Origin of the sequence: Trinickia sp. LjRoot230, from assembly GCF_964253315.1 — a bacterium.
GTDB lineage: Bacteria > Pseudomonadota > Gammaproteobacteria > Burkholderiales > Burkholderiaceae > Trinickia.
This window is the reverse complement of sequence record NZ_CAXUQX020000002.1, coordinates 919015-975440: the sequence shown is the minus strand read 5'-3', so window position 1 is coordinate 975440 and position 56426 is coordinate 919015. Positions and strand designations below refer to the sequence as shown.

55 protein-coding genes and 1 pseudogene (1 of these 56 running past the window's edge) are annotated in these 56426 nt (G+C 59.8%); 23 read left to right on the top strand and 33 right to left on the bottom strand.

Going from position 1 to position 56426, the window contains the following annotated elements:
- Positions 1–616, bottom strand: the start of a protein-coding gene (locus ACSQ20_RS23410) for a T6SS effector BTH_I2691 family protein (RefSeq protein WP_436024691.1). 1964 nt of this gene lie to the left of the window's left edge; 616 of the gene's 2580 nt are visible here — the first part of the coding sequence; the start codon lies at positions 614–616; its stop codon lies off the left edge, out of view.
- A gap of 18 nt (positions 617–634) precedes the next feature.
- The gene (locus ACSQ20_RS23405; RefSeq protein ID WP_436024689.1) at positions 635–868 is read right to left on the bottom strand and encodes a hypothetical protein; all 234 of its coding nucleotides are present in this window, start codon (positions 866–868) and stop codon (positions 635–637) included.
- 460 nt (positions 869–1328) lie between these two features.
- Here ACSQ20_RS23405 and ltrA point away from each other — a divergent pair, with 460 nt between their 5' ends.
- Entirely contained in the window at positions 1329–2861 is a 1533-nt protein-coding gene (gene ltrA, locus ACSQ20_RS23400) for a group II intron reverse transcriptase/maturase (RefSeq protein ID WP_436018321.1), read from the top strand.
- A gap of 9 nt (positions 2862–2870) precedes the next feature.
- Here ltrA and ACSQ20_RS23395 read toward each other — a convergent pair whose 3' ends face one another.
- The 3 genes from ACSQ20_RS23395 to ACSQ20_RS23385 form a co-directional block, all read right to left on the bottom strand.
- On the bottom strand, positions 2871–3353 hold the full coding sequence (locus tag ACSQ20_RS23395; RefSeq protein WP_436024687.1) for a DUF4123 domain-containing protein: 483 nt from the start codon (positions 3351–3353) through the stop codon (positions 2871–2873).
- A gap of 375 nt (positions 3354–3728) precedes the next feature.
- Positions 3729–5057 (bottom strand): NAD(P)/FAD-dependent oxidoreductase, encoded by a 1329-nt coding sequence (locus ACSQ20_RS23390; protein ID WP_436024686.1) that lies wholly within the window; start codon positions 5055–5057, stop codon positions 3729–3731.
- 225 nt (positions 5058–5282) lie between these two features.
- The gene (locus ACSQ20_RS23385; RefSeq protein WP_436024685.1) at positions 5283–5867 is read right to left on the bottom strand and encodes a cupin domain-containing protein; all 585 of its coding nucleotides are present in this window, start codon (positions 5865–5867) and stop codon (positions 5283–5285) included.
- A gap of 187 nt (positions 5868–6054) precedes the next feature.
- On the opposite strand from ACSQ20_RS23385, the pseudogene ACSQ20_RS23380 reads away from it, so the two are divergent.
- Positions 6055–7005: pseudogene (locus tag ACSQ20_RS23380) on the top strand (M14 family metallopeptidase); the annotation flags it as partial.
- A gap of 228 nt (positions 7006–7233) precedes the next feature.
- The gene (locus tag ACSQ20_RS23375; RefSeq protein ID WP_436025843.1) at positions 7234–7803 is read left to right on the top strand and encodes a cupin domain-containing protein; all 570 of its coding nucleotides are present in this window, start codon (positions 7234–7236) and stop codon (positions 7801–7803) included.
- A gap of 6 nt (positions 7804–7809) precedes the next feature.
- Here the strand turns inward: ACSQ20_RS23375 and ACSQ20_RS23370 are convergent, their stop codons facing one another.
- Together ACSQ20_RS23370 and ACSQ20_RS23365 are read right to left on the bottom strand one after the other, a co-directional pair.
- Complete coding sequence (locus tag ACSQ20_RS23370; RefSeq protein WP_436024684.1) at positions 7810–9777, bottom strand: hypothetical protein; 1968 nt, start codon at positions 9775–9777, stop codon at positions 7810–7812.
- A gap of 349 nt (positions 9778–10126) precedes the next feature.
- Positions 10127–11371 (bottom strand): MFS transporter, encoded by a 1245-nt coding sequence (locus ACSQ20_RS23365; protein ID WP_436024683.1) that lies wholly within the window; start codon positions 11369–11371, stop codon positions 10127–10129.
- 146 nt (positions 11372–11517) lie between these two features.
- Here ACSQ20_RS23365 and ACSQ20_RS23360 point away from each other — a divergent pair, with 146 nt between their 5' ends.
- The gene (locus tag ACSQ20_RS23360; RefSeq protein WP_436024681.1) at positions 11518–11985 is read left to right on the top strand and encodes a winged helix-turn-helix transcriptional regulator; all 468 of its coding nucleotides are present in this window, start codon (positions 11518–11520) and stop codon (positions 11983–11985) included.
- 217 nt (positions 11986–12202) lie between these two features.
- On the opposite strand, the gene ACSQ20_RS23355 is transcribed toward ACSQ20_RS23360, so the two are convergent.
- Positions 12203–13486 (bottom strand): adenylosuccinate synthase, encoded by a 1284-nt coding sequence (locus tag ACSQ20_RS23355; protein ID WP_436024679.1) that lies wholly within the window; start codon positions 13484–13486, stop codon positions 12203–12205.
- A 138-nt stretch (positions 13487–13624) separates the two neighbouring features.
- Between ACSQ20_RS23355 and gcvA the strand changes: the two genes are divergently transcribed.
- Positions 13625–14509, top strand: coding sequence for a transcriptional regulator GcvA (gcvA, locus tag ACSQ20_RS23350; protein ID WP_436024677.1), 885 nt, complete (start codon positions 13625–13627; stop codon positions 14507–14509).
- A 22-nt stretch (positions 14510–14531) separates the two neighbouring features.
- Here gcvA and ACSQ20_RS23345 read toward each other — a convergent pair whose 3' ends face one another.
- Positions 14532–15473, bottom strand: coding sequence for an SDR family oxidoreductase (locus tag ACSQ20_RS23345; RefSeq protein WP_436024675.1), 942 nt, complete (start codon positions 15471–15473; stop codon positions 14532–14534).
- On the opposite strand from ACSQ20_RS23345, the gene ACSQ20_RS23340 reads away from it, so the two are divergent.
- Complete coding sequence (locus ACSQ20_RS23340; protein ID WP_436024673.1) at positions 15370–16284, top strand: LysR family transcriptional regulator; 915 nt, start codon at positions 15370–15372, stop codon at positions 16282–16284. The two genes, ACSQ20_RS23345 and ACSQ20_RS23340, sit on opposite strands and share 104 nt — an antisense overlap.
- Positions 16285–16305: 21 nt before the next feature.
- On the opposite strand, the gene ACSQ20_RS23335 is transcribed toward ACSQ20_RS23340, so the two are convergent.
- Entirely contained in the window at positions 16306–17103 is a 798-nt protein-coding gene (locus tag ACSQ20_RS23335) for a phosphate/phosphite/phosphonate ABC transporter substrate-binding protein (RefSeq protein WP_436024671.1), read from the bottom strand.
- Positions 17043–18092: a fatty acid desaturase gene (locus ACSQ20_RS23330; RefSeq protein ID WP_436024669.1), complete on the bottom strand. Its 1050-nt coding sequence runs from the start codon at positions 18090–18092 to the stop codon at positions 17043–17045. The genes ACSQ20_RS23335 and ACSQ20_RS23330 overlap by 61 nt, the downstream gene beginning before the upstream one ends.
- A 157-nt stretch (positions 18093–18249) precedes the next feature.
- Here ACSQ20_RS23330 and ACSQ20_RS23325 point away from each other — a divergent pair, with 157 nt between their 5' ends.
- Entirely contained in the window at positions 18250–19125 is an 876-nt protein-coding gene (locus ACSQ20_RS23325) for an aldo/keto reductase family oxidoreductase (protein ID WP_436024667.1), read from the top strand.
- A gap of 35 nt (positions 19126–19160) precedes the next feature.
- Here ACSQ20_RS23325 and ACSQ20_RS23320 read toward each other — a convergent pair whose 3' ends face one another.
- The 3 genes from ACSQ20_RS23320 to ACSQ20_RS23310 form a co-directional block, all read right to left on the bottom strand.
- Positions 19161–20306: a diguanylate cyclase domain-containing protein gene (locus ACSQ20_RS23320; RefSeq protein ID WP_436024665.1), complete on the bottom strand. Its 1146-nt coding sequence runs from the start codon at positions 20304–20306 to the stop codon at positions 19161–19163.
- The gene (locus ACSQ20_RS23315; protein ID WP_436024663.1) at positions 20278–20724 is read right to left on the bottom strand and encodes a hypothetical protein; all 447 of its coding nucleotides are present in this window, start codon (positions 20722–20724) and stop codon (positions 20278–20280) included. The genes ACSQ20_RS23320 and ACSQ20_RS23315 overlap by 29 nt, the downstream gene beginning before the upstream one ends.
- Positions 20725–20949: 225 nt before the next feature.
- The gene (locus ACSQ20_RS23310; RefSeq protein WP_436024661.1) at positions 20950–22560 is read right to left on the bottom strand and encodes a hypothetical protein; all 1611 of its coding nucleotides are present in this window, start codon (positions 22558–22560) and stop codon (positions 20950–20952) included.
- Between ACSQ20_RS23310 and ACSQ20_RS23305 the strand changes: the two genes are divergently transcribed.
- Positions 22550–22864: a hypothetical protein gene (locus ACSQ20_RS23305; protein ID WP_436024659.1), complete on the top strand. Its 315-nt coding sequence runs from the start codon at positions 22550–22552 to the stop codon at positions 22862–22864. The genes ACSQ20_RS23310 and ACSQ20_RS23305 overlap by 11 nt on opposite strands.
- 1080 nt (positions 22865–23944) lie before the next feature.
- On the top strand, positions 23945–25531 hold the full coding sequence (locus ACSQ20_RS23300) for an alkaline phosphatase family protein (RefSeq protein WP_436025841.1): 1587 nt from the start codon (positions 23945–23947) through the stop codon (positions 25529–25531).
- Between the two features lie 89 nt (positions 25532–25620).
- Here the strand turns inward: ACSQ20_RS23300 and ACSQ20_RS23295 are convergent, their stop codons facing one another.
- Positions 25621–26007 carry a hypothetical protein gene (locus ACSQ20_RS23295; RefSeq protein WP_436024657.1) on the bottom strand — a complete coding sequence of 129 codons (387 nt, stop codon included), beginning with the start codon at positions 26005–26007 and terminating at the stop codon, positions 25621–25623.
- A 471-nt stretch (positions 26008–26478) separates the two neighbouring features.
- Between ACSQ20_RS23295 and trhA the strand changes: the two genes are divergently transcribed.
- The 3 genes from trhA to ACSQ20_RS23280 all read left to right on the top strand — a co-directional run bounded on the left by trhA (position 26479) and on the right by ACSQ20_RS23280 (position 28468).
- A complete protein-coding gene (trhA, locus tag ACSQ20_RS23290) occupies positions 26479–27099 on the top strand; it encodes a PAQR family membrane homeostasis protein TrhA (RefSeq protein WP_436024655.1) in 621 nt (206 codons plus the stop codon).
- Between the two features lie 117 nt (positions 27100–27216).
- On the top strand, positions 27217–27942 hold the full coding sequence (locus ACSQ20_RS23285; protein WP_436024653.1) for a hypothetical protein: 726 nt from the start codon (positions 27217–27219) through the stop codon (positions 27940–27942).
- Between the two features lie 16 nt (positions 27943–27958).
- Positions 27959–28468, top strand: coding sequence for a tetratricopeptide repeat protein (locus ACSQ20_RS23280; RefSeq protein WP_436024651.1), 510 nt, complete (start codon positions 27959–27961; stop codon positions 28466–28468).
- Between the two features lie 98 nt (positions 28469–28566).
- Here ACSQ20_RS23280 and ACSQ20_RS23275 read toward each other — a convergent pair whose 3' ends face one another.
- The 15 genes from ACSQ20_RS23275 to ACSQ20_RS23205 form a co-directional block, all read right to left on the bottom strand.
- Positions 28567–29301: a linear amide C-N hydrolase gene (locus tag ACSQ20_RS23275; protein ID WP_436025839.1), complete on the bottom strand. Its 735-nt coding sequence runs from the start codon at positions 29299–29301 to the stop codon at positions 28567–28569.
- Positions 29302–29576: 275 nt separating this feature from the next.
- Positions 29577–30089: a hypothetical protein gene (locus tag ACSQ20_RS23270; RefSeq protein ID WP_436024649.1), complete on the bottom strand. Its 513-nt coding sequence runs from the start codon at positions 30087–30089 to the stop codon at positions 29577–29579.
- 582 nt (positions 30090–30671) lie between these two features.
- Positions 30672–31409 carry a methyltransferase family protein gene (locus ACSQ20_RS23265; RefSeq protein ID WP_436024647.1) on the bottom strand — a complete coding sequence of 246 codons (738 nt, stop codon included), beginning with the start codon at positions 31407–31409 and terminating at the stop codon, positions 30672–30674.
- A 20-nt stretch (positions 31410–31429) separates the two neighbouring features.
- Complete coding sequence (locus tag ACSQ20_RS23260; RefSeq protein ID WP_436024645.1) at positions 31430–32509, bottom strand: TadG family pilus assembly protein; 1080 nt, start codon at positions 32507–32509, stop codon at positions 31430–31432.
- 3 nt (positions 32510–32512) lie between these two features.
- On the bottom strand, positions 32513–32968 hold the full coding sequence (locus ACSQ20_RS23255) for a TadE/TadG family type IV pilus assembly protein (protein WP_436024643.1): 456 nt from the start codon (positions 32966–32968) through the stop codon (positions 32513–32515).
- Positions 32965–33855: a tetratricopeptide repeat protein gene (locus ACSQ20_RS23250; RefSeq protein WP_436024641.1), complete on the bottom strand. Its 891-nt coding sequence runs from the start codon at positions 33853–33855 to the stop codon at positions 32965–32967. Before ACSQ20_RS23250 ends, ACSQ20_RS23255 begins: the two co-directional genes overlap by 4 nt.
- Positions 33852–34814, bottom strand: a complete 963-nt coding sequence (locus tag ACSQ20_RS23245; protein ID WP_436024639.1) for a type II secretion system F family protein — start codon at positions 34812–34814, stop codon at positions 33852–33854. The genes ACSQ20_RS23250 and ACSQ20_RS23245 overlap by 4 nt, the downstream gene beginning before the upstream one ends.
- On the bottom strand, positions 34811–35788 hold the full coding sequence (locus ACSQ20_RS23240; protein WP_436024637.1) for a type II secretion system F family protein: 978 nt from the start codon (positions 35786–35788) through the stop codon (positions 34811–34813). The genes ACSQ20_RS23245 and ACSQ20_RS23240 overlap by 4 nt, the downstream gene beginning before the upstream one ends.
- Positions 35785–37194: a CpaF family protein gene (locus ACSQ20_RS23235; RefSeq protein WP_436024635.1), complete on the bottom strand. Its 1410-nt coding sequence runs from the start codon at positions 37192–37194 to the stop codon at positions 35785–35787. The genes ACSQ20_RS23240 and ACSQ20_RS23235 overlap by 4 nt, the downstream gene beginning before the upstream one ends.
- Positions 37194–38411 carry an AAA family ATPase gene (locus ACSQ20_RS23230; protein WP_436024633.1) on the bottom strand — a complete coding sequence of 406 codons (1218 nt, stop codon included), beginning with the start codon at positions 38409–38411 and terminating at the stop codon, positions 37194–37196. The genes ACSQ20_RS23235 and ACSQ20_RS23230 overlap by 1 nt, the downstream gene beginning before the upstream one ends.
- A gap of 26 nt (positions 38412–38437) precedes the next feature.
- On the bottom strand, positions 38438–38812 hold the full coding sequence (locus ACSQ20_RS23225) for a CpaD family pilus assembly lipoprotein (protein WP_436024631.1): 375 nt from the start codon (positions 38810–38812) through the stop codon (positions 38438–38440).
- 11 nt (positions 38813–38823) lie between these two features.
- Positions 38824–40212, bottom strand: coding sequence for a type II and III secretion system protein family protein (locus ACSQ20_RS23220; RefSeq protein ID WP_436024629.1), 1389 nt, complete (start codon positions 40210–40212; stop codon positions 38824–38826).
- 43 nt (positions 40213–40255) lie between these two features.
- Positions 40256–41206 carry a Flp pilus assembly protein CpaB gene (gene cpaB / locus ACSQ20_RS23215; protein ID WP_436024627.1) on the bottom strand — a complete coding sequence of 317 codons (951 nt, stop codon included), beginning with the start codon at positions 41204–41206 and terminating at the stop codon, positions 40256–40258.
- A gap of 12 nt (positions 41207–41218) precedes the next feature.
- Positions 41219–41731, bottom strand: a complete 513-nt coding sequence (locus ACSQ20_RS23210; RefSeq protein ID WP_436024625.1) for a prepilin peptidase — start codon at positions 41729–41731, stop codon at positions 41219–41221.
- Between the two features lie 74 nt (positions 41732–41805).
- Positions 41806–41937, bottom strand: coding sequence for a Flp family type IVb pilin (locus tag ACSQ20_RS23205; protein WP_436025837.1), 132 nt, complete (start codon positions 41935–41937; stop codon positions 41806–41808).
- 737 nt (positions 41938–42674) lie between these two features.
- On the opposite strand from ACSQ20_RS23205, the gene ACSQ20_RS23200 reads away from it, so the two are divergent.
- The 9 genes from ACSQ20_RS23200 (at position 42675) to ACSQ20_RS23160 (ending at position 52333) form a co-directional block, all read left to right on the top strand.
- Positions 42675–43571: a nitrilase family protein gene (locus ACSQ20_RS23200; RefSeq protein ID WP_436024623.1), complete on the top strand. Its 897-nt coding sequence runs from the start codon at positions 42675–42677 to the stop codon at positions 43569–43571.
- A gap of 39 nt (positions 43572–43610) precedes the next feature.
- Complete coding sequence (locus ACSQ20_RS23195) at positions 43611–44780, top strand: substrate-binding protein (protein WP_436024621.1); 1170 nt, start codon at positions 43611–43613, stop codon at positions 44778–44780.
- A gap of 34 nt (positions 44781–44814) precedes the next feature.
- On the top strand, positions 44815–45648 hold the full coding sequence (locus ACSQ20_RS23190) for a branched-chain amino acid ABC transporter permease (RefSeq protein ID WP_436024619.1): 834 nt from the start codon (positions 44815–44817) through the stop codon (positions 45646–45648).
- Positions 45641–47449: an ABC transporter permease subunit gene (locus tag ACSQ20_RS23185; protein WP_436024617.1), complete on the top strand. Its 1809-nt coding sequence runs from the start codon at positions 45641–45643 to the stop codon at positions 47447–47449. The genes ACSQ20_RS23190 and ACSQ20_RS23185 overlap by 8 nt, the downstream gene beginning before the upstream one ends.
- Positions 47446–48153: a branched-chain amino acid ABC transporter ATP-binding protein gene (locus tag ACSQ20_RS23180; RefSeq protein ID WP_436024615.1), complete on the top strand. Its 708-nt coding sequence runs from the start codon at positions 47446–47448 to the stop codon at positions 48151–48153. Before ACSQ20_RS23185 ends, ACSQ20_RS23180 begins: the two co-directional genes overlap by 4 nt.
- A gap of 16 nt (positions 48154–48169) precedes the next feature.
- Entirely contained in the window at positions 48170–49477 is a 1308-nt protein-coding gene (locus ACSQ20_RS23175) for an amidase (protein WP_436024613.1), read from the top strand.
- Between the two features lie 22 nt (positions 49478–49499).
- Positions 49500–50675: a transporter substrate-binding domain-containing protein gene (locus ACSQ20_RS23170; protein WP_436024611.1), complete on the top strand. Its 1176-nt coding sequence runs from the start codon at positions 49500–49502 to the stop codon at positions 50673–50675.
- Complete coding sequence (locus ACSQ20_RS23165; protein ID WP_436024609.1) at positions 50672–51295, top strand: ANTAR domain-containing response regulator; 624 nt, start codon at positions 50672–50674, stop codon at positions 51293–51295. The genes ACSQ20_RS23170 and ACSQ20_RS23165 overlap by 4 nt, the downstream gene beginning before the upstream one ends.
- Before the next feature lie 174 nt (positions 51296–51469).
- A complete protein-coding gene (locus ACSQ20_RS23160) occupies positions 51470–52333 on the top strand; it encodes a glycosyltransferase family 2 protein (RefSeq protein WP_436024607.1) in 864 nt (287 codons plus the stop codon).
- Between the two features lie 17 nt (positions 52334–52350).
- Here the strand turns inward: ACSQ20_RS23160 and ACSQ20_RS23155 are convergent, their stop codons facing one another.
- Together ACSQ20_RS23155 and ACSQ20_RS23150 are read right to left on the bottom strand one after the other, a co-directional pair.
- The gene (locus ACSQ20_RS23155) at positions 52351–52536 is read right to left on the bottom strand and encodes a hypothetical protein (RefSeq protein ID WP_436024605.1); all 186 of its coding nucleotides are present in this window, start codon (positions 52534–52536) and stop codon (positions 52351–52353) included.
- Positions 52537–52645: 109 nt separating this feature from the next.
- Positions 52646–53272, bottom strand: coding sequence for a LysE/ArgO family amino acid transporter (locus ACSQ20_RS23150; protein ID WP_436024603.1), 627 nt, complete (start codon positions 53270–53272; stop codon positions 52646–52648).
- A gap of 110 nt (positions 53273–53382) precedes the next feature.
- Between ACSQ20_RS23150 and ACSQ20_RS23145 the strand changes: the two genes are divergently transcribed.
- Entirely contained in the window at positions 53383–54282 is a 900-nt protein-coding gene (locus ACSQ20_RS23145) for a LysR family transcriptional regulator ArgP (protein ID WP_436024601.1), read from the top strand.
- A 53-nt stretch (positions 54283–54335) separates the two neighbouring features.
- Here the strand turns inward: ACSQ20_RS23145 and ACSQ20_RS23140 are convergent, their stop codons facing one another.
- Positions 54336–55202 carry a DUF72 domain-containing protein gene (locus ACSQ20_RS23140; protein ID WP_436024599.1) on the bottom strand — a complete coding sequence of 289 codons (867 nt, stop codon included), beginning with the start codon at positions 55200–55202 and terminating at the stop codon, positions 54336–54338.
- 210 nt (positions 55203–55412) lie between these two features.
- Between ACSQ20_RS23140 and ACSQ20_RS23135 the strand changes: the two genes are divergently transcribed.
- Positions 55413–56407 (top strand): IS630 family transposase gene (locus tag ACSQ20_RS23135; protein WP_436023739.1). Its coding sequence is split into 2 segments (ribosomal slippage): positions 55413–55878 and positions 55878–56407, totalling 996 coding nucleotides; the frame shifts between segments, so codons are not numbered across the junction.
- Positions 56408–56426 lie beyond the last annotated feature (19 nt).

The window sequence follows — 56426 nt, the reverse complement described above, 5'->3', positions numbered from 1 at the left end:
CGACGTGTGTCGCGGTCTCCGTATGGGGCTGCTGCGTGCTGCCGTTAAACCACCCGGCCGCGTCGAATGGCTGCATTCGCTTATCGCGACAGCCCATGAAATTGGTCGCGTATAGGTCGCGCACCTTTTTGGTCCAGCGTTCCTCGCTGAAAGCCAAGTAGACTACGCCCGCCCTTTGCGCATCCTCGATGGTGATGCACTGCGCCAACTGCGCGTGTTCGGGCTGATGACAACTAAACGGCCGCTCGAAGCCACGGTCAATGTTCAGGTCAACCGGAAACTCGTACAGGTATCCCTCGGCGGTCACGGCATAGGCCTGCCATCGTCCGGTCTTCGGATAGAACACATACACGTAACCGTAGCGCAGCGTACGCAACGTGTACTTGGCCTTCTTGAGCGCAATACTCGTTACGCCTTCGCCGAACGTACTGCCCATCAGCCTCATCGCACCGGATGAACCGTGCGCCTTCGTATCGGCGAAGGCTGAGTACCGGACAGGAAGAATCGGCAGCCCTTTTTTCTGGCACATGGAGCAACTGCCTGACTCGCGCGTCGACGCCTGCATTGCCGCTATCGTCAGTTGCCTGATATTCGAGAAGTCGAAGTCGTATGCCATATTCTTGTCTCGTTCAAATCATTGGTATTGGATGCTCTCGCGCGCAATGGCTTCCCAATCGCCCTGCGTCCAACGCGCGGCCGTCTCGGCATAAGGGTGCGTCTCGGAAGCCTGCAACACGGCCCGCACGCGCGGGTGACGGTCAAAATAGGGAGAGACAACGGTGCCGTGAAGCGCAAAAGCGAGCAGGTCCGAACCTGAAAGGCCGCATGCCTCGCCCTTCGCCAGTTGCGCGTCAATCAGAGGCGGCATGTCGGGCTTGATTGCAGATCCATTGCTGCGTAAAGCATTGAGCACGCGCTCGATGACCTCAATGCGGGTGAGTTGCTTGTACTGTTTGTTCGTCAGTGTGCGCCGGGAGACCGGTAGAGATCAAGGGGTGAAAGTCCCCGACATTGCAAGAACTAGCGATTCACGATGTCCCCGAGTCATGCGTGGTCAGCCGCGAGGCGGGCTGCGAAGCGTTGACAGGGGTGCTGATAGGCCAGCCATCGAGCCACGAAATGGATACATTCCCGAGTGCTGACGTACTACTGTATGCGGAAGGCAATACCGCGGGGCGCGCCATCGCAAGCGCCATGCGGACTCGGCGCGGTCTTAGACCCTGGCATGTCAGTACGATCTCTATGCGGGAACCGGGAGATCTCCTATTTGGCCGCGGACGGAGGTGTCGTCGAGCGGTCCGCATCGGGAAGGTGAGGAGCCAAAGCCGATGACGAACGAATGGGAGAAGTCGGACTCGCCCATAGTAGCGAAGAAGCTGGCGAACAAATCCGGGCAACCAGACGCGGAGCCGGCGGAGCGAAGGGGCGGGGCCAAGGGGAACACGGGCTGGTCGCGCATGCGCCGGACGCAGAGCCGGATAAGCGTGTCCCAGAGGCTGGACCGTGTGCGACAAGCCGCAAGGCAAAGGAAGAAGGAGAGGTTCACGGCGTTGTTCCACCTGATCGACTTCGACCTACTGGCGACGGCGTTCTTCTGGCTGAAACGGAAGGCGGCAGCCGGGGTTGATGGCGTGACGTGGCACGACTATGAGCTAGATCTGGATCGAAATCTCGAAGACCTGCATGGCCGACTCCACCGGCAGGCTTATCGGGCGCTGCCCAGTCGCAGGCGGTACATACCGAAAGCGGATGGAAAACAGCGACCGCTGGGCATTGCCGCACTGGAAGACAAAATCGTCCAGCGCGCGCTGGTGGCGGTCCTCAATGCGATCTACGAGACGGACTTCCTGGGCTTCTCATACGGTTTTCGTCCGCGACGCAGCCAGCACGATGCGTTGGATGCACTCGCAACGGGAATCGCTCGCACGAGCGTGAGCTGGATACTGGACGCCGACATCAGCAGGTTCTTCGATACGGTCAACCACGACTGGCTGACCCGATTCGTTGAGCACCGCATAGGCGACCAGCGCGTGATTCGACTGATCCGCAAATGGCTGAAGGCGGGAGCGATGGAAGACGGGGTGATCGAGCCCACCGACGAGGGGACACCGCAAGGGTCTGTCATCTCGCCGCTGCTGGCGAATATCTACCTGCACTACGTCTTCGACCTCTGGGCAAATCAATGGCGTAAGCGCCATGCCGAGGGTAACGTCGTGATCGTCCGATACGCCGACGACGTCGTGATTGGTTTCGATAAACCACATGATGCGAAGCGGTTCAGGCGGGCCATGCAACAGCGACTGGAGCAGTTTGGGCTGTCGGTGCACCCGGAGAAAACCCGGCTGATCGAGTTCGGGCGCTTTGCGGCCCGCAACCGAGCCGGCCGAGGGCTGGGCAAACCCGAGACGTTCAACTTCCTCGGATTCACCCACATCAGCGGCCGTGCTAGAGACGGCAGGTTCATGCTCATGCGCAAAACGCGGAGCGACCGACTCCGCACGGCGCTGAAGGGGATCAAGGATGAGTTGCGGCACAGATGGCACCAGTCGATTCCCGAGCAAGGGGACTGGTTACGCCGCGTGGTCCAAGGGTACTTCAACTACCACGCGGTGCCGACCAACTTCGCTGCGCTGCGGGCCTTGCGCGCACGCGTGATTGACCTCTGGAGGTTGGCGCTACGGCGCCGCAGTCAGAAGGACGACACCACGTGGGCGAAGATGCAACGGCTTGCGAAGCAGTGGATACCCAAGGCTCGCATCCTTCACCCCTGGCCGGTCGTGCGGTTTGACGCCAACTACCCGAGGCAGGAGCCCGGTGCGCGAATCGCGCACGCCGGGATCTGTGCGGGGGGTGTCCAGTAATGGACATTCCTACCGCGACAAGAATTCGTCGTTCGGGCTTTTGGCGCCTTGCACGGTCACCCAGCCCGCGTTCCGGTCCAGATAAGTCCACCGAGCCGCAGGCCCCATCAGCGCGCCCAATTGTTCGGGTTTGAGTATCCATTGCAGATGCGCAAACACACGTGGGTCGTAGAAACGGAAGATTGCAGTCCCTTCGGTTGGCTTCGGTAACACCAAGCGCTCAGCAAGATGCTGCTGCAGCCGATGGCTGGCTTTGTCACATTCGAGGATCGCGCATAGAACAGGCGGGGCGCCGGACATTCGGTCTTGCTCGGCGCGTTCGCGCAACGCCGGCAATTGCTCGCTGGGATGCTCGGCGCAATACAGCATCGGCGCCGCGCCCGCCAATTCGGACTGTGCTTCGGGAACCAGTTCGCCCACCGTGTAGACCGACGGCTCACTTGGCAACTCGAGCTTGCCATTGAGGGGCTCGACGATAACGTAGTGAATCATGTGCGACCGATACGAGACTCGCCGACAACTCGCTGCGGTAAGCGCACCTGCGCTCCCAAAGGAGACTCCAGTATTAGCGCTGTGTTTACCTGCTCGATGCCCGAAGCGATTGCGAGCGTATCAGCGAGCCTACCCATATCGATTACCCCTCTTTCAATCGCATCGGCGAATTAAAAGAGCGGCATCATAAGTTAAAAGATGGAGCAATTACAACGATGCGCTAATTTTAGGACTATCTCGAAATTCATTATGAATAAGCCGGGAATTTGTGCCGGAGAAAACGTTTCTTTTTTTGAGATAATGTCGATTGTAAGTAGTTTTTACGCGAATGGAAAATCAGAAAGAATGACAAAACCCTGACCACAAATCCGTCTATCACATCATTTCCGGAACCTTGACGAAACTGCCGTCTGTAAAACGGCCTAAACGATAAGGCGAAATATCCATCATCGGTTTGACTCCAGTCACCATATCGGCAACAAGTTCTCCTGCCGCCGGGCCCAATGCAAAGCCATGGCCACTGAACCCCGTCGCGACGTAGAAGCCAGGAAGTTCGGCAACATCGGAGATAACCGGAATGAGGTCGGGCGTCGTGTCAATTGCTCCGGCCCAAGCATGCACAACCTGCAAGTCGGACAACTCCGGGATAGCGCGCTTCACATTATCCAAGGCAATTTTCACAAATTCGAGATCGGGTCTCGGGTCCAACACGCGGCAGCGTTCAAACGGCGAAGTCTGGTCGAATTTCCAGTTCGCCGATGCCTCGGGACCTTCGAACCACGGCTTTGAAAGGCGGTACTTAAGCTTCTTGCCGATGTCGTTTCGGTAATTGCGGTAGTACCTTAACGCGTTCTTAACGCCAAGCGGCGCTAAGTCGATGCGGCCAAAACCTGGGACCGCCAACGTGTATGCGCCATCAAGGCGACGACGCAGCGCAAAACCGGGCCCGCTGAAGCAACCGTTGATCACGTTCGGTGCAACAGACGTACGCATAGCGGTGCCAACTACATTGACAGCGGGGATGTCGACGCCGTGACGCCTGCAAAAACGCGAACTCCAGGCGCCACCAGCACATACCACGATGCTTCCCTTGATCAAGCCGCGTTCGGTCCACACTCCGCTGACACGTCCTGCGCTCAGCTCCAAGCCGCGCGCCGAGCAGTTTTGGTAGAGCAGCGCACCGCGGCGCTTTGCGCCCTCAGCAAGGGCGGGCGCCGCGCGCGAAGGCTCAGCGCGCCCGTCGTCGGGCGACCAGACGCCACCCACGTACCGCGGGCCCCCATGAGGAGCGCGGTTACCGATCTCGGTCGAGCTGAGCATATGGCTGACAAACCCGATCTCGCGGGCCCGCTTGCACCAATCGTCCCATTGGGCGATGCTCTTTGCGTCGTTGCTGGCATAAAGAATACCTTCGCGGCGAAAGCCCATGTCAATCTGCATTTCGTCCCGCAATTCGCCCCAGCGACGAAGGCTGCGCATCGCAAGCGGCAGTTCGAACATGTCGCGGTTCTGCTGGCGTACCCAGCCCCAGTTGCGCCCCGATTGCTCTCCACCGACGATGCCCTTGTCGATCAGCGCTACCGAAACACCGCGTCGCGCCAATTCATAGGCGGTAGACGTCCCGACGATACCGGCGCCGATCACAATCACATCGGCCGCGCCCGAAAATCCCGGCGTGTCGTACACCTCTTCAACTCTAAGCATGTCGGACTTCCATCGTTTGCTTAGCCCCGCAACTGGCCAAGACATAGCGCGCCGACATCAAGTCTTCATTCCATATGTCGCCGCAAGAATATCGTTCATTGTAGTGAAAGAAGGGGCGAGCCGGTGATGATCGGTGGCAAAACTTGAAAGTTTCCGTTGTGCGCCGCGGAAAGGGCCGATCAACGGACGGATTCCGAGCGCGGCGCAACGCGTGAACGGGAGGGTTCAAAAATGAACGACGGGCGGCTGTGTGTTCATGATCCACAGCAGGCGTGCCATCTTGCGGCTCTCGTTGCGCACGCTGTGAGGCACCGTGCTCTTGAACTGGAAGCTGTCGCCCGCCCGCAGTTCGGCACGGCGGTCGCCGACATTCAGCACCACCGTGCCTTCGAGCACCAGCCCCGCCTTTTCGCCGACGCCGATGAGCACTTCATCCGAGCCTGCACCCGGTGGCAGCACGATGACCATCATCCGTAGATCGTGATCGCCGTGCGGCGACAGCAGCTCTTTTTGCATGCCGTGCGTGCCGACGTCGAACAGCGGCCGCTCGGCTGCCCGACGCACGAATTCGCCGGCAAGCGGGTCCGAGATCGCGTCGTCCGACTCGAGCAGTGCAGTAAGCGGCACTGACAATGCCTGCCTCAGGCGCTCGAGGATACGCATGGACGGGTTCGCCTTGTTGCGTTCAACCTGGCTCACGGTGCCGACCGACACACCGGCACGTATCGCGAGTTCATTGACGGACAACCCTTGCTCGATGCGCAGAGCCCGTAGGCGAGCGCCGACATCGGCACGACTTGGCTCGGCCACGTTCTTTTTCCTTGGCTGTATTGGCTTCATGCAAACCTCTATAGAAATGGTTCGATCCGCAACGAAGAGTCAAACCTCTTGATCATTATATTGAACACTGTCATAGTGCGCTGAATGTTGAACGCTCAACGGTTGGACGATGCGCAATGCGCTAGCTGAGCAGGATAGCGGCGAACCAGGAATAAAGATGGATGCATACCCGATCGAGGTCGATTTCCCCGATATTGCCGCATACGCGTCCGGCAATGCCGGCATCCCCTACGTCTACACGTTCGACTCAGGCACGGCCGGCCCGCACGTGATGATCAACGCGCTGACGCATGGCAATGAGGTGTGCGGAGCGATCATCGTCGACGAACTGCTGCGCGCGCAGCTGCGCCCCCGTCGCGGCAGGCTCACGCTATCGTTCGCGAACGTGGACGCCTATGCGCGCTTCGATCCAGCCACACCGGACAAGGCGCGCTTTGTCGATCAGGACTTCAACCGCGTGTGGACGGCCGCGAAGCTCGACGATCTCGCAGTGCGTTCGTCGGAGCTCGATCGAGCACGCGTCATGCGGCCAGCAATCGATACGATCGATTTGCTGCTCGACTTGCACTCGATGCACGAGAAAAGCGCGCCGCTTATCGTGGCTGGACCGCTGAAAAAGGGTATCGAGCTTGCGGTGCGCCTCGGCACACCGGGCACGGTGATTTGCGACGAAGGCCATCCCGAGGGACGCCGGATGCGCGATTACGAAGGCTTCGGCGATGAGGTCAGCCCTAAGAACGCGCTGCTCATCGAATGCGGTCAACATTGGGAGAGAAGTGCTGTTACCGTGGCTCGCGACTGCACCGCGCGCTTTCTGCTGCTGGCGGGCATCGTCGACGAAAGCGATCTGCCCGCCGGATGGCTCGCGACGCTGCCCGATGAGATGCGTGTCGTACGCGTGACGGAACCGGTCGTCGCGCGAAGCAACGATTTCCGCTTCGCTGCGCCGTACACCGGCCTCGAAGTGTTCGAGAACGCCGGTACGGTGATCGGTTGGTCCGACGGGCGGGCCATCGTCACACCCTATAACGACTGTGTGCTAGTCATGCCGTCGCTGCGCCAGTTGCGGCCGGGCGTGACCGTGGCGCGGTTTGGCCGAATCGAACAGGAGAAACGCCAAGTGAAAGTCGAGCAAGGCACGCCGAGAGACGAAAACGCCGAAGCGCAACGCATTGCGGCGGTACATAGTCGCCCTCGATCCTTCGTCGACCTCAAAGCGTTCGCGTCGGACGCGAGCCAGGGCGTCGCATCGACTGCTTCGCCGAACGATGACCGCTTCCTGTCCAGCCGCCGCTTTGTGGATCTGGTGCCGGGCCCTGTGACTGCCGGCGTGATTATGCTTGCCGCCGACACAGGTGCCGTATCCGTTCAACCGGCAGACGAAATCCTCGTCGTCTCCGAAGGATCAATAACGTTGAAGCAGGCACAGCGCACGTTCACGCTGAAGGCTGGCAGCAGCGCTGTGATCCCGCAGGGCGCGACCTTTTCGTGGTCGACGCAGGGGCCCGCATCGATCATCTTCATGCGTTATCGCGGCGGCCAGGGTGCCAATAGCAACATCGTGCCGATCGACGATGCTCCGCAGTTGGAGCCGTCGGGCACGCCGCCTGCGGAACTGCTGCTCACGCCCGCACCGCAATGCCGCAATCAGACCGACTATCGTTCGTCCGATGGACAACTGATCTGTGGCACGTGGGATTCGACGCCCTATCAGCGCACTGCGATGTCGTACCCTCACTACGAACTGATGCACCTGCTTGACGGCCGCGTCACATTGATGGACGAAACCGGTCGCGCCGGGACATTTTCGCGTGGCGACGTTTTTCTCGTTGAACAACACGCCCGGTGCAGTTGGGACAGCCGCGAGAACGTCGCGAAGGTGTACGCGATTTATCGCCCGACATAATGGGCTCTATGAAGCCGTACCCACCCGATAGCACGTCGGAATCGCATGCTTTTTAGGGCGCTGATAGATCAACTTATAGCCGCCCGACGACGAACGCGAGTGCGCCGAACTGTAGCTCACAACCTTGCCGTAATCGCCATCGCTGGTGCTGACCTGACTGATGACGAGCGGTGCAAGGACCGGGTCCGTGCGTGCGGAATCGGCATCGATCACACGGCGCACGTGCGAGAGATTCAGCACATACCAATCCGCTTTCATGGCCGCGGTGGGAATCACGAATGGACGATACGCCGGGCCTGCGAAGTGGCTGTCGATAATCATCCACGGGTCCTTGTCGGGGCTACCCAACTCCGACGCCGGAATCGTCTGATTCGGGTTGACGCTCCTCAGGTACGAGGCGATATCCGCGCCGAGACGTGAACCGCGTTGTCCGGCGGTTGTCGGGTCGTAGAGGCTGCCGTCCGGTCCGTTTCTCAGATCGCTGAAGCGCTTGCCCGTCCATGTAATCACGTGCGAGACAACGTACCCGTTCGCGACGTTCGATGGCGCAGAGCCGGCCGCGACCGGAGCGACTTGCGTGATGTACAGCAGATCGCCCGGCCGCAAATGATCAACGAGACTCGCGATGTTGCCTTGATTGATATCGAGCAGCACGCCCGCTTGTTGTTTGTCCACCAATGGGTCGTCGCCCGTCGAGCAGGCCTGCGTGCCGATGCCTGTCTCGAGGTTGCCATCGTCGTGGGTGACGCCCGCGAAGTCATACGCCCATGAGGTGAAGTCGGAGCAGTCCGCGCCTTGCCAGTTGATCTGATCGTGCGGGAGCGCGGTGAGGCTTTGTGCCCCATCGTTCTTGCGATTCGCGGTGCAGGTCATGCCCGAGCTGTCGCCGCCCGACGTGCTGCCCGTCGACGAATTGCGGAATTTCGCGGGGCTGACAGGAGGCAGCCAGCCAGGAATGTGATGGTGGCAATAATTGATGCCTTGATCGACCCAATAATTTTCGACGGCCATCACGAGCTCGCGCTGGAATGCGGCAACGTCGTCGTTGCATGATGCCGTGGTGATCGCGCCGTATACGGCGGCATGTGGCCCCCATGTGCCGCCGCCCGCATAGTTGCTCCAGTTGGCTGCAGTGACACCGTTGCCAAGCAACGCTTGAACGTCGTTCTTGCGGCTCGCGAACAGGGCGAACTGCTCGCCGAGAAGCGCGATGCGATCGTGGCACGCCGCGCTGCTGACGGTGATGGTGGCCGCGTTGCCCGGAATAACCGGATTGAGTTGCGAGATCGACGTGATACCCGAGCGGTTACGTGCGCCGCGGAGGTAGTCAGCGGCGCCCATCGTCAGTGCACAATCGCCAGCGGGGGGCGCGACGAGTGTACCGTCCGACGCGATGTCGCCAGCGCCGGCGTTGCACGCTGCAAGGGTGTCGCCGTTAGCCGCTTGCGCGACGATATTCGCCGTGCTGTCGGCGATCGAAATGCCCGCCGACGAGCGGCTTTGCGATTCCGCGCCGAGCGCGAGTGCCATGATGGCGCCGGGCGTGACGGCCGCGGAAGTACCTGTCGAAACGAACGCCGGCGCGGTCTGCTGCACGTCGATGTTTCCCGCGAAAGCGTTCACGCGCGACCTGGCATCTGCAATGTTGGTTGCGGTTAAACCGCCGGCAGCACGGGCGTCCGAGACGACTGCGTTTGAATACACCGACACCACCATTTGCGACGGGGCCGACAGATAAACGGCATCCAGTTCTCCCGAGAGGTTGGCGCTTGTGCCCGTCGACTCCTCTTCATAGCTTCCGCCCGTCACGCGGATGAACAGCGGATAGCGCAATGCGTGCCAGAACGAGAAAGAGCCGTCGCCTGCGGTCGTTGTAGTGGCGAGCGGTTCTTGCGCCATGCTGCCGTCGGCGTTCAGCGTGTAAGCAGAAACCGTCGCATTGGCGACGGCCCCTAGGTATACGCTGCCCGACATGGCAGGCGTCGACGATCCGCAGGCGGCGAGGCTCAGTGCAAGCGTGGCGCTGGCCACGAAAGTGATAATGGGTTTGGCTGATCGCACGATAAGAAAGAAAAGGGAGTGGAGGCGGTCAACTGTTGCCGACGCCCGGCCGCCTTGGCGTAACGTATTGAGAGCGTAAGAGAGGCACGTCGCGAGCAATTCAGCAAATAGCGAAACGAATCTACCGTTGTCTGCCGAATTGCCATGTGTGAGCCCCTATGGGGTCCGGTCGGTAATGGCTAGATGTACGGGGACGCTTCATGGTAGTTACTATACCGGCCGAGATTTGTATAGTAACGGCGAGCCTTTCGACGTCGATCGATCACTGACGACACGTCCGCGTCAGCACCAACGTTACCGCCCAAAATCCAAGCGCGGCCATGCTGATTGTGAAGCCGAGCACGCAAACACCGATCCAGCCGGCCCGTACATAAACATAGGTGGACGCTGCCGCACCAAGACCACTCCCAGCCGAATAGAACAGCATGTAGCAACCGACCAGCCGACCATGTGCTTCCGGGCGAATGCGAAAGATCATGCTCTGGTTGATAACGTGAACCGCTTGGCCGCCGATATCGAGCAGTACGATGCCCGCTATCAACGCGAGCATGCTGTCGCGCATGAACCCGATCGGAATCCACGACATAAGCAGGCACACCAGTGCGACGCCGGTTGTCCACTGTCCGAAACCTCGATCGGCCAAACGTCCCGCTCTGGCCGCGGCTAGTGCGCCAACCGCACCGACTAGCCCAAACGCGCCGATTTGAGTGTGGGTCATCAAGAACGGGGGTGCGCTGAGCGGCAACACGAGCGCACTCCAGAAGATGCTGAACGCCGCAAACATCAGCAGCCCGATGAGACCGCGTATCTGAAGCAGACGTTCCGACGCAAGCAAGGCGAACATCGACCTAAGCAACTCGAAGTAGGTCAGTTTCACATTTATCGCTCGTGGCGCGGGCAGCGCGTTTGACAGCGCGAACAGCATGACGATGGCCTGCGCGGCCGAAATCAAATATACCGAGCGCCAACCGAGCAGATCGGACACGACACCAGCGAAAGCGCGCGCCAGCAGCAGTCCGATTACTACGCCGCTTTGCACTGCGCCGACAACCCAGCCGCGCTCCGATTCCTGCGCGAGCGCCGCGGCGTACGCGATCAGCCCTTGCGTCATGGCGGTGCCGAGCATGCCGATTGCTGCCATGTCGATCAGCAGCATCAGCGGCGTGCGCACGAATCCGATCATCATCAACGCGGCGCACAGCAGTCCTAGTTGTACCGAAATCAACCGCTTCCGATTAACGAGATCGCCGAGGGGTACGACGAGCAGCAAGGCCAATGCGCATCCTAGCTGCGTGGCAGAGATCACGCCTCCGACCGCCGCCGGGCCGATGTGGAAATCAGCCGCAATCGCGTCGAGTAACGGTTGCGCGTAGTAGACGTTTGCGACGCTCAGCCCACCACAGGCAGCCAGAAGCAACACCAGCACGGGCGAAACGCAGTGCCGCCCCTCAGCTGCGCACGATTCGATAGCGTGCACCGCAACGGACTGCGTGCTGTCGCAAGTCATATGTCACCTCTATGCAGTTGCAAATTAAAACTATGGAAGTATAGTCAGCGTGTTTTAAAATGCAACTAGTCGGTCGCATTGACAGCGCAGGGCGCGCGGTTTTGGCAGGTTTCGTATCGGTTCGTCGGTTTAACAGGGGGTGTCGGATGGCTCGACGAAAGAGTCTTGCAGCTTCATCGTGTCCCGTTGCACGCGCAGTGGATATCGTCGGTGACCGGTGGGCGTTGCTGATCGTGCGTGACGCGTTCGACGGCGTGCGCCGCTTCGGCGAGTTCCAGGAAAATCTCGGCATTGCGCGCAACATACTCACCGACCGCTTGAGGCTTCTGGTTGCAGCGGACGTCTTTGAAGTCGTCCCCGCCTCGGACGGCTCCGCTTATCAGGAATATGTGCTGACGCGGAAGGGCGAAGCGCTGTTCTCGGTCATCGTCATGTTGCGGCAATGGGGCGAGGCGCACTTGTTCGCACGCGGTGAAAAGCATTCGCAGCTCATCGATCGTGCAAGCGGCAAACCCGTACCGAAGCTAGGCGTGCGCCGCGCGAACGGTGCCGTATTGACGCCAGCAGGAACGTTCGTCAAGAAGGTCCCTGCACCGAGCCCGGATAGTAAGTAGCGCGAGCAAGCAAATGGCCCGTGAAGAACATCGATGAATGCGCTATAAACTGAGCAAAGTTCCGCTTAATGACTCATTTATAGCGCATGACGCTATCCACTTCATACAAACGTCTGGACCGGAACGCTGGATCTCGACGACAGCACGGGCGAAGCGCCGGGGCCCAGCTTGGCTGAATTTACGTACGCGCGGTCTTACCTCATCAGCCGCACATACGTCAACCGAAAGCATCGTGCAAGACGATCGTATCCTCGCGCTCTGGTCCCGTTGCAATCAACGACACCGGCACGCCTGTTATCGTTTCGATTCGCTTGATGAAATCGCGTGCTTGTTGCGGCAAATCGCCGAACCGCCTTGTTCCTTTCACCGATCCGAGCCAGCCTTTTAGCCGCTCATATCGCGGCAATGCGCGTGATTGTGCCGCGATACTCGCGGGCAAATAGTCCATCGGCTGGCTGTCGATTTCATATCCGACGCACACGTCGATGTAATCGAAGCCGTCGAGCACATCCAACTTCGTCAGCGCCAACGAGTCGATCCCCGACACTTTGACACTTTGCCGCAACTGTGCGGCGTCGAGCCAACCACATCGCCTTGGCCGTCCCGTGTTGACGCCGACTTCGCGTCCTTTCTCTCGCAGCGTCGCGCCAATATGGCCCGCTTGCTCCGTTGGAAAGGGGCCGCCCCCGACGCGGGTTGTGTAGGCCTTGGTTACACCCAGCACATGCCCGAGTCGCGATGCCCCAAGCCCTGTGCCGGCGGCGGCTGCCGATGCTACGGTGCCTGACGAGGTCACATAGGGATAGCTGCCCCAGTCCACGTCGAGCATCACCGCTTGCGAGCCTTCGAACAAAATCTTCTTACCGGAAGCACAAGCGTCATCGAGAATGGACCAAACAGGGCGGACGAATCGGAGCAAGCGGGGTGCGATATCCAATAGCGCCGGCAGCATCGAATCGGAGTTGAATCCCTCGAGCCCGAGCCCCATTAGCCAGGCGTTGTGATAGTCGACGAGCGCATCGAGTTTTTCCGCGAGCGAGTTCGGCTCGGCCAGATCGCAGACGCGCAGCCCTCTCCGGCCAACCTTGTCTTCATAGGCGGGGCCGATACCGCGCAGTGTCGTACCGATCGGCTCGCGTCGATGCTTTTCCTGCGCGAGGTCTATCGCTTGATGAATGGGCAAAACGAGCGTCGCGTTCTCGGCGATCATCAAGTTGTCCGGCGTCACGTTTAACCCGGCTTCCGCCATACGGGCGATTTCGGCGAGCAGCGCGTGCGGATCGAGCGCGACGCCATTGCCGATCACGCCGAGCTTGCCCCGCACGATCCCGCTCGGCAGTAACGCGAGCTTGTAAGTCCTGCCATCGACCACGATCGTATGGCCGGCATTGTGACCGCCGTTGTATCGCGCGACGATGTCGGCTGCTCCGGCCAGCCAATCCACCAAGCGCCCTTTTCCTTCATCGCCCCATTGAGCACCTACCACAACGACATTCGACATACTCCGAGCTCCGTGTGAGAATTCCGAACAGCAGCAAATGCATGGCGTGCTTTCATCGGTAATGTAGCGGCGCGATGACTCGGCAATCAAACGATTAATCCTGATAGTTCATGTGACGAAAACTCACCCGAAAACCACATGATCAGAAAACTCCCCCCTTTGAATTCGCTACGAGCCTTCGAGTCAGCCGCGCGTCTTGGCAGCTTTTCGATGGCCGCTGATGAGCTCTGCGTGACGCATGGTGCAATCAGCCGGCACGTTCAACAGTTAGAGGCGTGGTTGGGGCACGTGCTCTTCGTGCGTTACAACAGACGCGTCGAACTCACGGAAGCAGGGAGTCGTTATCTCGCCGAAGTCGGGGCGGCGTTCGATCGAATAGCACTGGCTACCGCGCAGCAAATGCAACACGCAGGGCAAAAGGTGTTGCGTATCAACGCGCCTGCGACCTTTTCTCTGCGTTGGCTCGTGCCAAGGCTCTCTTCGTTTCAGCTCGTCAATCCCGGCGTGGAAGTGCGGCTTTCCACATCGAACGAGCCGATTCAAAAACTGCGGGACGAGGTTGACCTGATCATTCGAGGTGGTCCGCAAAGCGTCGATGGATATGTTGCGGAAGAATTCCTTTCCGAGGTACGTCTTCCGGTTTGTGCGCCGAAGTTGCTCGTAAAGAAGCGCTTGAGAAAGCCCGCCGATTTAGCGAAGTTCACGCTGCTGCATGCGGCGACCTATCCGAGCATGTGGCCCGACTGGCTGGCGGCGACGGGCCATCCCGGTCTGACGCCGCGGCAATCGTTGACGTTCGAACACTTCTATTTGACGCTGCAGGGTGCGCTCGATGGGCTTGGCATTGCGATGGGGCCAATAGCGCTTGTCGCGGACGATATTGCTGAGGGCCGGCTCGTGGTTCCGTTCAAGGAACCCGCGCTGCCGGCTTGGCGGTATTTCACTTATATAGCGGCTTCGAGAGCGCAAGACGCCGCGGTGCTGGCGTTCAAGGATTGGTTGACGGTGGCCGGTGGTGCCTAGCGTCCGGCCCAAAAAGCTCGCTTCATACAAAGCGCCCGCCGCCATCGACATGCAGAACTTCGGCATTCGTATATCCATTGCTTAGCAAAAACGCAATCGCATCGCCGACTTCCTCCGGATAGCCGATGCGGCCACCGGGTAAGGCGGAGCTTGCTTGAGCGAAGATCTCGGCACGATCTTCCGAGCCAAATACGTCGAACAGCGGGGTGTCCACGAACCCAGGCGAAACCACGTTGACCCGAATGGGTTTGAGTTCAAGCGCCAGTGACCGGGCGAGCGCTTCGATGCCGCGCACCGCAGCCGCGATAACCGAAGTTCCTTGCCCCGTTGGACGATCAGCGAGCTGTCCACTCGTCAGCACGATCGAGGCCGTAGATTGCATCAGTGGCAACGCGGCCTTGATTGCGTAGACGGGCCCGGCGATGCGTTCGTGCAAAGCGGCCAGAAGCCGATCAGGATCGCTGTCGGCCAGCTTGCCGGTAATGAAGGTGCCGGCGCAGATGACAAGATGATCGACACGCGTCATCGTTTGGAACAACGCTTCGACAGCGCGTCGGTCGCCGATGTCGGCAACCGATGTCCGAGCGCCGCCAATCGTCCGCGCCGCGGCTTCCAGCTTCGAGGCGGTTCGCCCAATCAGAGTCACTTCGGCGCCACGCGCTTTGGCTGCTGCAGCTGCCGCGAGGCCGATTCCCGAACTGCCGCCAAACACAACGACGTGGGCATCCAGGAGGGACGATTGCATCGTGGATTTCATTGTTTTCTCGTCAACGGAAGTGAAGGTGAACGAACGATACGTCATTCCGTAGCGTTGCAGAATGAGCGACAATCGCATATAGCCCATTCCACAGAGGAATCTCTTGGATTCACTTATATCTATGCGCTTGTATGCGCGTGCGCTTGAGCTAGGCAGTCTTTCAGCGGTCGCCAGGGAAGAAAACATCGGCCAGCCGACTATGAGCAAGATGATTTCCGCGATCGAGAAAGACCTCGGCGTTCGGCTGCTCCATCGAACAACGACAAGCTTGACACCGACCGAGGAAGGTCGACGGTATTACGAGCGGTGCAAGCAGATACTTGAAGAGTATGCCGAAGCTGTCGCGGATGTGTGGGGGCAGACGCAACGACCGGTAGGCAAGCTGACAGTTAGCGCGCCTATCGGGCTTGGCGAATTACGCCTCAATGCCCTCGTTCTCCAGTTTCTGGAAAAGTATCCCGAGATCGAAATTGAACTGAACTTGACCGATCGCATCATCGATCTCGTCGACGACGGAATCGACGTCGCAATCCGTATCGGCGACGAACTTCCGCCGAACGCGATCGCGCGTGGCATCGCATGGTCTTCACGATTGCTGGTCGCGACACCCGAATACGTCAAACGCGCGCCTCGCGTCCGCAGGCCAGAGGATCTGCTCAAGCATCGGTACATCGGTTATGCACGCGCCCCCATCGGCACTCGGCTTGAATTCTCCAAGGGCACAGAGAAGATCGTCATTTCGGCTGAGGGCCGATACAACGTCAACAGCTCGCTGGCCCTACGCGAATGTTTTCTGAAGGGTGCCGGCGTAGGCAGCGCTCCTGCGTGGCTTGTTCAGGACCTGATCGACGCAGGTTCGCTCGTTCCGCTGTTACCGAAGTGGGACTTGCCCCGCCATACGATTCACCTGATATCGCCATCGCGCAGATATCAGCCGCTGCGGGCTCGCGTTTTCCTGGAGTTCATGGCCGAACATATTCCGGCGCTACCGGGCCTTCATGCGGCTACGGTTCGCTGACGGCAATCGCCCGTCTTTCGTTCAGGCCAACGTTGCATATCCCAGCGCAAGCGCATCGCGCTCCATCGTTTGAATCGCCGCGTAGTCGTCAATCGTAAGCCGCGCGAAGCCCTGCATCCGCAGCCGTTGCGCCCGCTGACGATCGGCCAACAGCGCCGCATCCAGCGCCTGCTGCATTCGTAACAACCTCTGAGCGCCAAGCGCCCGCGAAGCGATCAACGGCAAGCCCGGCACGCTCGCCGTCGCCCCAATTACCCGTACACTCGTCGCGAGTCCCGGCAACTCATCCCGCACGAAGGCAAACGTCACGCAATCGATTGCAGCAACGTCAGCGTCTCCCGCAGCAACCATCCGCAACGAATGCAAATGCGATCCGCTCTTGACGGTCGATGCAAAGAACCGCCCATTGCACGCGAGCGGCGCGACTGCATGGCGCAAGGCATTCATACCGCTATTGGAGTCATCGTCGTTATAAGCTGCACGCATCCCGCGGCAATCGGCCAGCGTAGCGACATCGCGCGCGCCGCCGCTATTCGAGCTCACAACAATGACACTCCGATAGCGCGGGCCATGGCACCCATCGGCGTCGAACATCGGCGTCGCGACCACATTCACGTCGCGCCCGAGTCCATGCGTGAGCGGGTAGCCGCACGTTTGCGACAGCAGCAGATCATCACGTCGCCATAACGCGCCCAACGCGCCGAATGGTTCATCAAGCAGTGTCACATCGGCTGATGTATCACCATCGAAGGCAATCCTCACGACATCGTGCAAGAACGCGCGCCAGAGCGATCCAAGCGCAGGCGTGACGTTGTACATCGGCAATGCGGCGACCCAGTGTGTTCGCATGTGAGGACCGTATCGAGTCGTGCATCGAGCGGATGCCGAACCGGCTCGGCGCATCGGAACGCAAATTCAGTATGCCAGCGGCCATACCCATCGACGACAAAATGGCCGCTGCGTTCGCGATAACCCGTTCGCCGCTCGAGATATACGCGACGCAGTGCAAACCACGGCACGCCTGGCAAATCATGATGAACAAGATGATAGTTGTTATTAAGGAATAGCAGGCGCCAGAACCATCCCGCTTCGTTAATCACACTACGCTCGGCTATCGACGCCGCAGGCCGATGCTCTCGAAACGAACGCACCGCGCTGAGCGAAAGCGCCGGATAAGCGACGCCCATCAGGAAGTGCAACGGACCCATGCCGCATTGGCGCTCCAGCCAAATGAGCAACAGCACAAGCAATTGCACATGCACGATCCATATCGGTACTTCGCGCAGGTCGCCGGCTAAAACCTTACGGCACGCTTGCGCAAACACGCCCGCAATTGAAAACGCGGGTCCGATCGCAACGCGGCCAACAAACGTATTGCGAAGCTTCAGCAATGCGCGCATCAGCGCGGAAGTCGCATGCCATTGGCTCGACGAAACGAAATAGCTTTCCGGATCGTCAACCGATGTCAGTCGCTGGTCGTCGTGGTGACGCAAATGCTCGGCACGATATAGCGCGTATGGAAACCAAGCCGCCAACGGCGCGATGCCGAGCAACGCATTGACGCGCGGCCAGCGAGTAGGGTGGCCGTGCAGCAACTCGTGCTGCAGCGAGGTGTACCACGTGCTCACTAGCGATAGCAGTGCAGTGGTCAGCGGCAATCCAAGCTGTCTGACATGCAGCGCAAGTCCGAACCAACTGCCGTAGACTGCGACGACCAACAGCCACGTTGGCCACTCGCTACGCCAGCGCCACGATGTTGCGCGCAGCGCGAGTTCCCGGCGCTGTGCACTGTCCAGATAGTGAGCCATCGGCACTTCACCCCGCCACCATGATGCGAATGTCGATATTACTGAGCTGAGCCGCGGCCGCAAAACAACCGAACAGCATTTGTAAAGCAGTACTTCGGTCATTTGCATTTCGTCAATGCGCGAATGACGCTTTCTAACAAAGCTTTCAGAGGAAACGATGACGAACCCGAACATATCGAACACTTTTCTGTTTGCCGGCCGCCCGGTCAACCGTTTCGGCTACGGCGCCATGCAGCTTGCCGGGCCAGGCGTGTTCGGTCCGCCGAAAGATCGCGATGCCGCTATCGCTGTCCTGCGCGAAGCACTGGCACTCGGTGTCAATCACATCGATACCAGCGACTTCTACGGACCGCATATCACCAATCAAATCATTCGAGAAGCGCTGCATCCTTATCCCGACGATCTGACGATCGTCACCAAGGTCGGTGCGGTGCGAGGCGAGGACGCCTCATGGATCGCAGCAAGTGAGCCGAAAGATGTCGAGCGGGGCGTCCATGACAATCTGCGCAATCTTGGCGTCGATGTACTCGACGTGGTCAATATGCGGATCATGAACGATGTGCATGCGCCCGCTGAGGGAACAATCGAGAAACAGGTGGTGGCACTCGCCGAGCTTCAGCGCAAAGGTCTCGTCCGTCACATCGGTCTGAGCAACGCAACGTCAGCACAAGTGGAAGAAGCGCAGCGCATCGTCGAGATCGCCTGCGTTCAGAACCAGTACAACCTGGTGCAGCGAAAGGACGACGCGCTCGTCGATGCACTCGCAGCCAAGGGCATTGCTTATGTGCCGTTCTTCCCATTGGGCGGATTCTCGCCAATCCAATCTTCTGCGCTATCGGGCATCGCCGAGACGATTGGTGCAACGCCAATGCAAGTGGCGCTCGCTTGGCTGCTTCATCGCGCGCCGAACATTTTGCTGATTCCGGGCACATCATCGCTGCAACATCTGCGTGAAAACATGCAGGCTGCGCAGATCGAGCTGTCGGACGAAGTACGCGCCGAACTCGACGCAATTGGTCAAGGTCAAGGTTAACGTTAAGTCAGCGAAAATCCGTGAGTGCCACGCACTCATGCCGAAGCGAACGCATACCGGTGCTTGCCCGTTCGCTTCACGTGATACATGGCTTCGTCGGCCGCCGCCAGAAGACGCCGATAGTCGTCGACGGCATCGGGAAAACCGGCGATGCCGATGCTCGCGCCGACCCCCGAGATCGCCCGCTCTTGCGCCACCTCGTCGACACAAGTCACGAGACGTTGCGCGATCGCAGCCAGTTGAGTCTTGGATGAGAACTCGTGGACCAGCAACGCGAACTCGTCACCGCCAATTCGTGCCACGACGTCGGTGGTACGGACGGCGCGACGAAAGCGCTCAGCGACTGCGGTCAAAAACTCGTCGCCGGCCCGATGACCGCGCGTGTCGTTGATGCTTTTAAAGCCGTCCAAATCGACGTACAAAACGGCGATTCGGGGAGCCGGCGCGTCATGCGGTGCGACCGCCGCCGCTTCCTCGAGCGCCTGTAGCAGCTTGCGACGATTCGGCAGCCCGGTCATCTCGTCGTGCATCGCTTCGCGCCGAAACGCGTGCGATTCGTCCCATAGTTGCCGAATGTGCCGTGTGTACATGAACAGTGCCGTGACGAGCGCCCCAAGCACGGATACGGTAATCACGATGAGCGTGTCGGCCACGCGCGAGATGCGCATTCTCAAATCCGACGCTGTCTGCTCGCGACGCTCCTGCCATTGCGCCGAGACGCGCTCGAGCAATGCATCGATTTCGCTCGGCGACGCGTCGCGCAAACGTGTTGGCCTTGGAATATAGGCCGGCTCGAAGGGGCTCGATGCGACCAGCGTCGAGAGCGCCGTTAACCGCGCAACGAGGTCGGCGCGCGCCGCATCCGGCTCATCGGCGGACACCCCCGCATCATCGCTCGGTTTCTTGGTCTGGACGACGGACACGGCGGCAACGCGGCTACGCCCGATCGCTTCGAGCACGAGCGCGATATATTCCTGCCGCAATTGATCGGAGAATATCGCCCGCATTTGCAGCGCCAGAAACAGCATGGCTGCCAACAGAAAAATCAACGACGCAATAGCGACCGTCGCCGGACCCGAACGCACTGAGGGCGCTGAGCGCATCCACGGCAAACGCGCGTGCACTCGCGCGGCGTGGGTCTGCCGATGCGCGCTATGGGCGGGCGAAGATGTGCGGCCCATCTGACGCGCCATGCCGGCGGTAGCTCACGCGATGAAAGAACGAGCCGAGCCGGGCGAACGGGGTATGGTTCGTCTTCGTTCGCGGGGTGGTATCGGCGCGAGCCTTCCCATTGGTTGTCACGCGCGGCGATTGCTGTACGGGTCGCTGCACGATGACGGGCGCGACGACAGGCGAAGCAGTGGCGACCGGTGGGCCGGATTGCAGCGCTTCGCGTGCACTGACGATGGCCTCGGCATAGGCACGTTGGTCGCGATCGAACCAGATGCCGTAGGCGATGGTGCCCGATACGCCCACGGCCAGCGCCGTAGCCGATGCTACCCAGAGGGCTAGGCCGCCGTATGTTGGCCGTGACGCCGAGGGCGCAAGATTTGCATCGGTTGTAATTTCGCCTGAATCGTTTCGCTCGACATTAAGCATGGATTGCTCGATCTCTCGTTTAACAGATTCGCGCGGAACCCGGCCACGTCGGGGCGCGGCATCGGTTCGCCGCTACGACGCACAGGGCGCTTGATCGTTGTCGTTCGCCGACCGGCGCTTGACCGCTGCGGTAATGAGCATGTTTCGTGCCCAAAAGTAAAAGACCTGCCAAGTGCCATTCGGCACGTGACAGGTCTCGGCTACTGCAGCTCGGTTTATCTTTGGCTATTGCCCCGTATACCCGACCGGCGCGATAACGTTCGCCTTCGTCACGCTCGCGTTTGACGATACGACGTAGATTGGCGTTTCGGTAAGCTTTACGTTCACCACGCCGTTCGAATAAGCCAGCGTGCTCGCATTGCCCATCATGTCGAGCACGGTCACTTTGCCGCTCGTGCCGCTGGCGTCTACCGTCAGCGCGTAATTCGTGCTGTAAGTCGAGCTATAGGCGCCACTCGAGGTCGGCCACTGGCCGTTGTTATGCGTCCACAGCGCGGTGATAACGGTGTTGCCGCCAAGTTGTTGGAAGGCGTAGCCGTACACCATCGAGGGCAGTCCGCGCATGCGTCCCAGAGTTTGGGTTCCGTCGATGATGCGTGTCATCGCAGCGAATGCCATTGCCTCGGGCTTCGGACTCAGGTTCGTTGCGCCGTATTGCCCCTGAGCATGCGCGTTGTCGAAGAACGAGCCATAGCCCACTTCGTCGGGATAGTCAGGGCCGTAGAAGAAGTACGTTACCTGTGCGCCCTCGCCAAGAATGATCAGATGCGCGCGTGCCGCCACGGCTGCTTGCGCGTACAGCTGGTTGGCCGACGGATAGTTGGGCCCGTAAGCAGCGCCTGGATCGTAACTGATGCCGAGTTCGGTCGACCACAGCCGCATGTTTGGTTTGATCGACTGCATCTGCGAGCGCAGCGATTGCATTTGCTTATCGAGCGCATTGGCCACGTTCGCCGGGTCGGGATCGGTGTCGTAGAGCTCGGGCGGATGCGCAGGGTACGTTCCGGCGTTGTAGTAGCCGTGCGTCGCCACACCATCGATGTACTTGCCCAATCCCAATGCCGCGTAGGTCTGCAGATAACCTGCAGTGCACTGCGTCTGGCAGTTGGCCACCAGCGGGTTCGTGGTGCCCATGACGACTGCGTTCGGATCGGTCGCATGCAAGCCGGCGTAGACCGCAGCGTACATCGCTACGAAATTCGACGCTGAATCGGCCCATTGCGGCTCCCACGTTACCTGGTAGTAGTTGTTTTGTTGGCTCGGGAAGTAGGCCTGGCGGATCGATGCCGTATCGGTGCCCACGCGCGACATGTAGTTGCGATAGTAGGTGAGGTCCTTCGGTGCGTGCGTGTCGTCCTGGAATCCGCCCGTTGGGCTGGCCCAGGCGGGAATGCCGTCGAGGCGTACGAGACGCATCGTCTTTCCGCTGGTGTAGGAGGCGTCGAGCGCGGACGGCGAAGGCGTCCAGGTATTCGGCCCGTTGGGCTCCATCGCGGAAAGCTCGCGATCGTCGATCGTCTGCGATGCGCCGATAGCCGAGAGCGCGGCCGCATTGCCATTGAACCCCTGCATCCCGAAGCGGTGTTGATCCAGGTGTGCGAACGTGACGGTCGGCACGATGGCGGATACGTTCGGCAAGATACCGAACGTCGCGATGCCGGTGGGCCGTGTACCCGCTTGCGGCAGCGTACCGCCCGCCTTGGTCAGCGTTGCCGTCACCGCGAAATAGCCGCCGAGCGACGACTGGCACGATAGCGTGTTCGTCTGCGCACCGCTCGCTACTGCAAACGTGCCGCTACCCTTGATGGCACCGATATGGTCTTGTATGGACCACACGACGGTATCGGCTGCCGGCGCGGACGTGACGAACTGCAGCTTGAAACTGCTGCCGAGTGCGAACACACGGGTTCCGTTTGCGCTTGGCGTATCCGCGGAAATCAAGCCATTGGGGCTGCCGCCTGCGGCTGCAGTGGCTGCCGAGCAAGTGATCTTGCCGCTGGACGTCGATGTCGATGTCGACCCCGATGTGCTGTTGGCCGTGGTGCCGGATGTCGGACTCGTAGTCGTGGTCGACGTTGTGCTCGGGGCCGTGGCGGTAGCCGCGGACGAAGCAATCCAGCAGCTCTTGCCGATCCCATAGGCAGGGTCGCCGCCGAATGCCGCGTTCGTGCAGGCCGTGCCGCCCGTGAAGCTCTTCGTGATGTTGTTGGCTGTTGTGCTGCCGCCGTAGAGAACCGTCGTTGTTCCCGTGAACGCGCAAAAGCTGTTTTCAGCAGCGCATTTGGTCCACGAGGACGATGACGTCGCCGATGTGCTCGTCGTCGTGCTACTCGATGTTCCGCCGCCGTACCAACAGCTCTTCTGATATCCGTACGCCGGGTCCGTTTGGGAGACGACGCCGTTGGTGCAGCTCACGCTGTTGGTGAACGGCCCACTTAGCGTGTACTTGAGAGGACTCGCGGTACCGAAGACAACGTTTGCGCTGCCGGGGAACGAACAGACCTCGCCCTCCGATGCGCAGCGCGTGTAAGTGACCCCGTTTATATAAAGGGTGCTTTGCGCATAGGTGGAAGGACTCAATAGCGCGATGCAAAGCGATATCGATGCAAATAGAGCGCCAGTAAAAAGTTTTCTGATGCGGGGGCGGCATCGGGAATTGGCGGAAAAAGAAAGATAAGAGAGCTTGAAAACGGACACGGTGTGACACCTGTATTACGTAGAGTCTAAGGAAACGGGCCCGGCGTATGCTACAACACGTCAAATTGAAATAGTCAGAAAAAATTCCCATCATTTGAAATGACGATAATGCCTGAGCGATAAATACAGGGAAGAAACTACTGATAGATTCGCGAACCGGTGACGCCAAAATGCACGCGCATCGTGAGGTTGCACAAATTTCCGGATAATCCAGATAGTTCAAATAATTTTAAAAACTTATATCCTGTCTTTGCTCGCCATTTAGGGTGGCTATTTGGCGGATGTTTCCTTATATCGGATAACCAGAATTATCGTGATCGGTATCTCCAATTAATAAGAAGAATTGCGCGAAGTGCGAGCGCCGCGACAGGCAATTGAAAGTGCTCGTTCATCTTGGGGTCGCATTGCTTGCCCATCATCAGTCCTTTCGCATGGTTTATTTCCATACCCAACGACGAGATCAAACATGGATCGACGTAATGCAATTCGGCGCGCAAGCGTGGCGCTTGTCATCGGCTTGACGATGGGAGCCGGGGCGGCGAGCCGCGCGGACGCCGAGCACGGGCACGACGTGAAGCGCGTGCTGCTCGTCAGCATCGACGGTCTGCACGAGCAGGATCTCGCGCGCTGCACGGCTGCCAACACCTGTCCGAACCTCGCGGTGCTCGCGCAATCGGGCGTGACCTATACGGACGCGCACACGCCTGGCGTTTCCGATTCGTTCCCGGGTCTCGCTGCGCTTGTGACGGGCGGCTCGCCGAAGTCCGCTGGCCTCTTTTACGACGTGTCATACGATCGAACGCTCTTTGCGCCATCTGACACGACGTGTTCGGGCAAGCAGGGGTGGAACGTCGTGTTCGACGAGACCACAGGCATCGACGCCCAGAACGGTGGTGCGTTGATTCATCTCGATGGCGGCGGCGCGTTCAACCCACAGGCCATTCCGCACGCGCTGATCAACGGTGTCTGCACGCCGGTTTATCCACACAACTACATCTTGACCAACACCGTCTTCGAAGTCGTGAAAGAGCATCTACGCGGCGCCCATACGGCCTGGGCCGACAAACATGCGTGGGGCTACGATTGGCTCAACGGGCCGTCGGGCCATGGCGTGGATGACTTGGCTCGCACCGAAATCAATTCGATTGATCCGGCGACGCAGACCGACTACACCGATACCTATTCACACACCGAAAAGTTCGACGAGTACCACGTGCAGGCGATCATCAACGAGATCGACGGCAAGGATTCGACGGGTACGAAACGCGCGCCGGTCCCGGCGTTGTTCGGCACCAACTTCCAAACGTTGAGCGTGGCGCAAAAGGCCCCGGTGGCGAAGGGCGGCGGTTATCTCGATGCGAGCTTCACGCCTGGCCCTGCTGTTGCGGACGCGATTACGTATGCTGACGACTCGATCGGCCGCATGGTAGCCGCGTTGAAACAGCACAACCTGTATTCGTCGACGCTGATCATCGTGACAGCCAAGCATGGTCAGTCGCCGAGCGATCACACCAAGCTCGTCAAGAATGGCGATACGCTGGCGCAGCTTCTCGAAGCGAACGGGTACATCGATCCGAACGGCAACTTCGGCCAGAACGCGACGAAAACCGGCAATCTTAACGACGGCACTGGGCTCGTGGGTACCGGCATGGTGCAGACCGATGACGTCGGGTTGATCTGGCTGCGCGATCAACGTCAGCGCGACGCAGTCGTGACGACACTGATGGCCAACCTTGGATGCAACGCACCGGGCATCTGCGCCGATGGCGCGGGCGCGTACATCCTTTATGGTTCGAAGCTAAGCGAGCGTTTCGGCGGTCCTGCGCACGGGCGCACGCCTGATATCGTCGTGCAGCCGAACCCCGGTGTGATCTATTCGTCGAGCAAGAAGAAAGACGAGGAACATGGTGGCAATGCGCCGGATGACAGTCATCTCGGCCTCCTCGTTTCGTTCCCGGGCATGCATCACGGCCGCACGATTGCCAAACCCGTTCTGACGACGCAAGTCGCGCCGACGATTCTGCGCGCGCTCGATCTGAAACCGGAGTGGCTGCATTCGGTGGCGGCGGAGGGCACGCATGCGCTGCCGGGGCTGGGGATCGAGGACTAGAGCGAGACATCGGCGCATAAAGGAAGGAGCCGTCTCGCGCCCGCCGGATCGCCCCGGTGCTATTGGCCGGGGACCTTTGGTAGCGGGTGTCAGGGGTCGCTCTGCGTCGGATTTAGAAACGGCGGCATGGGCAGTAGGATGCCGTCCTGTTGCCACCATTCGAGCTGCTGCCATAGGAGCTTGAACTGCTCACGATCCTTCGGGTCTGGAAAGTCGAGCACTATCTCGGCCCGCGTCTCCAGAGTCAACACCTCGATGAAATCGGCGATATCCTGGAATACTGCTTCCGGGGTACCGTCGTTGCTTTGTCCGAGCCTGATCAAGACTTGACAGTCTTGCGCCAAGGCATCGAACAATTGTTGATGATCGAATTGTTTGTGATGTTGGCGATCGATCAACGGGTCCCCGTCGATCGCAATCTCGATCCCGCCTTGGCGTCGCTCACTAATGCCGTCGAGCGTATCGAGGCATGCCAAGATTTTGGTGGCGACGTGCCTTGGCAGGCGGGACGTCCAACCGAGCCCGGTCTGGCTTGCGTCGGGTGGCGCAGACGCTGGCCTTTTCCAAAGCCTTCCCAAGGCAGCCGCACCGCGATCACGCAACCGCTCGAGCAGGGTAGGCGCTCGATGCCGGCCGGGGCCGCCAACGCTTTCACCCTCAACCCTCTCGGTCCGTTGATCTCGCTCGAGAGGCAGAGGTCCCGATCCCTTTGGTGGCCGTCCGTTCACGATGTGATCCACGAGACACGAAATGTCGGAGACGCCATGTTTGCACGGCTACATCTATCGCTACGCACGCGTGCGAAGGAAAGGCCGAATGAGCGCATAAGCGTTGCGCCAATTGGCCGTCGCTGGGCGCGGCGGCGCTCTTGGCATTTTAAGGTCCGCTATGATGTGAGCTATTTCCCTTCCATTGCCCTTCCAGAGTGGCCGGCGGAGGATAGCTTCGTGCATATCGGAGAGCGTTTCAACAGCATCAGCCATCTCGTCGGCACGGTACTGGCGGTGGCCGGGTTCGCAGCGCTCGTGACGATGGGCACGCTCCACGGTGACGCCTACAAGATGGTGAGCCTCAGCGCGTATGGTGCGATGTTGATCGTGCTCTACGCCATTTCGACGCTTTACCATAGCGTGCGCGGCCCACGTCTCAAGGCCGTCCTGCAGAAATGCGACCACGCCGCGATCTATTTGCTGATCGCCGGCAGCTATACGCCGTTCACGCTCGTTACATTGCGCGGCCCGTGGGGTTGGTCGCTATTCGGCGTGAGCTGGGGGCTCGCGGCGCTCGGCATCGTCCAGGAGCTGACGCTTGGGCGCCGCACGCGCAGCGTATCGATGGTCTTGTACCTGCTGATGGGGTGGCTCGCGCTCGTTGCGATCGGTCCGCTAACGCGCGCGTTGCCCGCGGGCGGCACGGCTTGGCTGGTCGCTGGTGGTGTCATCTATAGCGCCGGTATCTACTTCTTCATCAACGACGAACGCATTCGACACGGGCACGGCATTTGGCACTTGTTCGTGCTGGCGGGCAGCTTGTGTCATTTTGTCAGCGTCGCGCGTTACGTAGCGTGAGGGGGCCACAAGGGCGATCCTTTCGCACCTGATGTGCGTACTTCGGATAGATCATGAGCCTCGGGACGGGCATTCGATACATTGGATGACAAACTCCCGTGACGGTTTATTTTTGCCATGCTTCCTTCCACCGCCCGCATAGGTACAGTTTCCAATTCCGCCCATGAGCAACCCGCCGCGGACCCGCGCAGTGTTTCGTCGCTTGCGCCAACGGCGCAGCGTCTCGGCCAATTTGCAGCGCTTCCCTCCCGGGGCCAGTCGGCTGAAGAGCCGAAGGTCAGTGTGCTCGGCTTTGCAAGCGACCTTACGCTCGACAACGGGCGCAAGGAGTTAACTGACCCTGTGATTGATCGCATGTTCGGCCGTATCGGTTATTCGTTCGACGGCGGACGGACTATCTTTGCATTTAGCTATTGCGTTCCCCAGAACGGCGGCCTGAGTAAGGCCGCCTACCGGCTAATGCAAGGCAGAACGCTCCCCGGGGTAGTGACCGACGATACGGATACTTTCAGATCGGTAAGCTTGCAGCCGAACCTCGCGGGGAGCGATGCGCAGGAGCCAGAGCCACAGCCACAGATCGTTTATTCGCAGGACATTCCCCTGTCTCCAGCGCAAATCGACGCCGTCAAATCGGCGCACGAGGCCCGGCCCGTCGGCAAGCCGATGCCCGACATCCGTTATGGCTTGCCCTTTCCCGGTACGACGGCCTTCAACGGTGCGACGTATCTCAGCACATTGGGCATACCCTTTCCCCATATCCCTTTTTCTGGCGGAGCGCTCGACGAGTATGTCCAAACGCTGGCCGAGAACGGCAAGGCATGGAGGCCGGGAGAGCCGACCTAATGATTGATCGATCACCATGGCAGACAAAACACCCAACCTAAATATTTTCCGTGATCGCGCCCGGCAGTACTTTTCGCAAGGGCGCTATGAAGAATCGTTAGTTATCCTAAACGATCTGATCGCGGCCGCACCGGAGTACGGTCCTGCTTATGCCGACCGCGGGACTGCGCTCGGGGTACTCAAGCAATACGAGTCGGCGCTCTCTGATCTTAGACGCGCGGTGGAGTTCGGCGTAGCCGAGCCTGCGGTCTATAACGCAATGGGTACGGTTCAACTGCATATGGGGGCTTCGATGAGCGCATTGGCGACCTACGGCAAGGCGGTTGAACTCGATGCGACGTATCCGTTGACCTACTTCAATCGCGCAGCGGCGTTCGAGAAAATGGGCGACATGGCCTCAGCGCGAGCCGATTTACAAACTTGCCTCAGCTTTGAAAGTGATGAACAATTCACGGCGGCTGTGAAGCAGCGCTTGGCGCACCTCGACCCAAGCAGTGCGCTCAATGCGCCGCGAGCCTCGAACTGATGTCGATCGAAACGGGTTCGGTCGGCACCGGGTAGAGCCGCTCGCCGGGCGTGGCGAGATCGATCTTGTTGAGATCGACTTCCATCAGCGTCGTGTTGTTATACGTTCGAATGCACGAACGTGCGCGCTGTCAGTGCTTTGATCACCGCCCATTGCGTGTAGTCGTCCGCGACTTTGCCGAGCTTGGATGGCAGCGAGACGCTCGTTCCCAAAGGGATATCCACGGTGTTCAGCAGGTGCAGCGCGAGATTGCGCGCCGACACCGTGTCAGTGGGTTGCGTGGCGAAACGATTCAGATAAACGGTGCGGATGAAGCGCGATGGCGGTGTGGAGTCTCCCGGCAACCCCCTAATTCCGCTGCCATGACTGCAAGGGCTGAACGGCGCATCGCCGATTATGATCGGCTCTGCATCGCGCGCATGAAGTCCCACGAAGTTTTCGATATTCGAAAGATGCCACGGGAAAGCGGGCGCATTCGTCAACACCGATACGGTATTGTCATAAACCGTTGGTTTGCCGGATGCGTCGGTGAATTCAATGACGATGCTGCTGCTGTCTTTGTCATGAACGGCGAAATGAAGAGGAAGTTGTTTATCGATTTCCTTGTCTCCCCATATTTCCACGCTCGCCAGATTCTGCTTGACCTCGCTAGTCGTCGCGAAACGCGTGAGCAACCAGTTTGCAAGCTGGCCGATCATTAATGCGCGGGACGGGTCGCTTACCGTAGCGGAGTAATGCGTGATATTCGGGAGCCAGAGGCAGCCTACCGACAGTCCCGCTTCATTCATGCCGTCAGTCACGAGTTGGGTGCCAAACGCGTTCATGCCCACCACACCGTACTTCACACGTCCAACCAAGGCCGGGCGCCAAATGCGGGGTAGCGCTGCGCATCCGCGTGCCTCTGCCGATAACGAGAATCTCGGAGTTCAAGGCGTCTCCGAATTCCATGCTGCGACCGTTTACAACGCTGCCGTCGGCGGCTTTAACTAAAAAGTCCGTACACATGGTGGCCCCCGGGAAATTATTTTTTATATCGTAGGGCGAAATCGAAAAAAGTCGAACGGAATTTTTCGTTGGCCCATGTTCGCCGACCCGGATTTTTAAACGATCATTGGTTATTCGCGATCGTTTCTTCCGATGCGGCGGCGGTGTTTTCTCTGGTCGAATACATCGCTGAGCAGATGCGTAGCTCCCGGAAATCATCGGGGTTCCGGACATTCCAATGAATGGCCGCATGTTCGGCCGACGTCGCATCGGCGACTATGGAATACTGCACCAGCTCCATTGTGGCGTTGTTGATTCGAGACGCCTTGCCGTCGGCAATTTCGTTGCTGATTGCCCAAAGAAGCAGCACGTCAAGCTTGTGATAGATATTCAGGTCGCTTGTCACCTCTCGCACGCCTTCTCCACGCTGGAGCCTATCGTACGCTTGTGTCATTGTCGTTAGGGTGACTCGCTCCGATCTATCGAGGCGCGGATCATACCGACGCTGAGAGGCCTTGCACATCAGCAATATGTCAAGCGGATGTTCGAGGCCGCTTTGAATGGCTGCCGCCCGGCTATTCGCCATGCTGCCGCGATTAGCGGGTTCGCGCTGCACCTTATAGTAGGCGGCGATCAACGCGTCGAGCGGCGCTCGCGGCGCGTCCCACGCAGCGATTTCGCTGGCTACCCGATTCAAGCGGGCCAAATCGCTGGAAAGGTGGATGCCGTATCGCTCGATTGCTGCGTCAAGCGTCAACGTTCCCTTCGCTATCGACCGATACGCTTGGAAGACCGGGTCGTTGTCATGCGTCATCCTCGCGTCATCGTGAAGTGCCGCGCTGCCGCTTGCAGCGAAGCGCGCGTCGCGTGCGTTTTCACCGCCTTCCGGGGATCGTTGTGGAGCATCGCTGAGTGCGCCGTCACGTCGGCGCCGGCTCGGCACAGTGCGCTCTTTATCAGGTTCACCGGTAACGTCACCCATATTTGGTATTCCACCGCGATCGGGGCCGACGGGACTTGGCGAACCGGAAATACTTGTCATGAGCATGCTCCACTGGATGACGGCGATGACGCGCATTATGGCCGCGCACGCTGCAGCGCCACTATCGGACGCGAAGTCCTGACGCGACCTCCGAATAAGAAAACGCATGCCGCATCTGGCCATTACCCCGGCCTGCCAGTCACGACATTCCTTTTTTTGTTCGTGCGACTCAGATGATCAAAACACACCGCGAATCAGTCGATAGCGTACGCGGCTCATATAGTCGCGATAAGCGATGTCCTTTGAAAGCAACTGCTCTTCCTTGAGCACTCGTACAATTTGCAGCGTCCATTGCACCAGCACCACTACAACGTTGCGAACGCCAAAGTTCGCAACGAGAAAGCCGATGTCGGTCACAAGGTAGCCCAGGTACATCGGATGTCGAACGATGCGATAGGGGCCGGAGATGACTACGCCGCGATTGGCAGGCAAAAGGCCAAACGAACGCCTGAGTGACCACTTTGCGGCGATCTGTAGCAGCACCCCGACAACCTGTACGCCGGCGGCCAGCACTTCGGGAACCAACTTGATGCCAGGCTCAATGCGGAACGCGAGAAAGTAAAACGTGGCACAGAGGGTCGAGGCGAGGCTGAGCGGGGTCCAGTCGCGTTCGCGCGGAGCGCGGGAAAACACGACTAGCGCAACGGTCAATACTTCCGCAAAGGCGAAAAGCAACAGGGTGATTCGTGACGTGTCCTTTACATATTGATGGATGGTCCCGAAGAGAAACAGGCCGAGCAGCGGGACAGTCATCACTCGCACGACGACTTCCGTCACGAGTTGCGCGCGTGTCAGACCCACGCCGTCGGACGTATTGGACGGTGGTGCATGCGCGACGCGTTTGCTTTCGACGATGGGAATATCGCTTTCTTCGGGAAGCGCGTGCGAATGCCGGCTCTGGTGACTTTTATTCATGAAGTGTGGATAGAGACGCGCTATTGTGCCAAGCGCGGGCTAACGTACGCGCCATAAGTACTGATCTGGGAGGCGCCGGAAGACGCGCCGACGCTGGTGATCAAATGGCCCTGGATGTAGTTGTTGCCTCCGCCGCTGACCGCATAGTCGATATGAAAGGCGGCGAACCCGAGAATCGTCGCATTCGACGATGTCAGCTGTTGCACGACCGGAAGCAGCACATTGATATTGGACAGAACGGAGCTGTAAATCGTCGTCTTGACGCCTGGCTCGATCCAGATCGAATCCCCGATAGTGAGTTGCGTCGGGTTTCCATTGCTCATCAGGCCGCGTACCGTCGGCGCATCGTTTGCGTTTGTTTGAAACGACGTCCATTGCCCTGGAACACATCCGCCGTAGGCCGTACCGTTGGTGATCTGAAATGTATAAGCTTGCCCGGTCGAGGGATCAATCTTTGGTGCCCCGACCTGCGCGTTCCAGTACTGGTCGAAGATGCATTTGCCGAGCGCTACAGGGAACAAGGCACCCGGTGGCACGTACCCTGGCGCGGAAATCACAGCAACCGCGGTGGCTGTGACCGGAGTCGTGTTGACGCCGAAAAGCGGGGCAAAGAAGAAGATCAAAGGGCCGCCATTGAGCCCTGTCGCGCGTGAAACAGTGACTTGCACGCCTGGGTTGTCGTACATGCCAGGCACTGTTGCCGTGGGCTGCATGCCAGCCGGAGATCCGGTCAAATTCCAGAAGCCGCTTTGTACGGTCGTATCTTTCAGGATTATGCCGCCGGAAGTGTTGAGTTGAATCGCGCTTGCAGCACCGGCATTCGCCGCGCTCCAGTTGGCAGTCGAATTCAAGTTTCCGGAATATAGCGAGCGAGCGCCCGCGATGGCCGCTGCGTCGGCCGCAGTCTGCAACTCATTCTGAGCGAGGAAATAGTGCGCGGTATCCACCGAAAATGCCGCAAAAGCCAGCGCCACGAATACAAAGAAAACGAATAAAAAACTTATCGTGCCGGTTTGGCGCCGATGCGCTGCAAGGACACACGCAGCCCTACCGCGTTTTATGCGATTGCTTCGATGTCCGGCGAGTATCGGCGTCGTCATGGCCTATTCATAAACCATCACTGCGGTGGCATTCAGAACGATGGGGCTGGCCAAAGCACTGAACGCTGAACCGAGCAACAGTCCCTGGTATGTGTACGAAACCGCGACTTGCAGCGTGCTCCCTGACGTTGATCCATTCGATTGAGTCACCGTCACCGTCGGCGACGTCGGGCTTCCGCCGGTGACCAAGCTGTTTTGCGCATATGAGGTAGTGATAGCGGCGATTTGAGTCGTTGTCAGCGGAGGTACCTGAAGGACTGTACCGGCTCGGGCGCCGGCGCGCGCTGCATTGGTAATGATCGCGTCGTCATAAAAAATGAGATTGATGTCGATGATCCCAACCAGAACCATGATCAGGAATGGCAGCAGAATGGCGAATTCGATTGCCGCCGAGCCTCCGCTTGCGCGACGAAGGCGGCTTATGTGGCAATGGCGAGACACGAGCATTGCGGTTTTCATCGAGCGATGATCGGCGGATTCGTGCTCGACGTGATGTTGCGTCCGCTCGCTTCCGATCCCCTTATCGCTGGCGTTGTCGGCTTGTCGCCGCGGCCGCGTTGAATCTGGTAGAAGCGAAGGTTGTCCTGCACCGATGCCTTCGGCAGATCTTGTCCGAGAAGGGCCGCCGCCGCTTCCGTGTTGCCGAGCAGACCATACGCGAGAGCGAGGTCCTGGCGCGCCTGGGGCGGCGCGCCAGGATAACGCGTCACGTCGAGCAATACGTTTGCGCCGTCCCGCGGATTGCCGGCAAGCGTCAGTGATAACCCAAGGTTCACGCTCAAGCCCGGATCGCCGGGATTGGCCTCGAGCGCATGCCGCAGCACGGCTTGTGCGGCCGCGTGGTCGCCCTTCAAGTCGAGCGCCGCGCCGAGGCCCGCCGAGGCAAGGGGGGCATCGGGTGCCAGCGTCAGCACTTTTCGATAAACCTGGATGGCGTCGTCAAAGCGCCGTTGACGAATGGCCACACGTGCAGTGCCGATCATCGGCGCGATTGCGGCTGGATCGACTTGTCGTGCCCGCTCGTAGTAGACGGCAGCGCGCGTAAAGTCGCCGACCGTATAGAGCGTGTCGCCGAGGCCAGTCAGGCCGGCGACCGAGCGTGGGTCGGTTGCCACGATCTTGTCGTAGATCGTCGTGGCGAGTTCCGTGTTGCCCGAGCCGAGGGCTGTGTCGGCAATGCGCAATTCGCTGATCGCATCGGGCGCGGTGTGGCGCGTCACCGCGTGGGCTTCCGAGACATGGTAGGTCGTCGTGCAGGCGCTTGCCGCGAGAAGCGCCGCGCAGCAGCAAGCTATGCGGATCAGCGATGCTGCGCGAAGTGCGATTCGCAGTTCAACGTTTTTCATTGTCGGGCGAAGAACTCGAGAACTTGAATAACCGCGGGACCGGCGGCAATCACGACGACAGCCGGCAGGATGAAGACCATCATCGGCAGCACCATTTTTGGTGCGAGCTTGGCTGCCTTCTCTTCGAGCGAGACGATATGAGCCAGCCGCTCGGTGCGGGACAAGGTTCGCAGTGCCTGAGTGATCGGTGTGCCGTACCGCATTGATTGCGTCAACGCGGAAATCAGCGAGCGGATAGACGGCAAATCGATCCGCTCGCCAAGCGCATTGAGCGCACGCGTGTTGTCGCCCGATAGTTTCAACTCGTCGGCAGTCAGCGAAAACTCGCTGGAAAGCGGCGCGCAGATCGAGCTCAGTTCATCGGCGACACGACGAATGCTCACCGCCAGACTATTGCCGGCGTTGGTGCAAATCACGAGCAGATCGAGCGCATCGGGCAGACAGGCCGCCATCGCGCGACGGCGCTGTCGGGCGCGCCACGCAAGCGCATATTCCGGGACGATCATCCCGACGATGAACGCGAACACCATCGCGATGCCGCGGGCCGCGGCAAAGCCGCCGACACGGGGAACATGCGAAACCAGCGCGATCGCCAATATTGCAGATGCGATGCCAAAGAGGAACTTGATCGCAATCAAAGCAGGAACTGCCAATTTTCCGCGATAACCGCCACGCACCATTTGCTTGCCGAGCGCCTCGCGATACGCCTCGTCGAATAGCGGCAGCCTGTCACCGAGCGTAGCGAGGCGTCGCACGAGCTTCGCGCGTAGCCCGGGTTCCTCGCTGTCGACGTCTCCCGGCGACGATTCCGAACGCAGGCTCAGTGCCGCTTTACGCGCACGTTCGACGATCCTGCCGCGCCGGCCGCCGCGCTTCGCCGCCCACCACAACGCGAGCGCACCGAACAATGCCGCGAGCATCAGCAAGTCGATCCATGTTTCCAAATTGGCTGGGCTCATCGCGAGGTATCGAGTTTGGACATCTTGTTGATCACCGCGATGCCGATCACCACCGAGATCAATGCAAAGCTCAACAGCTTGTGCCCGGCGGGCCGATCGAACAACACCATGATGTAGGCGCGATTCAGACCGTATAAGGCCAGCACGATAACCACGGGGATGGCGGCGAGAATTCTGGTCGTGATTCGCGCTTCCGCCGTTAGCGCCTTCGTTTTCATGCGGATTTCGCCGCGCGTCCGAACAATGGCGGCCAGGTTTTCAAGCGTTTCCCCCAGTTGGCCGCCCGTTTCGCGTTGCAGCAGCAGACACACGCAAAAGAAAGAGAAGTCCGTGACTTCGATTCGACGCATGGCAACGGTCAACACTTCGTCAAGATCGATGCCGAGCTGCAACGCATCGCCCATCAATCTGAATTCGTGACGCAGCGGCTCCGGACATTCGTCGGCGGCCGCACCGATGACATGCGTAACGGGCACGCCGGCACGCACCGCACGCACGATCATGTCGATCAAGTCCGGGAAATGATCGAGAAAGCGTTGCCGGAAGCGGGCGACGAGAAAACGGTACGCCTGCGCGGCGCAAAAGAGCGGAAGGGCCGGCAGCAGCAGCAATTTGACGATGCTCGGAAGGGGCATGAAGCGTGCCATTGCCAGTGCGAGAAGTGCGCCCGCAATCGCAGCGCCAATCACGATACGAAGGCCATTCGCACCGGCAACGGTCTTAAGGCGTGCAACCCGTGGCTCGAACCAGCGGCTGATGGTGTTGCCCTGCCGATTCACCTTGAAGAGGGCTGCGTCGATGTCCCCCGAAGCTTGCGCGGGCCCGTTGTTCCGAACCGAAGAAGTTTGAAGCGCACGCATCCTGATTTGCGCGTCGGGCCGCTTATTGCGCAGGTCTTGAACGGTAATCACCATCACGCCGAGCAACAGCGCGCACGCGAACGAGGCAAGCGTGACGAGATCGATCGACGTCATGGCTTCATGGCCTCCAGCAGTGCATCTTCGACGCCGTAATAGGCAGCTCGCTCGCAAAACGCGGGTCTGAGCGCCGCCGTTTCGAAGAACCCTTTGACTTCCTCGTTATAGGCGCTCGCGTCATAGCGAAACGTGAACAGATCCTGCGTAATGATCACGTCGCCCTCCATTCCGACCAGTTCCGTAATCCGCGTGACGCGCCGCACGCCGTCGCGCATCCGTTCGATCTGCACGAGCAGATGCACGGCGCTCGCAATCTGCCTGCGAATAGACATCAGCGGCAGATTGGCATTCGCCATCATGACCATGCTCTCCATGCGTGTGATCGCATCGCGCGGGGTGTTCGCGTGAATCGTCGTCATCGAACCGTCATGGCCAGTATTCATCGCCTGCAGTACATCGAAGGCTTCCGGCCCTCGCGTTTCGCCGAGAATGATGCGGTCTGGCCGCATCCGCAATGCATTGCGGACCAGATCGCGTTGGGCGACGCCACCGAGCCCTTCCGCGTTTTCAGGACGCGTTTCGAGGCTGACGACATGCGGCTGCTGAAGTTGCAGTTCGGCCGCGTCTTCGATCGTAATCACGCGTTCGCCATCCCCTATGAAGTGTGACAGCGCATTGAGCAGCGTCGTCTTGCCGGACCCCGTGCCGCCCGATACAACGATGTTGAGGCGGCACGTGCTGGCAAGCTTGAGCACGGTGCTCATCTGCGCCGACAAGTTGCCCTGCTGGGCCATCCTGTGCAGCGTGATATTGCGTTTCGAAAACTTGCGGATTGCGATGCACGCCCCATGAATGGCGAGCGGCGGCAAGATGACGTTGACCCGGCTGCCGTCCGCAAGGCGCGCGTCCACCATGGGACTGCTTTCGTCCACGCGGCGGCCGACGCCGGCCGCTATGCGCTGCGCCACGCTGACGACGTGCGCATTGTCGCGAAACTTGTACGGCGTCAACTCGAGCCGGCCGTGACGTTCGACATAAACCTGATCGGGCCCGTTGACGAGCACGTCGGTCACGGTGTCGTCCGCGAGCAGCGGTTCGATCGGGCCTACGCCGAACATGTCGTTGAGCAGTTCGCCGACAATCTGCGTCTGCTCCGCGATCGTCACGTTCAGCCGCTCACGAGCGGCGATTTCAAGGACGAGTTGTTCGACGCCGGCCTTCATCTGCTCACGCGTCTTGCCAACCGCAGCCGATGCGTTCATCGAGGCGAATACACCATTGCGGATCGTCCTGAAAAGATCGGAGCGGACCAATCCTTCGTTGCCCTGCACTGACGATGAGCGCATCGGCAAAGCCGGGACCGCGCTATCGGCGGCAGCAGGCGGCGCGACAGTCGCCCTCGCGGCCGGATCGGCCTGCGGCGCGACGACCTCCGGACGAATAATCTGCTTTTGCCCGAACATCAGTGCCTCCCCAAGCCGAGCTTTTGGAGCAAGCTGCGCTCCGCTACCTTGTGCTGGCCAGTCAGGTCGCTCGCGATACTGACGATCGCCTGATTGAAACCGCTGGCGGTTTTTTCATCGGGTGCTTCGCCGAGATTTTCGGCAATCGATATCGCCTTCGGTTCGTATGGGACTTCATGCCGTACGGTGCGTCCCACGATCGTCATGAAATCGGCGGCTTGCACCTTTCCCGCCGTCGCGGCGTTAGGGTTATTGAGCAGCACCGATGCGCTCGGATCGGCGTCACGACTTTCGATGTAGCGAAGCAAGCGAAGCGTCTCACGTGACGAATGCACGGTCCGGTCGGCCACCAGAAAGACGCGCGAAGCGTGATCGAACGCTTCGCCCGTCAGCGGATCGGCGCGGTTGCCCGCATCGAGCATCACGTAATGGAAGCTGTCGCGAAGCACCTCGAGCACGCGTTTGAGTGCGCCCGCTTGAAACGGCCTCGGTGTGCCGTAGTCGAGCTCGGAGGATAGAACGAACAGCCGGTTGCCTTTCGCAACGAGCGTGCGCTCCACATACTGCGGATCGAGCCGATGCACGTTCTGCAGGACGTCGGTCAGGCCATTGTTGCTTTGAATACCGAGCATGTTGTTCGCGGCGCCGCCGTAGACATTGAGATCGACGTATGCGACGCGGCGATGCGTGTCCTCAGAGAGATGGCGGGCGAGATTCAGCCCGATTGTCGTGACGCCCACACCGCCTCGCGTGCCCACAAGCACGATGGTCTTGCCGGCACGGCTTTGCACGACGGTATTGATCTTGCCGTCGGCGAGGCTGACGGTTCGGTTGAGCAACTCCACGGTCAGCGGCTTGACCAGATAATCACGCACCCCTAGCTTGAGCAAACTGCGAAAGAGCCCGACATCATTGCGTTCACCGAGCGCGACGACCTGAACCGAAGGTTCGCAGACTTCCGCGAGCCGTCCAAGATCGGAGAGCGGCATCGTCGAGCCATGAAGGTCGACGAGCAAAAACAACGGCGAGCGTTCGATTTTCAACAGGTATGCGATTGCATCGTCGATGCTGCCGATGGCCACGTGCGCATGGGTGATCGCATGTTCGAGTACATAGTGTTTCAGCACTTGTTCTGTATCGCGATCCGCGACGAACGCGATGAAGTCGACGATTCCGGTTGCCGTCGTTCCTTTGCGAAAACTGAATTCGGTGCTCATGGTGGCCTTCGTGAGTTTCGCGCCCGTTAACGGGAATCGCGCGTCGTCGTCTTGTCGAGCGGTGTCACACGCTCGGTCTGATAGCGGTGCACGGCACTCGCGGCGACGGCTGCGTCGGCAGGTCCGAGTGGTCCGGGCTTGACGATGTCTTGCGGATAGGCGACCTGTGCGGCCAGATTCGTATAGGTCGCACAACCCCATGCCATATCGGGCGGTTTCATGCCCGCGTCGGTCAGTACTGAAGGACGCGCCAGCCGAGCGCAATCGGGCGGCAAGGCGAAGCGTCCGTCGAACGGGATGACCGACGCCTCGGGCATCGTTCTCGGCGGCCTGGCGCATCCGCCGACGCCGGCCGCCGCGATGCACACCAGCATGAGCGCGATCGAGCGTGCTGAGATCATGGCTGTTCCGCTTAGTAGACATACCCGGCCGCACCCACGAGGCGCGGTTGCCCGGATGGGGTGGACGTATCGCCGGAGTCCCGCCTGAAGCTGTACTCGACGTCGCTGCTTGGGGACATCAACGAATCGAGCGGGGTGCGGAGTTTCGCGGGGTCAGTCGGTTCGACGAAATACGGCGTCACGATGATGACGAGTTCAGTCTTGTTATTGAGGTAATTGGTCGACGAAAAAAGTTTGCCCAGAACGGGAATCGATCCTAACCCTGGCACTTGTGAAACGATGTCGGTCGTGTTGGTCTGCAGCAAGCCGCCGATTGCGAAGCTTTGCCCGCTCGCAAGCTCGACCGTTGTTTCGGCGCGGCGCACGCTCAAGCCCGGCACGGTGAGGCCGTTGGTCGTGACGCCGGCGGTCGTATCGATTTGACTGACTTCGGGGCGAACCTTCAGACTGATGCGATGTTCGCTCATGACGGTTGGCGTGAAATCGAGTTTCACACCGAACTGTTTGAACTCCACGCTGATCGCGCCATTCACCTGCGATATCGGAATCGGAAATTCTCCACCGGCGAGGAAGCTGGCTGTCTGTCCCGACAAAGCGACGAGGTTGGGTTCGGCAAGCACAGTCAATAACCCCTCCTGGCTCAATGCATCGACGAGCGCCTGAATACTCGTGTTGCGAGCTTTCGTGACCGTGCTGCCGGTGGAGCCGGAGTAGCCGTAGCCGAAGATCCCGAAGGCGGCGAAGTGCCCGGCCGACGAGCCAATCGATGCCCAGTTGATACCGAGTTGCTCCGTCACATTGCGGTCGACTTCGGTGATGCGAACGCGCAACTGCACCTGAAGCGGACGATCGATCGTCACTCGGTTGACGAGAACTTCCTTGTCCGCCAGATAGGGTGAAATGGTTTGTACCATCGCATCGGCATCGGCCGCCGATGCGGCTTGGCCTGAAACCATCAGGGAACCAGGGCTGGCGCTCAGTTGCACATGCATGTTAGGGAAGCGCGCCGCGAGCGCGCTCTGCAGCGCATCCATGTCGCGGCTTACCAGCACCGTTTGCTGAAGAAGCGTCTTGCCGTCCACGCCGAGCACATACAGCGTCGTCGCGCCTGCCTTCTTGCCGAGTACGAAAACAGTCTTTGGCGACGGCACGTGAACGTCGGCGATCGCGGGGTCGGCGACGAACACCGCGCTTGCATTCTCGTTTAGCCTCACGAGCGTGCCTTTGCCCGCGCCCACGGTCAACGTGCCCGATGAATGGTTCGATGCGTTTGCGAGCGATGGCGGCGGGTGAGCTGAGGCCGCTTGGGCATGGGCGTCGCGTGCGATGGCTCCACTTGCCAGGACGGCGCAAGCCATCAGCATCAAACGAACGCTGGCCGAACTGCGCTTCGCTGTCATGACGTTCGATCCTTATGAGTGAGCGTTATGCTCCCTCTGCATGTCAGTGCGGCACTGGAAGAGACGGCACGGGCGGTACGTTGTTTCCTGCTGCGCCGGTTGACGGTGCGCCGCTCGACAGCGCATCGTTTCTTTCGGACCCTCTGTATATCGTCACCGTAGGCGGCGAGGTCGATCTTGGGCCAGCGCTCGCAAGTTGAGGCCCGTGTGAGCGAGGCAGCTCACGTACAGCGCTTGAAATGTCTCCGGCCCAAACCGGCGACGGCGGCGAGACGGGCTGCATCGATGCGCTCGGATTCCGGGTAGCGGTTGCGAAGCTGCGCAATGCGAGCGACAAGCTGCCGAGGTGCGCTGCCACGGACACGACTTCGCCCATGCGTGGCGTGACTTCCAGCGTAACCGTACGGGCACGGTTGCTCGCGTCAGGCGTCTCACCGCTTTTCGGCCGCTTTATTTCCGAGCCAACTGCCAGCACCCGAACATGCTCGACGACGGTTTCGCTCGATACAGCGAAGTCCGGCGAATCGGTCCGGCGGTCCATCTGTTGCGTCAACAGCAGGTCGACGTAGTCGCCAGGCTGAATCAGTCCCGCGTTACCGGATACGTCGTCAACGGCGACCGAGACTGCGCGCATCTCGGGCTTGAGCGTGGCCGCAAGAAAGCCGGGAGCGCTGGGCAGCATGACGTCGTCCGCGACAAGTACGGTGCCCTTTGCTATCGGGCGACGCAACAGCGCGCCTTTGAGTTCGACGGCGTTGGAATCACCGCGGATGACAGCGTTGGGGGGAATATCGGTAATGGGCATTTGTTTCCAGGCGACATCCTCGTCACGCAACAGCAGGCCCTGTGGTAAATCGGCGGCGCTGACACGGACCTGTTCGGTGCTCGGCACGGAGGTCGCTGGGCGCGAGATGCCGGCAACCACGATGCGGACAATCAGCGCAATCAGGATGGCGCTGACAAAGAGCAAGCCGAATTTGATCAGGTTGGACACGGGAAGGCGGTCCTAAAGCACGAGCAACACATGCGTCACTGTGGGCAAAGCGATGATGGCGCCGCCCCCGAGTGACAGTGCGACGCCATAGGGGACACCGCGTGCGCCGGATAACATGGCGAGCGCCCGCATCCGGGAGGCGTCCTGTTTCGGGTCGATGTGTTGCGCGGCAAGACTGATTAGCGCGATGCCGAGCCCAATCACTGAGATGATTGCCAAGGCCGGTAACGAAAGACCCGGCCCAACCCATAGAAAAATCACCGCGGCCAGTTTTGCGTCACCACCGCCGAGCAGGTTCGCAAGAAAAAGGGCGGCACCGATCAGCAAAACGGCCAGCGCCAGCAGCAGATGAGCGAGTACATCGTCGATCGACATCCGGATGACGAGCGCGTTGGCACAAAACAGCGCACCGACCGTCAGGATTGCGTTGGTCGGAAGACGCCGCCAACGCACATCGAACGCGGCGAGCCATAGCAGCGTGCAAACGACCGCGAGGCGGATGACAGTAGACAGTAGCGACACCATCGGCATGACTCCAGAACATGGACATGGCGCGAACGTCTGACGTACTGGCGCACCGGACCTCCCAGTCGCGCGCACTATGCTTTGTTTTGAGAGGTTGTGACTTGCGTGAACAAGTTGGTGAACATCGTGCTGATGTTGGTGCTGAAGGTGGCTGCCATGGCACCCAACGCGATGACGACGATGCCAGCGAGGACCGCGTATTCCATGGCGCTGACGCCACGGTCGTCACGTATAAACGTTTTCAGAAAGGATTTTAGAAACGCGCGCATTCTTTTTCTCCTTCAAGAAAAGGTAGCGAAAATTCGGTCAGATGAGCGGATAAACGATGGCACCGCAAAAAATCAAACAGCATATTGCGACTTCCCATTCGATGAACATCAAAAAGCATCGGTTATCGATGAACTCGGCCGTTTAAATCAGGCGGCTGGCACGTGCGGGTAAGAAGGTCCGCGGCACGCGTCAGCGCCCCGGTATTCATAGGTTTCGCATATCTTTTTCGATAATTTTAAGGCGCATCTACCCAATCCGCGCTCGTTAGCGGCAGTCAATAAAAGAGCTTCTTCATACCGAGCGTATGAAGCGTATATATATGTTGGCGACGCGTGCAGCTTCAATTAAACGTATGTTATGACAATTTTCAAGAAATCCAATGAAAAAAACGGCGCCACCGTTTTGCGGTATTCGGAACTTTCTTGCGCAACTCGCAGGTTCGCATTGCACGATCATTGGCGGCCTTGGCGAAGCGAAGCCGCTCGATGATCAAACCACTTGACATTCTGAATTTGGCTTCATAAATTCGCACCGATCGAGCCGCCATCGGTTGCATTGCACTGTTGTACCGGCGGCTCCGCGGCAATGTTGCCGTGCCACATATGGAAGGCTATGTAGCCCCCGAACTCGCGTTCAGCGCAGGTTCGGGGGCTTTTTGCTTTTTGGAGAACAAATGATGATGTCGCAGTATTCGTCCGGGCCACCCTCCATCGAACCGTTGGTTATCGCATGCGTGCAGATGGAGCCGCACATCGGCGAGAAAGACGACAACGTCGCCCGCTGTATTCGGCATATCGAAACGGCAGCGAGCCACGGCGCATCGTTAGTCGTCCTACCTGAGCTTGCCAACACAGGCTACGTATTCGCGGATCGCGAAGAAGCACTGGCGCTCGCGGAACCGCTCCCGGACGGTGCCAGCGCGCAGCTTCTGACGCAAGCCGCGCAACGCCTTGGCGTTTATATCGTCGCCGGCATCGCCGAGCGCGCGGGCGAGCGGCTTTACAACGCAGCGATACTGGCCGGTCCGGCAGGGCATATCGGCGTCTATCGCAAGCTGCATCTTTGGAACCACGAAAATCGCTTCTTCGAGCCTGGCGACTTGGGCGTTCCCGTCTTCGACACACCGCTCGGCCGCATTGCCATCGCCATCTGCTACGACGGCTGGTTTCCGGAAACGTATCGGCTCGCGGCGATGCAAGCGGCGGATATCGTTTGCGTGCCGACCAACTGGGTGCCGATGCCGGCGCAACCGGCCGACCGGCCCGCCATGGCCGCCACGCTTGCGATGGCGGCGGCGCACAGTAACGGGTTGCCGATCGCATGCGCCAATCGCATCGGCATAGAGCGTGGCCAGCCGTTCATCGGGCAGAGTTTGATTGTGGCCGGCAACGGATGGCCCCTCGCGGGCCCGGCCAGTATCGATCGGGAAGAAATTCTTTACGCGGCAATCGACTTTTCGCGCACGCGCGCCGAGCGCGAATTGAACGCGTTTAACCATGTACTGAACGACCGGCGTACCGACGTCTATGACTCGATGTTGGGCACCGGATGGTTGGCTTCCGATTCATAAACGCAATAACTTCATTCGACCACCAAGAGGAACAAGCTCATGAATCCGTTCACTAGAAGTATTGTTATCGGCGCCAGCGCCGCGTTCGTTACCGCTTGCGCTTGCATCGATGTGCTCGCGGCCGAGCCGATCAAAATCGGCGTAGCGGTGGGGCTATCGGGTGCCAACAGCGTTGTTGCGCCGGCGGTCGTTCAATCGTCGCAATTGGCTATCGAAGAAATCAACGCATCGGGCGGCATTTTGGGTCGTCAGGTTCGGCTCGATATCGTCGACGATGCATCCGGCGCGCTCGGCGCGCAAAAGGCCTACGACACGCTGGTGTTCCAGAAGGATGTCGACGCGATCATTTCGATGGAAACGAGCGCGGCTCGCAACGCAGCGCTGCCGATCGTGGCACGCGGCAAGAAGCCTTTCGTTTATACGTCGTTCTATGAGGGCCGTTCGTGCAGCCCATGGATGTTCGTGAACGGCTGGGTGCCCGAGCAACAGGTGGCGCCGGTGGTCGACTACTTCGCTAAAAGCAAGAGTGCGAAGACGTTCTATCTGATCGGCAACGACTATGCATTCGGCCGAGGTATGCTCTCGTTCACGAAGACGTATATCGAAGCGCACGGCGGTAAGGTGGTTGGCGAAGAGTATTTGCCGATCGACGGCACGGATTGGACGCCGATTCTCTCGAAGATTCGATCGGTGCACCCCGACGCGCTGATCAGTGCGACGGCGGGCGGCGCGCCCAATGTCGCGCTCGCCAAGCAACTCAAAGGTGCCGGTATGACGCTGCCCTACGGCAACCTGGCAATCGACGAAGGCACGGCCAACAGCATGGGGGACACGGCCGCCGGCATGTATATGTCAGGCTCGTATCTGACGGGTATCGATACGCCGGCCAACAAGAAATTCCTCGCGGCGATGCAAAAGAAATTCGGTAAAGACATGAAGACGCCGAACGAATTGTCTGAGCCGCAATACGAGGCCTTCTTCTTGTATAAGGCGGCAGTCGAGAAAGCGGGTTCAACGGATGCCGGAAAAGTCGTCAAGGCGCTGGGCCAGGTCTCGTTCGACGGCCCGCGTGGGCCGGTGGCGATGAACAAGAGCCGACATGCGCCGTTGGCGATGCGGCTGGGCCAGATCCGGCCCGATGGCTCGATCAACATCCTGCAGACGTTTCAGAACGTCGATCCGGGCGCGCAGTGCCCGAACATCAAATAGGCAGCATCGAAGTCGGTTGCGACTGGAGAAGATCATGGTGTTGGCACTCGACATTTTTTCGACCGCAGCGGTATTGTTCATCGTGACATCGGGCTTGATGGTGATTTTCGGCGTGATGAAAATCGTTAATTTCGCCCACGGTGCGCTATTGACGTCGGGCGCATACGCGAGCCTGGTCGTCACGCAATTGAAGCTAAACCCGTGGGTTGGCTTGCCGCTCGCAATCGTGGTTGGCACCGTTGTGGGCATGCTCGTCGAACAGGTCATCGTGCGGCCGCTTTACAAGCGGCCACTCGACGCAATCCTCGCTACATGGGGTCTGGGCATCGTGATCGGACAATTGATCGTGATGGTCTTCGGCCGCGAGGTGCAGTTTGTCCAGACGCCGCTGAAAGGGGCCGTCGCGCTCGCGGGAACCGAGTATTCCGCCTACCGCTTGCTGCTGATTCCGATTGCGCTCGTGTTGTGCGCCCTGATGAGCGCGCTGCTCGCGGGAACGCGCTTCGGCATCAAGACGCGTGCGGTGATCATGAACGAAGACCTCGCTCGCGGCCTCGGTATTCATTCGGGGCGCATCCGATTCATTACGTTCAGCCTGGGCGCCGCATTGGGTGCACTCGCTGGTGCACTCATTACCCCGCTTTCGAGCGTAGACCCGGACATGGGATTGCCGTGGCTGGTCAGTGCGTTCATGTTGGTCATGGTGTCCGGGCACTCGATGCTCAGTTTGCTGGTGACATGCCTTGTATTCGGTGCGTGTCAGGTATTGATCAGCACATACGTCAGTCCCGTGCTCGGCGGGCTGGCCATTGCTGTGCTGGCCGCGCTGACGTTGCGCATTCGTCCGAAGGGGTTCGCTCATGGATAACGTCATTGCAGCGCCGAAGCAGCGCGCGAGCAATCTAATTGCAGTCGGCTTGGCTATCGCTTTGCTGATTGCCGGCCCGTTCGCATTCGGCTCGTATCTGTTGAACGTGCTTATTCAAGCCTTTTTCTTCGCGATCGTGGCCGTCACCGTGGACGTCCTTTGGGGATACACCGGGTATTTGACGTTCGGACAATCAGCATTCTTTGGGATCGGTGCCTACGCCGCCGGCATTGTCTTTACGCATGGGGGTTTTTCGACAGCGTATGCGGTGCTTGCATTGGGCGCGGCTGTTGTTGCCACGGCGGTCGTCGCCGCGTTGCTCGGCTGGCTGTCGTTTTACCGCGGCGCGTCGCCGTTTTTCGCAACGGTGATGTCGCTGGTATTGCCGATCGTGCTCAGTCAATTGTTGCTTTCAGGCGGTGCGTGGACGGGCTCGAGTTCGGGGCTGACCGGCTATCAGACATTCGACTTGTCGTTACACGCTTGGTACTGGCTTGCCGGCACCGCGCTGCTGGTGGTGGCCACCATTGCATGGTTATTCGTGCGTAGCGACGGTGGCCGCGTGCTGGCCGCGATTCGCGACAACGAATCGCGCTGCTCGTACCTCGGCATCAATACCTCGTTAGTCAAAATCGTGCTGCTGATTGCGATGGCGGCAATCGCAGGCCTCGCGGGGTTCGGCTACGGCTCGTTCAGTGGTGTTGTCGCGCCGGAGCTGGCAGGGTTTGTCCTCGGTACGCAGTTGATCATCTGGGTCGCGCTCGGCGGCAGAGGCACGCTGTGGGGACCAGTCGTCGGCGCACTGTTGATCAATGTGGGGACGGCCTACTTGAGCGGCATCATGCCGTTCGCGTGGCAACTCATTATCGGCGCTGCATTCGTGGCGGTGATCGTATTGCTGCCGCAGGGTCTGGTGCCGTTGATCGTTAAAGTCTTCAAACGCGCCGCGGATGCGTCAATGGCCGAACCCGAATTGATCGAACGCGCAGTCGGCAACGATCAACGCGCGGTGCCGTGCGCGCCGGCATTGCAAATGAAGGATGTCGCCAAACACTTTGGCAGCCTAAATGTGCTGCAAGGCATTGATCTCGATGCCGATGCAGGCGAGCTGGTCGGCCTTATCGGTCCGAACGGAGCCGGGAAGACGACCCTGATGCGCTGCATGAGCGACGGCGCCGAACGTTCGGCTGGCACGGTCGTGTTGTGCGGACACGATATCGGGCAGTTGCCGCCCGATCGATGTGTTCATCTCGGGCTGGGCCGCAAGTTTCAGAACGCGAACATTTTCGATACGCTTACCGTCGCGCAATGTCTGAGGATTGCGGGCACGCGTCTCGATCGGCCGTCGCTTTTCCGTCAGGCGCCGACGCTTGCGTTGCCGCCTTATGCGATGGAGGTGGTTCGCACCACGCATCTTGATCGAAAGTTGAGTGTGGCCGCAAAGGATCTCTCGCACGGCGAACAGCAGGCACTGGAATTGGCGATGGTGCTTGCGCTCGAGCCGCGCATCGTATTGCTGGACGAGCCCACGGCGGGCTTGACGAAAACGGAGCGTACGCAAATCGGCACCGTACTCGCCGCGCTCGCGCATCAGTATCAGCTTTGCTGCTTACTGGTCGAACACGATCTCGATTTTGTTGCGGAGGTGGCCACGCGCATCGTGGTGTTGCATCAAGGGCGTATTGTGATGCAAGGTGATTTCGACGAAGTCGTCAACTCCGAATTGGTGAAGACAATTTATGCAGGCACGGCGCAACCTACGTTAGATAACGAACGTATCGGTCAACGGGAGGCATCATGACTCGGATTGCGTTGGAGTTGCGTGACGTGACGAGCGGATATAAAGCGTCGATCGTGCTGCGCAAACTCTCGATGACCGTGGCGAGCGGCGAGGCGATGGCGTTGCTCGGCAAGAACGGGATGGGCAAGACGACGCTCCTGAAGACGATCATGGGTTATCTGCCGAAACAAGGCGGCGCGATTCGCTTGGGCGGGCGCGATATCACGCGCATGGCACCGCATGGAATTGCACGGCAAGGCATTGCCTATGCGCCGCAAGAACATGCGTTGTTTCAGGATCTCACCATTCGCGACAACTTGCGCTTGGGGCTTCCGAAGGCATCGATGTTCGACGAACGTTTTGCGCAAATCGAGCCTGTTTTTCCTGTATTCGGCAGCCGTTTGAAGCAACTGGCTGGCACGTTATCGGGCGGCGAGCAGAAAATGTTGCTGGTGGCCCGCGCGTTGATGATGCAGCCGGCTGTCATTTTGCTGGACGAGATTACGGAGGGGTTGCAGCCGTCCGTGATCGATCGGCTCGCGCAAGCGTTGCTATGGGAGCGCAGTCAGCGTGGCACGACGCTGCTGTTGATCGAGCAAAACGTTGCGTTCGCGTTGCAAGTGGCCGACCGTTACGCGGTGCTCAAGCAAGGCGAGATCATCGACGACGGCGACGCGAAAGCCGAAGGCGCGGCGGCGTCGATTTTCCAACATCTGCGTGTGTGATGTGATGAGAGGCACGATGAACGCATCCTCAATGTATCGACCATTGTCCGGGCTTAATTTGCTGAGAAGGAATGCCGATAACGCCGGCAATGTTCGCGAACGGGAACGAATTGTCCTCGAATCGTTGGCTCGAATCGAGGAAGTCGAGCCTACCCTCATGGCGATGACAGCGGTTGCCACGCGAGAGGCCGCGCTGCAAGCGACAGCGCAAGCGAACGGTCCGCTCGCGTGCATGCCTATCGTCGTGAAAGATATCGTCGACACGCAAGCCTTGCCCACTTGTTATGGCTCGCCTATTTATGCCGGTCACCAGCCGCCGGGCGACGCCGCAATCGTCACGTTGCTGCGGCGTGCCGGCAGCGTCATCATCGGCAAGAGCGCCACGACGGAATTTGCGTTCATGGAGCCCACTGTCACGCGCAACCCGTGCGACCTCGCGCGTACGCCTGGCGGATCGTCATCAGGTTCGGCGGCCGCCGTGGCAGCGGGAATCGTTCCGTTTGCAATCGGCTCGCAAACCGGTGGCTCGACTATCCGGCCCGCATCGTTTTGCGGCATCGCAGGGTATAAGCCGACCTTCGGCATGCTGCCGACCGTTGGCATGAAATGCTTTTCGTGGTCGTTCGACACGATTGGTCTGTTCGGCGCAGGTGTAGGCGATGTAGCTTATCTTGCACAGGTGCTCTCCCGGCGCGAGGTCGCAACAAACGGCACCGCCGTGCCGCCGGTTTTCGGTGTGCCTGATGGCTACCCGTGGACCGAGCCGTCGGCGAACGCGAGCGCAGTGCTCGAGCAAGCTGTGCGAGCCATCGAGCACGCAGGCGGCCGCGTCCAACGCGTGCGCTTCCCCCCGTGGATGGCCGACCTGATCGATGCACACCACATCATTCAAAGCTACGAAGCTTATCTATCGTTGGGCTTCGAATACGATCATCATCGTGCGAAGTTATCGTCGACGCTGGCCGACTTTCTTGAGCAAGCGGCTGGTATCGATATGGCCGCTTATCTGAACGCGCGTGCGTCGATGGAGGCGTCCCGGCGCATGTTGCCCACGCTGTTCGACGGCATCACGGCATTGCTGACGCCGAGTGCGCCCGACGAGGCCCCCGACGGCTTGGCGACGACGGGTGACCCCGCGTTCAATCGCAATTGGACGTTACTTGGCTGTCCGTGCGTCAATGTGCCGGGGCTGTCGGGCGCACGGGGTGGCCCGATCGGTGTGCAGGTGATAGGCCAGCCGTGGGACGACGCGCGCTGCATCGATGCCGCGGCATTCGTCGAGCGTGCGATCGTGGCAACGGTCGGACGCGTTTGCGCGAACTAAGCGGACAAACAAGGAGGAGGCAATGGAAGACAACGTGCGGCAGCCCGCGGCGCAATCGCCAGGCGAAAGCGGATGGCGCATCGGCGTGCTGTACTCACGCGCGGGGGTGACGTCAGCGACCGAGTCAGAGCATTTCTTTGGCACGGCATTCGCCATCGAGGAAATCAACGCGGCGGGCGGTGTGCTGGGCCGGCTGCTCGACCCGGTTGTCTACGATCCGGCGGGAGACGCCGATGCATATCGGCGTCTCGCCACACGCATGCTGCAAGACGACGACGTCACGGTCATCTTCGGCTGTTCAACCTCATCGAGCCGCAAGGCGGTATTGCCGGTCGTAGAACGCACCAACGCATTGCTTTGGTATTGCTCGATCTATGAGGGCTTCGAGTACTCTCCGAACGTAATCTACACAGGCGCTGTACCGAATCAGAACAGCATGCAACTGGCGGCCTATCTGCTGCGCAACCAGGGTCGCCGTTTTTTTCTGATCGGCGCCGACTACATCTATCCGCGAGAATCGAACCGGATCATGCGCGACATGGTCGAGCAGCATGGCGGCGAAATTATCGACGAGATCTATTTGCCGAGCCATGCCGATGCTCCGGCGTTCGAAGAGGTGATACAGCAAATCAAGGCGCTCGAACCCGACGTGGTATTTTCGACGCTGATTGGCCGCGGTGCGCGTGCTTTTTATAAGCGTTATCGCGAGTGCGGCATCGACCCCGCCAAGATTCCAATCGCGAGCCTTACCATGACCGAAGGTGAAACGCGGATGATCGGACCGGAGCTATGCGGCGGGCACATCGTCGCAGCCAGCTACGTGAACACGTTGGGCGGCGCAAGCAACCAACGTTTCCTGCGCGCCTGGCGAGTGCGATTCGGCGACCAGCCGGCCAGCATGTGGTCCGAGATGGCGTATAACCAGGTGCATCTTTTCGCGCTGGCATTGGCGCGTTGCGGCAGCCTCGATACGGCAAGGCTCGTAGAGGCGGTGCATGAAGTCGAATTCGATTCGCCGGAGGGCTTGCTGAAAATCGATGCACAGAATAATCATGCGATCCTGACACCACGGATTGCCGTCTGCTGCCCGGATGGCTCGTTCAACATCGTTTGGGAAGCGCGCAATCCGATCAAACCCGATCCGTACCTGACGTCATACGGCTTTTCGGAGTTTTGGCTCGATGGGGAATCGGCATGAGCGTGGGAGCCCGTCGCCTTTTCGATGACCTGCGCACGCTTCGCGTGCTCATCATTCACCCACCGGGCGACGACCGCAGCGTGCTGGAGGAGCAGTTACGCCGCATCGGCTGCCCTGTGCGCGTGCTTTGGCCGTTTCCGCCGCAATTGCCTGTCGATGTCGACGTCATTTTCTTTCTTCTTGGCCTCGAAACGCGCAGCGCGGGCAACTGGTCTGCGGCCGATACGGCAGCGACATTGATTGCGTTGTCGGACTACGAGAATCCGACGGCATTGAAGATGCTCGTGGATACCCAGGCGCACGGGGTGATCACGAAGCCTTACCGTTCGTTCGGCATCTTGAGTACGCTCGTTCTCGCGCGCGCATCGTCGGGTTATCAGCAGCGCTTGCATAGCAAGATCGCCAAGCTCGAGGAGGCGATCAAAGCGCGGCGCCATATCGAGAAGGCGGTGCGCATTCTGATGGAAGCACATCGGCTTAGCGAAAACGAGGCATACGAGCACATGCGCTCGCGAGCGACAGGCCTGCGCGTGACCGTGGGGGAAATCGCCGCACTGGTGATCGATGCGCATGAGGCAATGGAAAAACTCGGCCTTCCCAACAGTTCGCAAAAAAAATAAAAAAATAATCGGCTGCGGCCCAACGGGCCCCGTTTCTATCGAAGCCACCATCGCGCATATGCGGCGAATCAGAGGCGGCGATGTTTTTGTGTCTTTTCGTACGAGTAAGGTAGGGACGGTGGCGATTCCCCAATCGTTTTAATGGTTTTGGTCTTATTGCCAACGGAGAAAATCATGACGTCCGTCAGCGTGGTCATTCCCACACGCAATCGTCCGGAAAAACTGCAGCGCTGCCTCGCGGCCTTATCGGTCGCGCGCGCTCAATTGCCGTTCGATGTGTTCGTCTGTGATTCGACGCCGGACCCCGAATTGCAAAAAAAGGTCGTCGAGGTTTGCGGCCGTCACGATTTCGTCAAACTGCGCTTTCACGACGGCAAGAACGTCGCTGCCGCTCGGAATTTCTGTGCACGCTCGGCCGATACCGATCTCATCGTCAATGTGGACGACGATATCTGCGTGGAACCGGGCGCCATTCGCCGGCTTTTCGATACCTACGAAGCGCAATCGGGCTATCGCGTCGTGGCCGGCAGCGTGCGATGGGGCGATGCGTGGAGCAGCCCGGTCGTCATGCGCGCGATTGGCTATGGACGGGCGGCCAAGCCGGGTGAGTCGCCCGACTTCCTGATCGGCGCGTTTTTCATCTATGCGCGCAAACTGGCACTGGCCAAGCCCTGGAACGAGTCGATCCGCACTTCCGATGACCGCTTTATGGGTGCGCTCTGGCGCAGCAGCGGCGTCAGGCTGTCGTTCGAGCCGTCCGCGCGCGCTGCGCACGATCACGAGCACGTGAGCTACGGCGTCGAGCATCAGAGTTCGCACATCTACGTCAATCTGTTCGACGCGATGATTGCGAACCCGCGGCTACTGCGCGCGCTCTCGTACGAATTCCTCGGTTTTGTCTGGGGCGTGAAAAAAGCCGTGCTCTCGGGGCCACACTTCTTCCGGTTCTTGTCCGCCTGGACCAAAGGGCATAGCGCGTTGGCGCGCGATTACCGCTACCTTAGCCGCCTCGTCGCAGACCGCCTGCCGCCACCCTGAAAGCCGTTGCCATCGCGCTACTGTCCGATAGGCGGGCCGGATCGGGCAGGCGTTGGCTCCGTTGCGTGCACGGCGCTTTCGGCCTGCGCTTGAACGCTGAGATCGTGCGTGATGATCGCGTCGCGCAAAATGGCGCACATCATAATAAAAAGCGCGAATGCGATGGCCCCGAGGATGCAATATCCAATAATTTTGATTCTCATGAACGCGCACTCCTGACGATAAATTACTGGCAGAGCGTTGGCGCCAGATATATACCAAGCACGTCCTTTATGCAATAGTAAGCAGTCCGAAAGGAATCGGGTGGCCCGCCTATCGCAGCTGAGTGGCTGCAACGAGCAAAACCATACTTCCAGTTGCGCCGTCGAGCAGACGCCACGCTGTCGCTCGACGAAAAAGCGGAGCGAGAAAGCGCGCGCCATAGCCGATCGCGAAAAACCAGAGCGGGCTGACGGACATCGCGCCCAGCGCAAACGCCAGACGTGCGCCTTGCGGCTCGCGTGCGCCTGCTGTGCCGATCAGCAGCAGCACGTCGAGATACACGTGCGGGTTGAGCCAAGTGAATGCCACCGTCATCAGGATGACGGCCCACGCGCTTTGCGTTGGCTGCGCCAATGGCGAGCCGTCGCTCTGTGCTTCCATGACGGCATGTCCGGGCTTTAACGCTCGGCGCAATGCCCCGATGCCGAACCAGGCCAGATAAGCGAGTCCCACATATAAAACGACGTCGACGAACGTGGGGTATCGCGTTGCCAGCGCCGCCGCACCGCCCACGCCGGCTGCGATCAGGATGAAGTCGGACAACGCGCACAGCACGACGACTTTGCCGACGTGCGAGCGCAAGATGCCTTGGCGCAGGACGAAGGCGTTCTGCGCGCCAATGGTGACGATCAGGGACGCCGACAGCGCGGCGCCATGCGAGAACGCGGACCAGTTCATGGATGCTTTGTCAGTAGACGGAGTAGACGATCGAAGTGAACCAGCGTAGTCTGCGTCGAGTTGTGTTGCTAAGAACAGCTAATTCTCGTAAGGCACATTAAGAAATACTAATGCTCGACTACGCACTGCTCGACGCGCTTGCAGCCGTCGTTCGGCACGGATCGTTCGACCGTGCCGCGCATGAACTCAATGTCACTCCGTCGGCGGTGTCCCAGCGCGTGAAGCTGCTCGAAGAGCGCATCGGCAGCATTCTCGTCAAGCGTGGCCAGCCTTGCACCGCCACCTCGTCGGGTGCGCTGCTGTGTCGTCACGTCGAGCGCGTGCGGTTGCTCGAGGCGGAACTGACTGGCCGCCTGCCGCTGATGCCGGGCAGCGGTGCGCTTGCGCACGCGTGGCCGATACTGCGCGTCGCCGTCAACGACGATAGCGTGGGAACGTGGTTTGTCGAAGCCGTCGCGGAATTTTGCGTGGAGCGCGAAACGCTGCTCGATCTCGTTATCGACGATCAGGACCATACCGCACAGCGCATTCGGGACGGCAGTGTGCAGGGCGCCGTGACGACACAGGCGAGCCCCGTGCAGGGGTGCCGCTCGATGCGGCTTGGTACCATGCGCTACCTGGCCGTGTGTACTCCATCGTATTTCAAGCGTTACTTCGCGCGCGGCGTGAACCGCGACACGCTGCGGCGCGCACCCTGCGTGGTCTTCAATGCCAAGGATGCGTTGCAAACGCGCTTCATGCGCCGCGTGACGCGCGCCGTCGTCGATCCGCCCGTGCACTGGGTGCCGCATGTCGGCGGGTTTTTGCAAGCGTGTCTGACGGGGCTCGGTTGGGGGATGTGTCCGACGCAGATGATCGCCGGGCCGCTGGCAGCGGGGCAAGTGCTTGAACTCGCGCCCGGTAAGCATCTCGATGTCGATCTCTATTGGCAGAGCTGGCGTCTTTCGATCGGGTTGCTCGATGAATTCGGCGCCGTGCTGAAAAAGCGCGCGGCAGCGTTTCTCGACTGACGATGCGGGCGCGGGCGCACGGCTGGCGGCACTGAGCGCTCACCGCTCAATGCTCACCGCTCGAGCTTGCCGCAAAGACGCTCGATCAGGGCCATGCTTGCAGCTGGGTTGTGCGCTTTGAACCCACTAATGACATAGAGGTAGACGTCTCGCGTGGCAGCGTCGCTTTTGCTCGCCTTTTTCGGTGCGGCACCGACTTGGTCGACTACGTCCAGCCCCTTTGGCATCCCGCCGGACGCCCAGCGTCGCACGCGCTCGGCCCAGGCATCGAGTGCGGCATCGTCGTATCCGTTGGGCTCGTCTTCGACCGCTCCCATGATCCGTGCGTAAACGAAGGGTGCCGTGATATCCGCTATTTGCAGATACTTGCTGTCTCCGGCCATGACGATGGCAACGCCATGCTTGCGCGCGAGTGCCACGAATTCGGCGCGCTTGAAACTCTGATGCCTGACTTCAACCGCATGCCGAACCGTTTGGCCCCCGACGTTTTTTGGCAGCAGGCTCAAAAATGCTTCGAAGTCCTCACTATCGAATTGCTTGGTCGGCGCGAACTGCCAGTTGATCGGGCCGAGCTTATGCTTGAGCTCCATGACGCCGCCTGTGACAAAGCGTTCGATCGATTCGCCGGCGTCCGCCAGCGTTCGGCGATGCGTGGCGAAGCGCGGCGCTTTCACCGCGAACACGAAGTCGTCGGGGGTTTCGTCGCGCCACTTGGCGAACGTCTCGGGTTTTTGCGCGCCGTAGAACGTCCCGTTGATTTCGATCGATGTCAGCTTGCGGCTCGCATATTCGAGTTCGCGCTTTTGCGTAAGGCCGGCCGGATAAAACGGCCCGCGCCATGGTTCGTAGGTCCACCCGCCGATACCGATACGGATCTCGGCGGCGGCAACGCGATGGGGGCGTTTCATATCGGTCGTCATGTCGGCTCCTTTCAGGTACGTTGGAACATTGGCTAGTGTCGTGAGTTAAAAATTCGTTGAACAATTTGCTGCCTGTAGTGCCGTGTAGTGAATGCGACGGACACGAAGAGGCGGCAATGTCGCGACAGCTATTGATATTTCCTAAAATCATGACAACCGTTGAGCGTCTCAAGCGTTATACCTCCTGGGCGATCTTGGAGACAAGTTGGCATGGCGCAAAGGCGATTGAGCGAAGCAGCAAAGAAGCGATTGAAGGCTGGTCGGCTGCTGCTGGCGGGCAAGGGCTGCGCCGAGGTGGCGTTGGCTGTGGGCGTTGCTCGGCAGACGGTGTACTCATGGAAGCGGCTGCTCGATGAAGGCGGCATCGATGCCCTGCGAGAGGTGCCCGAGCGAGGGCGTCCGGCCCAACTCGATGAGCAACAGTTGGCGGTTGTTCGCGCCGCCCTGCTACAAAGCCCCGTCGAGCATGGATTTGGCACTGAACTGTGGACTCTCAAGCGTGTGGGCGCAGTCATCGAGCGCATGCACGGCGTTCGCTTTGGCCAGACGCAAGTTTGGCGCATCCTGGGTTCGCTGGGCTTTAGTCCGCAAAAGCCAGAGAAGCGGGCCATTGAGCGCAACGAGGATGCCGTGCGCAACTGGAAGCGTCGCACCTGGCCGGCCCTTAAAAAAAAGCCCGACGAGAAGGCCGACTAATTGTCTTCGTGGACGAGTCTGGTATCAGCGAGCGCCCGACCAGAGTCCGTACCTGGGCACCCAAGGGACAGACGCCCATCATCCAGTTTCACTTCAACTGGAATCACGTCTCGGTCATCGCCGGGCTCACGCGCACCAACTGTTTGTTCCGCCTGCACGAGGGCAGCATCAAGAAGGAAGAGATCGTCGAATTCCTCAAAGCGCTCAAGGCCCACTTGAAGCAGCCTCTGCTGGTGATCTGGGATGGCCTGAAGGCGCATCGCAGTCGTTTGGTGCGCGAGTACCTGGACAGCTTGAAAGGACACATCCAGATCGCGTTCCTGCCGCCGTATGCGCCGGACATGAACCCGGTCGAATACCTGTGGGCTTGGTTGAAGCGCCACGCGCTGGCCAACTACTGCCCCAATGACCTTAGCGAACTGCACGCGAGCGCCCGCAACAAGCTTAAGAGCGCTCAAAAGCGACCTTCGATTATTGCCGCTTGTTGGATGCAGGCTACGCTGTGGTGATGTCATGAATTATGGAAGT

What these genes read in the sequence shown, in the direction of transcription:
- ACSQ20_RS23405 (WP_436024689.1), bottom strand. Translation starts at nt 868, where the DNA reads ATGCCGCCTCTGATTGACGCGCAACTGGCGAAGGGCGAGGCATGCGGC.
- ltrA (WP_436018321.1), top strand. Translation starts at nt 1,329, where the DNA reads ATGACGAACGAATGGGAGAAGTCGGACTCGCCCATAGTAGCGAAGAAG.
- ACSQ20_RS23395 (WP_436024687.1), bottom strand. Translation starts at nt 3,353, where the DNA reads ATGATTCACTACGTTATCGTCGAGCCCCTCAATGGCAAGCTCGAGTTG.
- ACSQ20_RS23390 (WP_436024686.1), bottom strand. Translation starts at nt 5,057, where the DNA reads ATGCTTAGAGTTGAAGAGGTGTACGACACGCCGGGATTTTCGGGCGCG.
- ACSQ20_RS23375 (WP_436025843.1), top strand. Translation starts at nt 7,234, where the DNA reads ATGCTTGCCGCCGACACAGGTGCCGTATCCGTTCAACCGGCAGACGAA.
- ACSQ20_RS23370 (WP_436024684.1), bottom strand. Translation starts at nt 9,777, where the DNA reads ATGTCGGGCAGCGTATACCTAGGGGCCGTCGCCAATGCGACGGTTTCT.
- ACSQ20_RS23365 (WP_436024683.1), bottom strand. Translation starts at nt 11,371, where the DNA reads ATGACTTGCGACAGCACGCAGTCCGTTGCGGTGCACGCTATCGAATCG.
- ACSQ20_RS23360 (WP_436024681.1), top strand. Translation starts at nt 11,518, where the DNA reads ATGGCTCGACGAAAGAGTCTTGCAGCTTCATCGTGTCCCGTTGCACGC.
- ACSQ20_RS23355 (WP_436024679.1), bottom strand. Translation starts at nt 13,486, where the DNA reads ATGTCGAATGTCGTTGTGGTAGGTGCTCAATGGGGCGATGAAGGAAAA.
- gcvA (WP_436024677.1), top strand. Translation starts at nt 13,625, where the DNA reads ATGATCAGAAAACTCCCCCCTTTGAATTCGCTACGAGCCTTCGAGTCA.
- ACSQ20_RS23335 (WP_436024671.1), bottom strand. Translation starts at nt 17,103, where the DNA reads ATGTACAACGTCACGCCTGCGCTTGGATCGCTCTGGCGCGCGTTCTTG.
- ACSQ20_RS23330 (WP_436024669.1), bottom strand. Translation starts at nt 18,092, where the DNA reads ATGGCTCACTATCTGGACAGTGCACAGCGCCGGGAACTCGCGCTGCGC.
- ACSQ20_RS23325 (WP_436024667.1), top strand. Translation starts at nt 18,250, where the DNA reads ATGACGAACCCGAACATATCGAACACTTTTCTGTTTGCCGGCCGCCCG.
- ACSQ20_RS23320 (WP_436024665.1), bottom strand. Translation starts at nt 20,306, where the DNA reads ATGGGCCGCACATCTTCGCCCGCCCATAGCGCGCATCGGCAGACCCAC.
- ACSQ20_RS23315 (WP_436024663.1), bottom strand. Translation starts at nt 20,724, where the DNA reads ATGCTTAATGTCGAGCGAAACGATTCAGGCGAAATTACAACCGATGCA.
- ACSQ20_RS23305 (WP_436024659.1), top strand. Translation starts at nt 22,550, where the DNA reads ATGGACCACACGACGGTATCGGCTGCCGGCGCGGACGTGACGAACTGC.
- ACSQ20_RS23300 (WP_436025841.1), top strand. Translation starts at nt 23,945, where the DNA reads ATGGGAGCCGGGGCGGCGAGCCGCGCGGACGCCGAGCACGGGCACGAC.
- ACSQ20_RS23285 (WP_436024653.1), top strand. Translation starts at nt 27,217, where the DNA reads ATGCTTCCTTCCACCGCCCGCATAGGTACAGTTTCCAATTCCGCCCAT.
- ACSQ20_RS23280 (WP_436024651.1), top strand. Translation starts at nt 27,959, where the DNA reads ATGGCAGACAAAACACCCAACCTAAATATTTTCCGTGATCGCGCCCGG.
- ACSQ20_RS23265 (WP_436024647.1), bottom strand. Translation starts at nt 31,409, where the DNA reads ATGAATAAAAGTCACCAGAGCCGGCATTCGCACGCGCTTCCCGAAGAA.
- ACSQ20_RS23260 (WP_436024645.1), bottom strand. Translation starts at nt 32,509, where the DNA reads ATGACGACGCCGATACTCGCCGGACATCGAAGCAATCGCATAAAACGC.
- ACSQ20_RS23255 (WP_436024643.1), bottom strand. Translation starts at nt 32,968, where the DNA reads ATGAAAACCGCAATGCTCGTGTCTCGCCATTGCCACATAAGCCGCCTT.
- ACSQ20_RS23250 (WP_436024641.1), bottom strand. Translation starts at nt 33,855, where the DNA reads ATGAAAAACGTTGAACTGCGAATCGCACTTCGCGCAGCATCGCTGATC.
- ACSQ20_RS23245 (WP_436024639.1), bottom strand. Translation starts at nt 34,814, where the DNA reads ATGAGCCCAGCCAATTTGGAAACATGGATCGACTTGCTGATGCTCGCG.
- ACSQ20_RS23240 (WP_436024637.1), bottom strand. Translation starts at nt 35,788, where the DNA reads ATGACGTCGATCGATCTCGTCACGCTTGCCTCGTTCGCGTGCGCGCTG.
- ACSQ20_RS23235 (WP_436024635.1), bottom strand. Translation starts at nt 37,194, where the DNA reads ATGTTCGGGCAAAAGCAGATTATTCGTCCGGAGGTCGTCGCGCCGCAG.
- ACSQ20_RS23230 (WP_436024633.1), bottom strand. Translation starts at nt 38,411, where the DNA reads ATGAGCACCGAATTCAGTTTTCGCAAAGGAACGACGGCAACCGGAATC.
- ACSQ20_RS23225 (WP_436024631.1), bottom strand. Translation starts at nt 38,812, where the DNA reads ATGATCTCAGCACGCTCGATCGCGCTCATGCTGGTGTGCATCGCGGCG.
- ACSQ20_RS23220 (WP_436024629.1), bottom strand. Translation starts at nt 40,212, where the DNA reads ATGACAGCGAAGCGCAGTTCGGCCAGCGTTCGTTTGATGCTGATGGCT.
- ACSQ20_RS23210 (WP_436024625.1), bottom strand. Translation starts at nt 41,731, where the DNA reads ATGGTGTCGCTACTGTCTACTGTCATCCGCCTCGCGGTCGTTTGCACG.
- ACSQ20_RS23205 (WP_436025837.1), bottom strand. Translation starts at nt 41,937, where the DNA reads ATGGAATACGCGGTCCTCGCTGGCATCGTCGTCATCGCGTTGGGTGCC.
- ACSQ20_RS23200 (WP_436024623.1), top strand. Translation starts at nt 42,675, where the DNA reads ATGATGATGTCGCAGTATTCGTCCGGGCCACCCTCCATCGAACCGTTG.
- ACSQ20_RS23195 (WP_436024621.1), top strand. Translation starts at nt 43,611, where the DNA reads ATGAATCCGTTCACTAGAAGTATTGTTATCGGCGCCAGCGCCGCGTTC.
- ACSQ20_RS23190 (WP_436024619.1), top strand. Translation starts at nt 44,815, where the DNA reads ATGGTGTTGGCACTCGACATTTTTTCGACCGCAGCGGTATTGTTCATC.
- ACSQ20_RS23185 (WP_436024617.1), top strand. Translation starts at nt 45,641, where the DNA reads ATGGATAACGTCATTGCAGCGCCGAAGCAGCGCGCGAGCAATCTAATT.
- ACSQ20_RS23180 (WP_436024615.1), top strand. Translation starts at nt 47,446, where the DNA reads ATGACTCGGATTGCGTTGGAGTTGCGTGACGTGACGAGCGGATATAAA.
- ACSQ20_RS23175 (WP_436024613.1), top strand. Translation starts at nt 48,170, where the DNA reads ATGAACGCATCCTCAATGTATCGACCATTGTCCGGGCTTAATTTGCTG.
- ACSQ20_RS23170 (WP_436024611.1), top strand. Translation starts at nt 49,500, where the DNA reads ATGGAAGACAACGTGCGGCAGCCCGCGGCGCAATCGCCAGGCGAAAGC.
- ACSQ20_RS23165 (WP_436024609.1), top strand. Translation starts at nt 50,672, where the DNA reads ATGAGCGTGGGAGCCCGTCGCCTTTTCGATGACCTGCGCACGCTTCGC.
- ACSQ20_RS23160 (WP_436024607.1), top strand. Translation starts at nt 51,470, where the DNA reads ATGACGTCCGTCAGCGTGGTCATTCCCACACGCAATCGTCCGGAAAAA.
- ACSQ20_RS23155 (WP_436024605.1), bottom strand. Translation starts at nt 52,536, where the DNA reads ATGAGAATCAAAATTATTGGATATTGCATCCTCGGGGCCATCGCATTC.
- ACSQ20_RS23150 (WP_436024603.1), bottom strand. Translation starts at nt 53,272, where the DNA reads ATGAACTGGTCCGCGTTCTCGCATGGCGCCGCGCTGTCGGCGTCCCTG.
- ACSQ20_RS23145 (WP_436024601.1), top strand. Translation starts at nt 53,383, where the DNA reads ATGCTCGACTACGCACTGCTCGACGCGCTTGCAGCCGTCGTTCGGCAC.
- ACSQ20_RS23140 (WP_436024599.1), bottom strand. Translation starts at nt 55,202, where the DNA reads ATGACGACCGATATGAAACGCCCCCATCGCGTTGCCGCCGCCGAGATC.